We start from the raw sequence: 55,702 nt of genomic DNA on the forward strand, positions 1-55,702 counted from the left end.
GCCATGAACGCTCCGAGAAACCTGTTAAGGGTGCGTCGTCGCACGGGAACGACAGCAAGTCCAGGATGAGGCATCAGTAAACGATCCGACTGGACGACGCATAGAAGGCGACCATCACGCAACGATCTGCAGGTGCTGTCGGTGCTGGAGGACAGTTGACCATGACACTGACAGGCGCGGAGTACGAGTTGGTACTCGCAGAGGTGTGGTCCTCGACAGAAAGTCGCACGGTGCACACATGCAGACCTGGCCACGGAACAGGTCGTTCGCGTACCTTGATCAGCTGGTCGTCACACGTCAATGACTCCGACTTCGCTTCACGGAAGGCGCCCTCGCCCGTCAGAGTCGCAAAGGATCCAGCGTTTACACCCGTAGCCTCGAACTCTTGAACCAGGACAGACCATGGATTGGAACCATCCGGGAGCAGTACCCATAGATCTCGCATCCGGCCGTACACCTCTGAATAGGACGAGGTTCTCGTATCCCAGGTGTAGATAGCCTCGGCAGTGGCCGAAGCAACTGCGCGAAAGTCCGTTGGCCTAGGTGCAGGTGGAGCATCCGACGGCTTCGTCGTTCCCGAGGGGCGAACTGGGGGCCGTGGCGGGGCCGTTGACGCCCTCGGCGCTGGAGCCGAAGCTACGGGAGAATCCGGCGCACTAATTGCCGGCCCTTTGGACGGCAGCGCGATCAGCAGGGCCAATGAGCCGACAACCAGAAGGACCGTCACTCCAGAGACCCAGCGACCCAACCGCGTCCGAATCCCGTTTGCCCTTCGAATGCTCATGGTTCACCACTTCCAGAGGCACTTGTCGTCAACTGCAAGGAAGGGCCGCCGAGAATCAGAACGAGGCCGCCGTGCGCACTACCCGCCAAGCGGTTTGGTAGAGACGCCTTGCAGTGCCAATCTGCACAGCAACATAGCGATCACTGACGCCGAGCTCCCGCGCCAATCGGGCAATCGCAGCTTGCCGTTCCGGGCCGTGAATCTCGGGAAGAACGATCGCCTTGGCGACAGCGCGCAACAGGGCACTTGGCAGGCATTCAACAGCACGCTGACAGAGCTGACCGATGTCGTTGATGCTGCCTGGGGCGACATCGAGTGCCATACTGATAGTCTTCGCGGTCTGTCGCACCGCGGTGACTGCGTTCCAACGACGGCGGTCATGCTGGGTTGGGAGGGCGTACTGCCGGGGTGCGGTGAGGCTCTCAACGGCCATACGCCACGTCGGGGCTGATACGGCCTCGCGAGTCAACTGAAGCACCATGACCGCCCACTCTTGGTCGATAATCTTCTGAGTTTCAGGGTTGTCCTGAGCAATGAGGATTGCTGAGAGCTGTCCCCAGGATCCCGAAACCTCGTCGCCAGTGGGGTCGAGCAATAGAGGCAGGGTCTTGTGGGTGAGCTCGCGGCGAGCATGGGCGGCACAGATATTGGATGTCACGCCCTGCACCCATGCTTCAAACGGAACTCCGGGAAGTTGGCGGTAATGGCCCCGTGCCACTCCATCCCAGACCGCCACACGAATATCCTGCAGAACGTCGTCGACGTCGCATGCACGTCCGATATGGGCAAGGTGGGAGACGACGTATCGCCGCACCCCTTCGACGGCGCTCATCATCTGGTCAACAGATACCGACAGTGTCGGGTCGGGTGGACGCGTTAGGGAGATGTCTACCACCCCGGGCCCTGACTGCAGTTCTTCGGCTTGCTCAACGTTGTCGTTCAGGCTCATCGCCCTCACCGCTTCAAATAGCTGGAGTTCACAGACGTTCGCCGCACTGCAGCGACGTGGTCATGGCCGGCTGAACCGAACCAAGAATCGAAGCATCTAAAAAGTATTGTCGAAGATACTTTAAGTATCGTCAAGAGTGCACTTCTTACTTTTTTCATGTTGTTCGGTAAGAATTGAGCCATGCCACGGATTACGCAGCCTCACGACGACGCTTGGTCGCCCGATGTCGAGGCAGCCGTGGCCACGTTCGGAAACAGGGCCAGAAACGAGATACTGAGGTTCCTCACGACGTTCGGCCCTGCCACGCGCGGCGACATCGTGGATTCCGTGAGCGCCGGAGAGCCCAGTGTCGCCAAGCATCTGGTTGCCTTGGAACAGGTTGGGGCCATCGTCGTCGATGTTCCCGCCGGCCGGCGCCACGGCCGTTCCCCTCGCTACTCAGCCAATCCCACTCGCATCAAGGAGTTGCTGGACGCTCACCTTCGGTATGTCCTGGAGGAGTAGCCGCCGCCCTCTCACCATGCGGGTGGAGATCGATGTCCTTATTCAGATACTCGGAGATAGCACGCAACGTTTCCGGCGAGACATCCCCCAAAGTCCTGACGGCAAAGGTCTTCACCCGGGCCGCTCTCAAAGACTTCACGAACTCCAGCTGCGAGTCGATCCGTTCTGGAATATCCCCCTCGACGCCGTTCAGTAGATAGGAGGGATCGACGTCGAACATCTCGCAAATGGCGGTGAGCAACTGTGGATCGCTCACCAAGCGCCCCGTTCCGTCCTTCATGTAGAACCAGCGGGCCCGCGAAATCTTGACGCCTCGAGCTTGGAGGCCGGCCTCAATTTCCCTAAAGGTGACCGGCGAACCCCTCTCGGCAACAACGACGTCGAGCAAGAGATTCAACCGGCGCGCGAGCGTTGCCTGCGGTAGCTCACCGTTACGGTTTGCGTCTGTCGCTGGCATGCTCCACCTTTCGATCGTCTACCGCCTAGGGATGTAGCTCCTTCGCCATCAGTATTCCGCGAGCGCCATACCGAAACAATCAATTGCAGCTCGAATCTGTTGCGTGGACCACTCGGGGCGTATCCTGATTGCTGTAGACCCGTCTACAGGAATCAATTTCGAACTTTGAGCGTGGTTTGCATGTCGACATCCATCTTGATGAACCGAACACGCACTCAGATTCTTCGCTTCTTGATCAGAAGTGGACCGACCACCCCTACCGTCTTGGCCTCAGAGCTCCGGACATCCACGGCCACAATTCGGCGTCATCTCCTCATACTCGAGTCAGCCGGCCTCGTTCAAGATTTCGACGGCGACCGCTTCTCCGCCCGAGCCTCGCTCGTTGAGAGCCAACTCATCGATCTTGCCGCCCAATACTCACTACAAATGCCTCCTACGACTGCACCGCCGCTTGCGCTGGACTAGGGTCCAGCGAAGCTAGGCCGTGCAGCCAGTCCTCGACCGACTGCTCCCATCGACATGGATCAGCATTCCATTCCAAAGAGTGGCCTACTGATTCAAACTCCACCAAACTGACGAGGTCCGGCCGGAGGGCGGCCGCCTGCTTGGACGCTTCGACTGGCGTGGTGTCGTCCTTCTTTCCATGCAGGACGAGTATCGGTTGCTTCAATTCCGCCGCACGCGCTAGCCAATCCATGGCATCGAGATTGATCGGTTCGGCAAGGCCAGTCACCCACCGAAGGGCCTTGGTTTGTAGGACGGTGAAGCCCAGTCGAACGAGTGGCCGGGGAAACCCTGCCGCCTTCGCATTCGTTCGCAGGGTCGTTCGCCAGTCGAAGACGGGCGCGTCGAGAACCAATCCAGTAATTCGAGAAGCATGCGATGACAAGGCCGCCGTTTGAAGGGCTAAAGCTGCGCCCAATGACCATCCGAAGATCACAATGCGTCCGGCACCTGCGGCGACGGCATAGTTGATAGCTTCCTCGACGTCGCGCCACTCGGATTCGCCGAGCCGGTACCTCCCATCGCACGACGGCGGGCCGTCGCCATCGTTTCGAAACGAGACAACCAGCGACGTCAGTCCCAGACGCCGAGCGACAGGTATGCCACGCAGCGTTCCTGCCCTCCTGCCGCCCATCCCGTGGATGTGGATCGCCCAGGTTCCATGGGCACTGGCAGCCTCCGGCGGGTCGAACCTCCAGGCCGGGGCAATGCCGCCTTCGACTGCAATTGCAACGTCTCGGTAGGGCAGGCCAAGTTGATGCGGCTCTGAGTACACATATCCACTCCAGATACCAGGGGTGGCACGTTCAAGTTGCCCTGAGTCCACACGCTCCACCACGCGCGTGACTGATCCTCTGCCGGGAATGGATTCAACTACTGGCCCCAGGCACGCATGGCCAGTCCCCTGACCAAACCAATAGCTGTACTGCCCTGGAGCCATGGTGCTTGTCGTAGCGGGAAGTTCGATCAAGAGTTGGCCGTCATCACTGGAGTGAACGGATCGAACGCACAGATCCTCTCGCCGGCTGAATCTCGGCACAACAACCTGGCGCGCAAAGTAAGCCGCACCACCGAAGCAGGCAAGCACAGCAAGCGACGCCGTTATCAGTCCTGCACCAACAGCATTTCGTCTAGAGACCAGCAGCACCGTTCATTCCTTTCGGGTTCCACGGTCGTCAATGACCTTGCGGAGCTTCTCCAAAGTTTCCGGAGAGATCCCATGCAATTGCCTGGCGGCGAAGTTTCGCACTCGGGATTCGCGCAGACTCCGGAGTAGCTCCAATTGGGCCTCCACGAGCCTTGGTATTTCGCCCGCATCATCGAGTAGGTAGTCGCGGTCCATGCCGAAGAACTCTGCCAGATTTCGCAGCAACGCGGTATCGGTGGCCATCGAACCATCTCCGCTGCGCATATAGGCCCAACGGGATCGTGATAGTGGGGTCCCTCGCTGACTCATGTGTTTGCTGATCTCTGGGTAGGTCAATGACTCCGCGCCACCCGCCTCATAGAGGTCAAGGAGCAGGTTGAGTTTGCGGGCTAACCTGGCCTGCGGCGTCTCCGAGATGCTAGTCCCTTCGTCATCCGTCATGGCCCTTGCTTCCCCTTAACCCTCCGCACCGAAGTTCGATGCTCAATTGGTCCAGCCAGATAATTCTCAGCAGCACTTAGGACTCTGAGCTCGCGTATGTCCAAGGAAGTGGCCAATCCTGGCTCCACGAGAAGAGCATCCTGCACCTCAACAAGCATCCTATGAAGCCGTCGTGCCTGGTCCTGCTGACTCTGGGATTCGATGCTTAGTTGCAACCGAACGTCTTGCCGCTTGCCGGCGGTCTTGTCCCAGACAACCCGAAGGCCACGAACCAGTTCGTCCTCAGTCACGGACTCCCGATGGCGAAGGACACGGCGAGCTACGGGCGGGATTGCCAAACCCACACAGAGAAAGGCCATGGCTGCAACCACTGAGGCATCGTAGGCGGGCGATATGGCACGCATAGCGTCCAGACGGCCTTGCAGGTGCATTATGTCCATGATCAGTACCAAGGATGCGAGCAGAACTGCTATCGCACAGCCAATTCCGATAAGTGTGAATGCCACGCGGTAGTAAGGCCGAGACATGTCAGAGCGGAACCGGAAACACGTGACACCAGTGACACTGACCACGTAACCGATGTAGACGAACTGAATGGCTGAGTACAGAGCAGCCGGGACCTGCCCGCCGTAATCCAGCATGAAGCTGGTTGAGCTGCTTTGGGTGGCAATGAGGCTGAAAGTGAATGCAAGTCCCACTGTCACGACACCCAGGAGGACAGCACCAAACGTGTCGCGCCTTTCTCCCGCCTCATCTGGGGTTGCCGCTCGAATAATCGCCCTTGAGAGAAAGTAGATGCCGACAACCATCGAGACGTTGGCCAGGAGGTCGACGTAGTTCCGCCCACCGAGCGCTGCGTCAACGCTCGAATAAACCTGATCGATGTTGAGCGTCATAGCTACAGAAATGGTGACGGCGGCAGTCAAGACGCTGTGGTCTCGTCGTCGACGAACTCCGGGCAGCAGGCATAGCACCAGCAACCAGATCAGAACCGCGGCGGTAACCTGGATCATCCAAACACACTCTCGAATGACCTCGGTTCCCTCGCACTGTTCCTTATAGCTGCGGCGAAAAGATCGGCCAGAGATTCAGCAGCAGCCTCCAACTCATCACTGAAGCTACTACGAGCCAGCACGCGCCGGACCAGACCTGCGGGAAGGTTCGGGAACAGAACACCTACATAGTCCAGCGGAACGACGAGTTCGTCGTGTCGCAGGACCATGTGTCCTAGTTCGTGAAGCACGAACTGCTGTCGGTGCAACCCGGACGGGCTGACTGCATGCAGTATCACTTCGACTTCATCCGTAGACAGCCATAGGCCGCACACCGATCCGCCGTTCAGAAACCCTGCGGCTTCGACTTCGATGGAGCGATGTCGGACGCCCTCGACCACCTCGATCAGACGGTCCAAGCTGAGGTGAGTGGGCAGCCGTAAAGATTTGAAGGCATTCGCTGCTCGTTCCGCAGGCGACTGCCCTGAGGGGTGTGGGTTCACTTGCATCGGCAACTCCGGTCGTACTCATTACCGGGTCGCTAGTGGTCGACATCTCGCCGCCGGCTAGCAACGAACTCTCAAATCTATTGAACTCCTGGGCTCTGGACATGTCCAGACCTTCAAAGAATGCGCTAGCCAGGAAATAGTTCCTCGGACATCCGCCGTTCAATACGACCTCAGCTCCTTGCGCCCACTCATAACGACTGATATCCGGCACCGAACTGATCGAGAGCTGCTGTGAAATCGTTCAGGCGACTTTTTGGTGTGGCTATGGCTAGTTGGCCGCCTTCAGATGGTTGTGCCGCGCCACCAGCGCCCTCTATTGGGATCGAACAATGGACCCAGGCCGAAGCCCTGTAGAAGGCGATGGGTAACGCCTCCCGGCGCCTGGAACTGGGCGAACTCCGCCTCAGCGAAGGCTGGAGTTTTGGCTGGCAGAGTTCTGCTGACGGTGCATGGCACATCCACACGGCTGGCAAAAGGAACGCCGTACGGAGGCTTACGAAGGTGCACAAGAGCGCCACTCACGCTGTACGTGATTGCCCTGTCCAAGGCTCGCGGTCGAAGTCCAGTCGGAGCACGTGTAATTCCCGTCAGAACTGATGGTCCAAAGCTCTTAACTCGACTGACCCGGCGCAGGTGCGCTGCCTAAGCCCCCCCGGAAGGGTTGGCTGTCTAGGTTTCCGGCGGACTACCGTGGCGTCCCGGGTGCGTGCTGTTCCGCGGGCGTAGGTGCCAGAAGAGCCGAGGACCAGAGACTCAACATCAGCACAGTCACCGGCCCACGAGGCGCCCCGCTCTGGATGGACGATTACGTATATCGTGTCCATGTGAACGGTGACATGTCAGGACAGTTTTGGGTCGGGGGCGGCCCACGCGTCGCCGGAGTCCTGAAAATAGATGGAAGCACGTACTCCTTAGAGTTGGAAGAGTTTTGTTTTCGGCCCCGTAGCCTCGACATACAGCCGGGTTATTACTCCATTAGTGGGGACCCTGGGGCAATAGCGGAGGACTTCGCGCCGCGCACCGTCATGGGCGAGTTGGACGAGGGCACAAGCGTGACGCTTCTTGGTGCGCAGATGGACACGACCCATCCTCTCTTCGGACCGCTCACGCAACGATTCACCGGCTCCGTCGTTGTGCTCGGCACTCATATTGATGACCAAGAACATGCGATTTCTGGTATCCGATGGACTTGGAGCATGCCCTCCGGCCTGGCCGGATGGCTCGAGGACGGTCCGGTAAACGTCACAGATGGCCCGTTGAGCGGGACACTTCGTGCTTGGGCCTGCGCAGAAATGCCAGGCCTGGAGCTAGAGTTGTCTGATCCCGTCGAACTACGAGTCGCCCGTCATGGGGCCATGGCTGCGGTTACCCAGTTGCTGGTGCTCTGGACAGGATGCGACGTCGACGTGTCCAGAGTAGAGATCCAACTCGAAGGCGGCCTTTGGTATGAATGCTCCGCACCAGAGAACGAAGCGGGTAGGTTCTCCAGGACTAAACTCCTGCCAATGACCGACCTCACCCTCACAGCCCTGGCCAAATGGACGATCTTGGCCTTTACGCTGGACCCCTTGCCCTACATTGCTTCCGCCCCGGCCGGCGTCCTCCAGATCGATGCCCAGGCAGTCGCAAGTGCTCTTGAAGGACTTCACCGGCGGCTTCTCGGGGATAGCCGGCCCTTCGCCCCTATCAGCAAGGGCGCAGTGAAGCGTGCCACGCAGGCGGCGAGGGAAGCCGGTGTTCGTGTTCTGCTCGAGAACGGATTTGTCGACGCTGATCTCGCCGGAAAACTATTCAGTGCAGCCCTGAACCACATTGACCAGCCAAGCTATCAACAACGCCTTACCGAGATAGCAGTTCCAGTCGTCGAGATCGCGCCGGGACTCATCGGCCCGGAGCTAAGCGCATGGGTTAAATCCATGAAGGACATCCGGAATGATCAGAGCCATCAACTGCTCGACCGGTTCTACGAAGAAGAAATAACGCAATACCACATTGCAAGCATCTCTGGGCGCTGGGTCCTCCGACTACGGATACTGACCGAATTCGTCGACCCCAGCCAACTCAGCGCCGCCCTGCGGGAATCGCAGTCCTTTGCCTTCGCATTGGCAAATATGGACGTCGAACATTACTGGGTGGGTTACTCGTGTCTGCAAACCTTCAAGGGCCAGTCCTGACGCCAAGAAGGCGACATTCAACAGTCGAGACGGCAGGTGGCCCCTGCGCCGTCGGTCATATCGGAGTTTGTCTGGAACAGAGGCGACCTCTTCGCTAGCTAGATCTGGCCGACCTCTTTGCCGCCGTCCGCGGCGGCAAGACCAGACCATCGTTGCAACATCAGAGTAGATCTCCGGTGGAGGTCCCTGACCAGTTCCTTCTTCGACAACCCTGCGAGTTTACTTGCGATGTACTTGTCGTAGTCCGATCCCTTCGTGTGGGCGGCCACCCTTGAACGGAGCTCCTGTATTTCTCTAAGCAAGGAAAGGTCCTCGGTAGCTTGTTCGTAGCCGACCTTCTCGAAGAAGCGTTGAAGCTTGCCGAGGCTTCTTTCGTTCTCGGGTCCCTTGCCGACAACTTTGCCGATCCCTTTGTCGTTCAGGAAGTCAACAAGAAGTTTCGCCAGGATCAGCAGCTGGTCTTCGAACTCGGTCTGGGTTTCGTTGAGAGGAACGTGCAACCTATCCAGTATCCCCTTGTCGATCTTGTGAGGTTTCCGATGCAGCTGCCATCCATGGACCTGGAGCCAGCGGGACTGAAGGTCTCTGTAGGCACGCTTTAGTTGATGGTCAGGCTGCTCCGCGGCTGCCCACTGCCCCAAGAATGACCTGCGGACATAGCTGCCGCTCATTTCCCCGGAAGGCGCCACATTGAATGCTCGCCAGTACTGGCGCTCGGATTCCGGAAGGTCTCCGCCCAGATCACCCAGGAAAACGGCCACGTGATCGCCGTGATCGTTGTCCAGCCTTAAGTGCCAGCGGCCTTTACAGGATATGGAACCTTCCGTCACGGCATACAACTCCGGGTTGTTGTAGTACTTCTGCAGAACTTCGCTGCGGAAGAAGACGGGAGTGAGGTAGTTGGGCGCGTCAGGGTTCTTCCCAAAGTAGTCGCCCAGTTTGTCGATCTCACAAGTGAACTTAATGGTACGACCGACTTCGTCTTCCCCTATGACGAACTCCTCGTAGGTCTCGTCCCGGGACTCGTATTGCCACAAGTTGCAGTGTTCAATCGGGGCCGGACTAAGGTACTTTTTGGCCCGGAATACGGCCGCCGGGTAATCGAGGCTGTGGCCTACATGGTTGAGCCCTGCGGAATCGGCATTCTTCCACTTGAAATTGAACTGCTCGAAGTCATGATCAAGGCTTAGGTCGGGGAAATGACTGATCGTTTCGGTGTAGAGCCACAAGTCGAGTTGTTTGAGGGCCCGGAAGCGAGTGAGAAAGGAAGTCCTGATACGAACATGTCGTCCCGACACCTCGACAACAATAGTCTCACTGCCATCCTTTTCAACACTGATGAAGTTTCCTGAAGCCCTGTCTTCGAACAAGTCAAAGACCAGCCGAAACTCCTGGTTCAGGATTACCTCGGCCTCACGGGTGCCTGCTTTGTCAGTGACGATGACCAGGGGTTCCCAGCCGTCGTCGTTGCCGAATCGTACGTATGATGTTTGACGCGTCTCACTGAACGTTGTGATGGTTCCGGGTCGACCCCAGCCAATTAGGACATCCCAGCCCTCTTCGTCCAGGAACTCGGTCCTTAACGCCGGGGGTGCTAGTACAGAGTAGGCGACTATCGAAACGGGCATAGTGCCCATTCCCTCACCGTCGTAGACCACGGTCCATGGTTCCGTACCGACACGCATGAAATCGGCCATCTGAGTATCACCACGCAGTGTCCGCAACTCAGAGTCGCTGAAGACAATCCCCAAGCCCAAACCCCCTTCTCAAACTTTCACTTTGCGCGAATCGGCACCGCTGCCTGGACAGATTTCGCCCGGGCATGACGACTGAATTTCGCAGGACGTTCCGAGAGAAGATACCACCCCGGAGACCCGCCCAATGCGACTCAGATCCCCTAAGGCCGCGTCCGCACCGTGGACTTCATGCCCACCGGTGGTCTCGAGCGCCTCCGCAGCCTCCAGCTCAATGATCAACTGCCAAAGCTCACAATTTAGGTCGGCCAGGAGTTCGGCGCTAGAACTCCATGCTCCGCACATCATAATGCGCTGGAACTGTCGATTGGCATTGTGGGCCTCGGCCGTAAACACAGCCCTCACAACTATCTCGGAACAGGCCATCGATTAGCGTATAGCACTCCGGCAGGAAGGCCTCGAGGGCACTCTTACCCATGTCCTCGCCAGCACGGTCCACGTGTCGCGCCAGGACATCGCCGTGAAATCGATGCTGATCCTCTCCGAAGGCTTCGTGGTGAAAGGCCATGGCTGCATCAATCCGGCTCACTTCAGGATGTGGCAGAACAATTATCATTCCCGGAATTTGCGGGGAACGGACGCCCCTCGTATCAGGGATCTTCGCTGGGCGCCCACGCTGACTTACGGCGGTCTTTGTAAATTCGGCCAGGCTGAACCGATCCCGTCGGGGCACATGTAAATTCCACGAGCAGGGCACGGTGATCGCTTCCGGCTTGCCGCGGCTCTCCCTGGATCATCGGCGATCAGGAGCCGACATCGGCAATCTCAGCAGGTGTCGACCCTAGGAGCGCGAGTCCAGCGGGCTCCAAAATGCCCTCGATCCCCCATGGCTCTGCCACAATTGCGTCGTTCGGCCTCATCCGGGAGGGGCTGAAGATCACAAATGGCTCCCCATTGGCGGGCCGCAAAGTGACCCGCCGGCCAGCCCCTAGTCCATTCTTGACAGCCTGAAGGTGCTGCTGGGCACCATCGGCGATCAGACGTGGATGATATATCCGCATGTCCTCGAGAATGATCTTCTCCCCAAGGAGTGTGACACACCAGTCCGACTCGGTGTAGATCATGTGACTACCACGTTCACTAAGCAGCGCCTTCGTCCCATTGTCCAAGCCGCCATCGAGCGTTACCTCGAGCTTTTTCCTGTTGGGTACGGCGACGCTTCGACCTTCCAGCATCCGACGAACCACACGAATCCAAACCCTCTCATGCCCGCGGGGCAACAATTTCGGAAACTCGAACTCAATGTTCAGTTGGCTCTCCAGGTAAGCGAGGTCATCGATAAGCTCATGCACTCCTGAACTGGGAGCAGAATTTGATGTGAATTCCGGGCAACTCAAGGATCTGGCGTGCCCGTTCACATTCATTTCCACGGTTTCCGCAGAGGCGAGCGAATTCAAGAAGGAGAATGCCCTTTTCACGTCGTGGGCAGAGTAACCCTCAGGTTCACACCGCATAGTTACGAGGGCCGGCTGCATCAGGTCCTCCGGGAAGCGCCAAACTTGGCGGAGCCCACCGGGGAAATGACACTCCAAGGCGGCTCCCGTGGCTCCAGTTACCGAGGTTACAGCCCTCCCCCGTAGTGTAGCCAAGGCCCGTCCAGCCTTATTCTTGCTGACCAATTTGAGATCATCGTCAATCACCGACGACTTTCCGGGACGGATATGGAATTCGCCGGCGCCGTGTTCTTGGGCAAACCACTCGGGGCCCACCATGGAGAAAGCCTCCACCACGGTGCTTGGCAGCGTTAAGGGCTCAATTGGCCCATACGCCAGCGTGTCCTCGTACTTGGCCCGCAACTCGCTGTCGTCCGGACCGAATACCGTGGACAACACTATTGATAGTGGCTCCCGTTCGCAGGCATCCGGTTTTTTTGCATACAGCGTTTCAACGTACACACCCGATTGAAAGGCAACGCCTCGACCCCAGTAGGCACTGGTGCCATCGGCGCGGCTGGCCAGTTTGGAGGTTTCGGCCGCCAAATCCCCCGGCCTCCTCAATGCAGCCGACTCACGCTGAATAAGTGCGAGAGCGCTCATCGCTACATCCCGAGTCGCCCAGTCATGGACTTCCGGATAGTCCGCAAGCAGCAAGTTCAACTCGGTGGCTCCGATGAAACGGACCGATACTGGCCGACCGCGCCGCATTGCAGAAACGAACTGCCTTTCCGGAACCGTGAGGTTGGCTGGCACCACCAAGGTCCACCGGGGAGGGTTCAGCGCCATCGCAGATTCAAAGGAGCGTCGTATCTGATCACGACGTTTCCGGAAATTACTCGAGAAACCCTCACGGAACCACTTCAGCTGAATAATCTCGAGCAGGTCGCCACTTTCGGCTTCACGAACATCGATGTCGATCCCGCCATCGCCACCACGCCCATCAATAGCCTGGCCAACGAACCCCTCCCTGGTCCGATCGCGGACAATCAACGCCTCAGCCAACGAGTTGAAGTCGACCTCCGGGATCGTCCTCCAGTCAATTGACGACTTTGAACTCATGACTACCCCTCTTTCACCTATAACCGAACGTCAGACACCCTGTTCCCGAGGAAGCCAGCATCTATTTAGATCCGGAAAAACCAGGCCAGCGTATGTTCCTTGTTTTCGACTGCGGTAGTTCCTGGATCCATGGAGGGTGCAGTGTCTCGTTTCGGACCAAACCAAAAAGAACGGTGTCCGATCGCTGACGGAACAAGCAAGCGGATCGCGTCAGTAGATTTGCTTTTTCCAGACCCGTTCTCTCCTACTAGAACAGTAACGTGCTCTCTAAAGTCGATTTCCGTGTCAAGGCACGACATAAAGTTGCAGATTCTGAGATCACCCAGCTGCATTACGCTCGCCAATAACTACCGTCCGCAGACTGAAAATTTGAAACCAAGTCGATCAACATTAGCCCGGCCTCTGGTCCAGAACCTCACGACGAGCCGTCCTGATGGGACAGAGAGACTCCATCAGTGCCTAAGCAGCCTCAAATCCCCGGCAGACGCCCACGTTGTCAGTGGAAGATCCTCCACTCCGTCATGTTCTGGTTCCCCTTTTTCACCATGAACACCCGATGAATCGGCCGGGAGTGAGCGATTATGGATATGGAGTTCTTTGAACCAGCTGAGGCAGCAGCCCTAATGCGCTGCAGCGAAGGATGGCTGCGTGACGGTGCAGCTGCCGGACGGTTCCCGCACGCATGCTGGGGCAAGGGCAAGATCGTCTTCACGTCTGAGCACATTGCCGAGATAGCCAGGCTCAGCGAGATCCTGCCAACGTCACACCCGTCTCCGGCGGCGCAGAGCGCCAATCCAACCAGCACCAGGCTCATCGGCACGCGTGCCCGCAATCGACTCGTCTCCTGACGGCCCAGAACCGCTTCAGCGCATAAACGCCGCGACCTGACGCTCGGTCGCATCCGCCCCGACCTGCAGCGCCTCGGGCATGAGGTGACCGTAGACCTGCTCGGTCGTCTTGATGGAGGCATGCCCAAGCCGCCGCGAGATCGTGAAGATCGGCACGCCATCCTGAATCAGCCAGGAGGCATGCGTATGTCGTAGGTCGTGGATACGTGGATCTTTGCGCAGTCCACGGAGCTGAGCAGCCTTCACCGCCGGAACCCAGAAGTGATGCCAATAAAGCTTGTGCACGATCCGCTCCCCCTTGGGCGTTGAGAACAACAAATCGCCGCTCGGACGCCCAGCCACCAAAGGGATCAGGAGCTCGACGAGAGCCGGATTCAGCCCAATTGTCCTCTTCCCTGCACCAGTCTTGGTCGGCCCAATGTAGAACTGATTCTGCCCATCCCGCTTCCATGCCTTGTTGATGCGGGCCGTCGCCGGCTTCCCCAGCAAATCAATATCCGCCACGGTCAAGGCCGTTGCTTCCCCGAAACGCGTACCCGTCATCACCAGGAAGTTAGTGAGGTCCCGGTACCGCTCCCCCATGCCCTCCATGATCAGCCCGAATTCGGCATGCGTAAGGAACATCATCTCGTCCTCCGCTTTCTCGACACTCGGCAGCTGCACCCCACGGCACGGATTACGAGTGATGTAGCCGAGCATCTCTGCCGTGTTCATCGACGCGGAGATGAGGCCATGCACATTCTTGATCGTCTTGGGCGACCGACCCTTGGCCATCATGGACTTCACCCAGTACGCAATCATCCGGTAGTCCAGCTTGTCGACAGCCACGTGACCGATGACCTTCTGCACATGAAGATCGAGCATGGTCTGGTACGTCTTCACGGTGCCGCTGGAGGGCCGCACCAGCATGTCGATGTGTTCCTGGATGACCTCGGCAACGGTCGGTACCCGCTTCGCATTTTCCACAATGGCGTGCTGCGCGATTTCGAAGTTCTGGCCGTTGGCATCCAACAACCGCTTCAGAGTTTCAGCCTCGGCCTGAGTGGCAACAGTGATGCCCTGATGCTTCTGGATTTTGGGGTCTCTCCAGCGCACCGTGAAGGACTGTGAACCGTCCTTCTTTGTGCGTGTCATGATGCTGGCCATGCATAAAACGCTACGCCGCTGTGCACAGATTTAGGGGTTTTGTGCACAGTCAGGGGCTAAAAAGCCCCTGACCTGCGACAACATCGTGCCCGAGGTGGGACTCGAACCCACACACCTTTCGATACCGCATTTTGAGTGCGGCGCGTCTGCCAATTCCGCCACTCGGGCGCGGATTACCGGGACGTTAATTCTCGCTGACTGCTCTCATTTCTGTGAGCAACGCGATCCGTTCCCAGCACGCGAAACTACTCTACATGCAGATAGGCTGATTCAAAGAACCGGACGCGCTGGTGCAACAAAAACATGCTCAACGACCGTCCCCACTAAGATGGACTTGAACCCGCCGAACCTTTCCAAGGAGATCCCGTGACCGAACAGACGGAGTCCGCACCCACAAGCCAGCCGGCCCGACGCGTTGTCGTAGCCGAGGATGAGACCCTCATCCGCTTGGACATTATCGAGATCCTGAAGGGCGAAGGGTACGACGTCGTAGGCGAGGCGGACAACGGCGAAAAGGCCGTGGAGCTGGCCGAAGAACTTAAGCCTGACCTCGTTCTTATGGACGTCAAGATGCCCGTGATGGATGGCATCTCGGCTGCTGAGAAGATCGTCAAGGCCCGTATCGCCCCCGTAGTCCTCCTGACCGCGTTCAGCCAGAAGGAACTCGTGGAGCGGGCACGCGACGCCGGTGCCATGGCGTACGTCGTCAAGCCGTTCACCCCCGCCGACCTCATCCCCGCCATCGAGATTGCCCTCTCCCGCCACGAGGAGATCAAGGCACTCGAGAACGAGGTTTCCGACCTCCAGGAGCAGTTCGCCACGCGCAAGCTTGTAGAGCGCGCCAAGAGCCTCCTGACCACCAAGATGGGCCTCACGGAGCCCGAAGCCTTCCGCTGGATCCAGAAGACCTCCATGGACCGTCGCCTCAGCATGCGTGAGGTTGCCGAGACCATCATCAACCAGGTCAACTAGCATCCCTCGAAAAGAAGGGCGGCTTCCTTGCGAAGCCGCCCTTCTCCCCTTAAGCGAAGCCAGCGCTGGGCATTCAATCCCTACCCACGCCGACAGATAATAAGTATGCTGATCTTATTCGGGAGGGTGAATCCAGAACCAAGGGACTTTGGAATCACGCCTGAGAGGCGGGAGTATGCCAACGACGTCGGTACTTGAAAGAATGAACAAAAGCGCAGGCCAGCTGGGAGCGGGAACTTATGCCTGCGTCCTTGGCGCAGCTACCTTGGCCGCAGCTGGCCTCGTCGGTCTTTTGAGCCACCTGCCTTGGCTGTTTCCCAGCCTGGGGCCGACGGTGATGCTCTTCTTCGAGTCGCCGCAGCAAAAGGCGGCATCGCCCGGAAACACCCTGGCAGGCCATGGGGTGGGACTGCTTGCGGGTGCTGGCTGCCTTTATGCTCTGGGCCTCCAGGACATCCCACCAGCCCCAACCGGTGGACTCACTCCGGGGCACGTAGTAGCCGGCATAGCGTCGGTAGGCCTGACTTCCCTCATCCTGGCGCTGATCAAGAAGCCCCACCCGCCAGCCGGGGCGACAACACTCATTGTCAGCCTCGGCATCCTCAAGACGCCTGCGCAATTGCTCACCATGGCGGGTGCGATTCTCCTGGTTACAGCACTGGGCTGGACCCTGAATCTCATCCTCGGAACCCGGCCTTCGTCTTCCTGATACATCTGCAGTATCTAAACGACAACAGGCCCCGCCAAACGGCGGGGCCTGTTGCGCAAAACCAGGGACTACGCCTTGGTCTTGGACTTCTTTTCGGGCCACGGGCCAACGGGTTCCTTGCGGGAACCGTCATCGACCTTGGAGGTGTCGGCGAGGTCGCCTACCTTGTGAACCTTCAGAGAGTTCGTGGAACCGGCCTGTCCTGGAGGGGAACCGGCGGCGATGACCACGAGGTCACCTTCGTCCACGAGCTTCATGTCGAGCAGGCTGCGGTCCACCTGGGCGGTCATCTCGTCGGTGTGGCCGACCGAGGGCACCAGTACCGGCTGGATGCCCCAGGTGAGGGCCAGCTGGTTCCACACGTGCTCAACCGGCGTGAACGCGAAGACCGGCTTGACCGGGCGCAGACGCGACAGGCGTCGTGCCGAGTCACCGGACTGTGTGAAAGTACAGATGTACTTGGCGTCCAGCTGGTCTGCGATTTCGACGGCGGCACGGGTGATGGCGCCACCACGGGTCTTGGGCTTGGTACCCAGCGGGGGGACGCGCTCAAGTCCGTGGACCTCGGTGGATTCGATGATCCGCGCCATGGTCTTGACGGTTTCGATCGGGTACTGGCCCACGGAGGTCTCACCCGAGAGCATGACTGCATCGGCGCCGTCGAGAACTGCGTTGGCGCAGTCGGAGGCTTCGGCGCGTGTCGGCCGCGGGTTGTCGATCATGGATTCGAGGACCTGGGTTGCCACGATGACCGGCTTGGCCCAGCGGCGGGCCAGCTCGATGGCGCGCTTCTGGACAATCGGCACCTCTTCGAGCGGCAGTTCGACGCCGAGGTCGCCACGGGCAACCATGATGGCGTCGAATGCGTCAATGATTTCGTGGAGCTGGTCCACGGCCTGCGGCTTTTCGATCTTGGCGATCACGGGGACCCGACGGCCTTCTTCGTCCATGATCTCGTGGACACGGGTGATGTCCGCAGCGTCACGAACAAAGGACAAGGCCACGAGGTCGGCGCCACGCTTGAGCGCCCAGCGCAGATCGTCCTCGTCCTTTTCGCTCAACGCCGGGACGTTGACGGCAACGCCGGGCAGGTTGATGCCCTTGTTGTTGGAGACCTTGCCGCCAACCGTCACAGTGGCAACAACCTTGACGTCGTCAACTTCAACGGCGCGCAGCGCCACCTTGCCGTCGTCGATCAGCAGCGCGTCGCCGACGTTGACATCTTCGGTGAGGCTCTTGAGCGTGGTGGAGCAGATGTCCTTGGTGCCCGGGACGTCCTCGGTGGTGATGGTGAAGGTGTCGCCAACGGCCAACTCGTGCGGACCGTCAACAAAGCGGCCAAGGCGGATCTTGGGGCCCTGGAGGTCGGCCATGATGGCCACGGGCTTGCCCAGCTGCGCCGCAGCCTTGCGGACATTCTCGTAGGTGTTGTCGTGCACGGAGTAGTCGCCGTGGCTCATGTTCATGCGAGCAACGTCGACGCCGGCCTCCAGCACCGCGAGGGTGTTGTCGAAGCTGGAGATAGCCGGGCCGAAAGTTGCCACAATTTTCGCGCGTCTCATATACCTACCCTAAGTAGTTCATGCTGATTGAGTAAAAGATCAGTTCCTGCCGGCGCTATAAGACCGCTATCGCCCGGTCGGTGGGGGCGACCGGTGCCGGGAGAATGGTGCTTCCCATCAGGAACTTGTCCACTGCGGCCGCACATGCACGGCCTTCCGCAATGGCCCACACAATCAGAGACTGGCCACGTCCGGCATCGCCGGCGACAAACACTCCCTCAGTGTTTGTCATGTAGTAGCCGTCGCGGGCCACGTTGCCCCGACCGTCGAATTCCGCACTGACCTGTTCCGTGATCCCAGCCGGCTCAGCGCCCGTAAAGCCGAGGCTCAAGAAGACCAGGTCAGCCGGAATAATCCGCTCCGTGCCTGCCTTGGGCAGGCGCTTGCCATCTACGAACTCTGTTTCAGCAACCTTGACGCCCGTCAGCTTGCCGTTCTCCCCCACGAACTCGACAGTGGAGGCAAGGTACGTGCGTTCGCCGCCTTCTTCGTGGGCACTGGCCATCTCGAACAAGGTGGGGAAGGTCGGCCACGGCTGGTGTGCGGCACGTTCCGACGGCGGCTGCTTGCCGATCGCGAGGGTCGTCACCGACGCTGCCTGGTGGCGGTGGGCGGTTCCGATGCAGTCAGCACCGGTATCGCCACCACCGAGGATGACAACGTGCTTGCCGCGGGCATCGATGTGGTTCTCCGGGGTCTCCCCCGCGACTACGCGGTTCGCCGGGACCAGGTAGTCCATGGCGAAGTGAACGCCATCAAGATCGCGGCCAGGGATCGGCAGGTCGCGCGGGACCGTAGCCCCGGTGGCGACAACAACGGCGTCGTAGCGACGGCGAAGCTGCTCCCAGGTGACATCGGTTCCCACAGCGACGCCGGTCCGGAAGCGGGTGCCTTCGGCCTTCATCTGCTCGAGGCGGCGGTCAACCTGTTCCTTCTCCATTTTGAAGTCAGGAATGCCGTACCGGAGCAGGCCGCCGATCTTGTCATCGCGCTCGTACACCGCAACGGTGTGCCCAACGCGGGTCAACTGCTGCGCGACGGCCAAGCCGGCCGGACCGGAGCCAACCACGGCAACCGTCTTGCCCGTAAGGCGCGTCGGCGGAAGCGGGTGGACCCAGTCGTTGTCGAACGCCTGGTCAATGATGGAGACCTCAACCTGCTTGATGGTCACGGCGGGCTGGTTGATGCCCAATACACACGACGCTTCACAAGGGGCCGGGCACAAGCGGCCCGTGAACTCAGGGAAGTTGTTCGTGGCGTGAAGTCGCTCAATGGCTTCTTCACCCTTGTCCCGCCATACGAGGTCATTCCACTCAGGAATGAGGTTGCCCAAAGGACAGCCCTGGTGACAGAACGGAACGCCACAGTCCATGCAGCGGCCGGCCTGGCTCTTCAGGACACCCTTTTCCTGTGCTTCGTAGACCTCTTTCCAGTCCATGATGCGGACGGGAACGGGACGGCGTGGCTGCGTCTCGCGCTGCCGGACTTTCAGAAATCCGCGTGGATCAGCCACCGGTTACCTCCAGGATTCGAGACCATACTTCTTCGCCATCGGGGTCAAGGCCCTCTTCGATGGCGTCGAGACGGGTTTGCAGGACTGCGGCGTAGTCGCGCGGCAGTACCTTGGTGATGCGGGCTGCGGTGTCGTCGAAGTTCTCGAGCAAACGGCCCGCCAGGACGGATTCGGTTTCCTCAACATGCTTGGTGAGGAGGCCGTGGACAATGTCGCGGTCCTCGGCGTCGAGCTCCAGGAGCTGGAGTTCGCCGGAGTCGAGGGCGAGCTTGTTGACGCGCTCAGGCTGCAGGTCCAGAACATAGGCGGTGCCGCCGGACATGCCGGCGCCGAAGTTACGGCCCGTACGGCCGATGATCAGCGTCTGGCCACCGGTCATGTACTCACAACCGTGGTCGCCAATGCCCTCGACGACGGCGGTCGCACCGGAGTTGCGGACCAGGAAGCGTTCGCCAACCTGACCACGCAGGAACATCTCGCCGCTGGTGGCACCGTAACCGATGACGTTGCCGGCAATGACGTTGCGTTCTGCCTGGAACACATTGGTGCGGTCCGGGCGGACGATGATGCGCCCACCGGACAGGCCCTTGCCCACGTAGTCGTTGGAGTCACCGAACATGCGCAGCGTGATGCCTGCAGGCAGGAACGCGCCCAAGGACTGGCCGGCGGTGCCGTTCAGGGTCACATCGATCGTGTCCGTTGCCAGTACGTCAGTGCCGAAGGTCTTGGTCACCACGTGGCCCAGCATCGTGCCCACGGAACGGTCCGTGTTGATGACGTCCAGGGTGATCTTGACGGGCATGCGGTCGCTGAGCGCTTCCTGTGCCATGGTGATCAGCCGCTGGTCGAAGTGCTTGTCCAGCTCGTGGTTCTGGCCGGTCATGTTGCGCAGCGGCACGTCGTCGTCGAATTCCAGCCCGTGCAGGATGGGATCGAGATCCAGGCCTTCGGCCTTCCAGTGGTTGATGGCGTCCCGGGTGTCCAACACCTCGGCGTGGCCGATAGCCTCTTCGATGCTGCGGAATCCAAGCTCTGCGAGGATTTCGCGGACTTCCTCTGCGAGGAACTCGAAGAAGTTGACCACGAATTCGGGCTTGCCGGAGAACCGGGCACGAAGCTCGGGGTTCTGCGTAGCCACACCAACCGGGCAGGTGTCCAGGTGGCAGACGCGCATCATGATGCAGCCTTCGACCACCAGAGGCGCGGTTGCGAAGCCAAACTCTTCGCCACCGAGCAGGGCGGCAATGACCACGTCACGGCCGGTCTTGAGCTGTCCGTCGACCTGGACCACAACGCGGTCGCGCAGGCCGTTGAGCATGAGGGTCTGCTGGGTTTCGGCGAGGCCGAGCTCCCACGGCACACCCGCGTGCTTGAGCGAGTTCAGCGGCGAGGCGCCGGTTCCGCCGTCGTGACCTGACACAAGCACGACGTCGGCCTTCGCCTTCGTCACGCCGGAGGCCACCGTGCCGATCCCGACTTCCGAAACCAGCTTCACGTGCACCCGGGCCGAAGGGTTGGCGCGCTTGGCATCGTAGATGAGCTGCGCGAGGTCTTCGATCGAGTAGATGTCGTGGTGCGGAGGCGGGGAAATCAGACCGACGCCGGGGGTCGAGTGACGGGTCCGGGCCACCCAAGGGTAGACCTTCTGCGCCATCAACTGGCCACCTTCACCGGGCTTGGCGCCCTGTGCCATCTTGATCTGGATGTCGTCGGCATTGGTGAGGTAGAGGCTCGTGACACCAAAACGGCCGGAAGCGATCTGCTTGATGGCAGAGCGGCGCTCGGGATCCAGGAGGCGGTCGACGTCCTCGCCGCCTTCGCCGGTGTTGGACTTGGCGCCCAAACGGTTCATGGCGATGGCGAGGGTTTCGTGCGCTTCCTTGGAGATGGAGCCGTAGCTCATGGCTCCGGTGGAGAAACGCTTCACGATGCTGGATACGGGTTCGACCTCTTCCAGCGGAACAGCCGGGCGGACGCCGTCCTTGAACTTGAGGAGCCCACGCAGGGTCATCAGGTTCTCGGACTGGTCATCAACGCCCTTGGTGTAGGCCTTGAAGATGTCGTAACGGCGTTCGCGGGTCGCGTGCTGCAAACGGAACACCGTCTCCGGGTTGAAGAGGTGTGGTTCGCCGTCGCGGCGCCACTGGTACTCACCGCCGCCGAGCAGCGGCTGGTGCGGGTGCTCGATGCCACCCTCGGGGTACGCCATCTGGTGACGGGCAGAGACTTCCGCGGCGATGACGTCGAGGCCGACGCCACCAAGCTGGGAGTGCGTGCCGGAGAAGAATTCATCCACGAGTTCCTGGGACAGGCCCAGAGCCTCGAATGTCTGGGCACCCGTGTAGGAAGCCACCGTGGAGATGCCCATCTTGGACATGATCTTCAGGACACCCTTGCCCAGGCCCTTGATGAGGTTGTAGACGCCGTCTTCAGCAGTCACTCCCGTGACATCGCCGTTGGAGATCAGCTGTTCCACCGATTCCATGGCCAGGTACGGGTTGACCGCCGAAGCGCCGTAGCCGATGAGCACGGCAACATGGTGCGTCTCACGGACGTCGCCGGCTTCGACCACCAACGCAGTCTTGGTGCGGTTGGCACTGCGAAGAAGGTGGTGGTGAACAGCGCTGACCAGCAGGAGCGAAGGAATCGGTGCCCACTGGGCATTGGAGTCACGGTCCGACAGCACGACGTACTGCACGCCACGGTTGATCGCACCGGAAACCTGCTCGCAGATCTCCGTCAAGCGGGCGCGCAGCGCCGCTTCTCCGCCCTCGGGGCGGTAAAGGCCGCGGACCTTCATGGCGATGCGGTCGCCGTCGGGGCTTTCAATGTTCGCGATCTTGGCGAGCTGGTCGTTGTTGATCACAGGGAACGGCAACGAGATCTGCGGCTGGCGGACCTGCTTGCCATCCAACAGGTTGCCGTTGGGGCCAATGGCGCACTTCAGGGAGGTGACCAGCTCTTCACGGATGGCATCCAGCGGCGGGTTGGTGACCTGGGCGAAAGATTGCACAAAGTAGTCGAACAGCAACCGCGGGCGCTTGGAGAGCACGGCGACCGGAGTGTCCGAACCCATGGCACCCAGCGGCTCGGCACCGGTACGGGCCATCGGTCCAAGCAGGATCTTCAACTCTTCAGTGGTGTAGCCGAAGGTCCGCTGGCGGATGTTCACCGAAGCTGCCGTGTGGAGCACGTGCTCACGCTCGGGAAGCTCGTTGATGTCGATCAGGTTGTCCTTGAGCCACTCGGCCCACGGGTTGGCTGCCGCGACCTCGGCCTTGACCTCGGCGTCGTCAATGATGCGTCCGGCTTCGGTGTCCACCAGGAACATCTTGCCCGGGGCAACGCGGCCCTTCTTGACCACGTTGGAGGGCTCAACCTCGATCACGCCTACCTCGGAGGCAAAGATGATCAGGCCGTCTTCAGTGATCCAGTAGCGTCCGGGGCGCAGGCCGTTGCGGTCCAACGTGGCGCCGACAAGGCTGCCGTCGGTGAAGGACACAGCTGCGGGACCGTCCCAGGGCTCCATGAGGAGGGAGTGGTACTCGTAGAAGGCACGGCGGGCCGGATCCATGGTGGCGTGGTTCTCCCATGCCTCCGGGATCATCATCATGATGGAGTGCGTGATGGGGCGTCCAGAGAGCCACAGGAGCTCGGCAACCTCGTCGAAGGAAGCCGAGTCAGAGGCACCCGGGGTGCAGATGGGGTACAGCTCTTCCGGAGTGTCACCCAGAAGGGGGCTTGCCAGCTGCGACTGGCGTGCACGCATCCAGTTGCGGTTGCCCTTGACCGTGTTGATTTCGCCGTTGTGCGCGATGGTGCGGAACGGCTGGGCCAGCGGCCAGGAAGGGAACGTGTTGGTGGAGAAGCGCGAGTGGACAATGGCGAGCTTGGTCTTGAAGCGCTTGTCCGAAAGGTCCGGGTAGAACGGCTCCAGCTGGGCCGTGGTCAGCATGCCCTTGTACACGATGGTGCGGGAGGACAGCGACGGGAAGTAGACGCCGAACTTGTTCTGCGCGCGCTTGCGGATCCGCCAGGCACGGGAGTCAAGTTCATTGTGCTCAAGCTGCTCGCCGTTGGCAGCAGCGAAGAACGGCTGCGAGAAGTAGGGCATACACGCACGCGCCATGGCACCTACGAGGTCCGCTACGACGGGAACCTCGCGCCAGCCAAGGACCGTAAGCCCCTCATCAGCAGCCAGTGCCTCGATGCCGGCCTTGGCCGTGGCAGCTTCCCGGGCTTCAGCCGGCAGGAATGCGGTACCCACAACGTACTGGCCGGGTGCGGGCAGTTCGAATTCGGTGACGGCCCGGAAAAACTCGTCGGGGACCTGCATGAGCAGACCCGCGCCGTCGCCGGTTCCTTCGTCGGCGCCTACGGCGCCGCGGTGTTCGAGATTGCGGAGGGCGGTCAGTGCCGCCTCCACGATGTCGTATCCCGGTTCCCCGCGGAGCGTGGCAATAATGGCCAGGCCGCAGGCGTCCTTCTCCTTATCAGGGTTGTAAAGACCCTGGGCCTCCGGGAGCGCGGCGAAGCGCTTGAACGGAGACATGGCACCCTGCGGCTCGATATTTTCGGACCAACCGGGGTTATGAAGATGGGTCATGGGAGACGTCCTTCCTCGAGATCGTGCGTATGGAAGGGACAACGTTGGCCCCACCTTGCCTGCCCTGTGACGGGCACAACAAAGCGCTAGTTATTGGAATTGTAGGCCAGTCGATCCAGCGCAACTAACAGTTACGCAGACCTCTGGCCCCGGCTTGACCAGTGAACATCGGTATGCTGCGATCCGGTTTCCGGGGTGCCACGACGCTGTGGACTGGGCCCTACGAGCGGTGACTCTGTTGCCCCTTTACCTACGGCGACTACTTGGTGTCGTCTGCCCTAGGCGAGGATCCGGGTGCTTTCCGTGCGGCGGTGGCATCAGCTGAGGCGTCCGTGGCAGACGTGGTGTCTTGAACGGTCTTCTCTGATGCGTCCCGCGGCCCGTCAACGTTGTCCGGATCACTGTGGTTATCAGGGAGATTATCACGTGAACCACTATCTGAGACAGATGCGTCCACATCATGACTGGTGACGCTCGTCACCGCTGCGGGCTCTCCGGAAGGGTCCTTTTCCGGCTCCCGCCCCGCCAAATAAGGGGTATCCGGCACCGGCCGAGCACGTCGGCCCAGTACCAGGAAGATGACCAGAGCCGCTACGAAGACGAAGATGCTGGTCCACACGTTGAGACGGGTGGTGATTCCAAAGAGGGTGATCTGCTCGGCGTCGTCAATACGCAATGCCTCGATCCAGACACGGCCCAGCGTGTAGTACATGGCGTACAGCCAGAACAGCCGGCCCCGACGGAACCTGAACTTCTTGTCCAGCAGCAACAGGATGGCTACGCCTGCAAGGTTCCACAGCATTTCGTAGAGGAACGTCGGGTGGAACAGGGTGTCCGCCGCCATGCCCGGTGGAAAGTTTGCGTTGGACGGGTCGATCTCGAGGCCCCACGGCAAGGTTGTGGGTGCGCCGAAGAGTTCCTGGTTGAACCAGTTCCCCAGCCGTCCGATGGCCTGGGCCAGGAGCAGGCCGGGAGCGGCCGCGTCCAGGAAGGCGGTCAACTTAACACCGGCCCGGCGGCAGCCGATCCAGGCGCCCACTACGCCAAGGACCACGGCGCCCCAGATGCCCAGTCCACCGCGCTGGATCTGGGGGATCAACGAGAGGTCGCCCGTGCCATCAAAGCCGGGCCCAAAGTACGCATCGGGCGAAGAAAAGACGTGGTACAGGCGGCCGCCAATGATGCCGAACGGGATGGCCCAGATGGCGATATCCCACAGGCTGCCCTCAGGCGCTCCGCGCTGCTTCCACCGCGCCGAGGTCAGCCACAAGCCGACGATGATTCCCGCCAGGATGCAGAGGGCGTAGGCGTGGATGCGCAAAGTCCCCCACGGCAACGGAATGTCGAATCCGGACCAGGAAGGGCTCGGAATACTCAGGGGGACCATTGCCGCTGCGTGGAGGACGGTCTGCATGCGCTTCGCTGTTTCCTTTTCCTAGGCTTCTGCAGCGGCGCGGCCCAGGCCGGCGCTGAGGTTCTTGGTGAGTTGCCCGACGGCGTCCACGCCGCCGTCGCGGAGGGCCGCCACCAGGGCGGTGCCCACGATGACTCCATCGGCGTAGGCAGCGATCTCACGGACGTGGTCCGGGTTGGAGACACCCAAGCCCACACATACCCGATCAGCCCCGGCCGCGTGGGCGCGTGCCACCACTTCCTCGGCGGCGCTGCTGACCGAAGTCCGAGTGCCGGTAACACCCATGATGGACACGGCATAGACGAACCCGCGGCTTGCCTTCACGGTCATATCGAGCCGCTCGGGGGTGGACGAGGGAGCCACGAGGAACACGCGGTCCAGTCCGTACTTGTCGGAAGCTTCGAACCATTCAGCGGCTTCGTCAGGAACGAGGTCAGGGGTGATGAGTCCCGCTCCCCCGGCTTCTGCCAGACGACGGGAGAACTCGTCCACGCCCATACGCATGACGGGGTTCCAGTACGTCATCACCAGCACGGCAGCATCCGTAGCTGCCGTGATGCCCGCTACCACGTCAAAGACATCTGCAACGCGGAACCCGTTGGAAATGGCTTCAGTTGTGGCTGCCTGGATGACCGGACCGTCCATGACGGGGTCGGAGTACGGGATGCCGATTTCAATGAGGTCGGCACCGTTGCGGGCCAAGGCGATGCCTGCTTCGATGCTTTCCTTGACCGTCGGGTACCCGGCAGGCAGGTAGCCCACCAGGGCGGCGCGGCCTTCGGCCCGGGCCTTGTCGATGGCGGCAGCGGACTTGCTGGCGGTTTGGGCGTTCATCAGTTCTGGTCCTCGTTTTCATCCGCAGCAGTCCCGGACACGCCGTCGGACGGCCCCTTGGGCTTACGGGTGGACAGGGTGGTGCCCTTGACGTGTCCCTCTTCGTCCAACATGTTGAACCAAGCCGCAGCGGTTTCCACGTCCTTGTCGCCACGACCGGACAGATTCACGATCACCGTGACGTCGGAAGGGTTTTCCTTGCCAACAGTAAGGCGGTGGCCAATCTTGATGGCCCCGGCCAGGGCGTGCGAGGACTCGATGGCGGGGATGATGCCTTCCGTCCGGCACAGGAGGCTGAACGCATCCATGGCTTCGGTGTCGGTGACGGCCTCGTAGCTCACGCGTCCTATGTCCGCGAGGTAGGAGTGTTCAGGACCCACGCTGGGGTAGTCCAGGCCTGCGGAAATCGAGTGGGACTCAATGGTCTGTCCGTCTTCGTCCTGCATGAGGTACGAACGCGCGCCATGGAGCACGCCGGGGCGGCCCAGGGAGATGGCTGCTGCGTGCCGGCCGGTTTCCACGCCTTCACCGCCGGCTTCAAAACCGTAGATCTTCACCGATGCGTCGTCCAGGAACGCGTGGAACAGGCCGATCGCGTTGGATCCGCCGCCGATGCAGGCGCAAATGGCATCCGGAAGCTTTCCGGTCTGCTCGAGGATCTGGCTCCGGGCTTCTTCGCCAATGACTTCGTGGAAGTAGCGGACCATGGCCGGGAACGGGTGGGCTCCGGCAGCAGTGCCCAGAAGGTAGTGGGTGTTCTCCACGTTCGAGACCCAGTCGCGGAGGGCGTCGTTGATGGCGTCCTTAAGTGTCTGGGAGCCGTTGGTGACCGGTACAACAGTGGCACCCAGCAACTGCATGCGGGCTACGTTCAAAGCCTGACGGCGACAATCCTCGGCTCCCATGTACACCACGCACTCGAGGCCCAGCAGGGCCGCTGCGGTGGCGCTGGCAACACCGTGCTGCCCGGCACCGGTTTCGGCGATGACGCGGGTCTTGCCCATCCGCTTGGCCAGCAGCGCTTGGCCGAGGACGTTGTTGATCTTGTGCGAGCCGGTGTGGTTGAGGTCTTCGCGCTTGAGGAAGATGCGCGCTCCCCCGGCGTGCGCGGAGAAGCGCTTGGCCTCCGTCAGCAATGACGGCCTGCCGGAGTAGTTCTTGTTGAGGTCCTTCAACTCTGCGATGAAATCAGGATCAGCCTTGGCTTTTTCGAAGGTGTCCCGCACTTCGTCCAACGCGGCGATGAGAGACTCGGGCATCCAGCGTCCGCCGTAGCTTCCGAAGTAGGGCCCCGATGCGTTGCGCAGCGAAGGGCCACCTTGCAGGAATGCGTCTGCGGCATTCTCTTCTGAGCCGGCTGTTGGCGCGTCGACCATCAGTCTCACCGTCCTGTTCCACTTAGTTCTTTGGGTAGTTCCACGTGCCACAAGGCAGCCACGGGCTTGAGCCCGGGCTGCCTTATGACTTCTCGCCGTGATTCAGTAACTGCCTCAGTTCCTGACGGCGATGGCGGCAGCTCCAGCTGCCTTGAATTCGGTAATCCGCTCGCGCGGGGTGGAATCGCTGACCAGCGCTTCGCCGACAAGAATGGCGTTGGCGCCACCTGCGGCGTAGTGCGCGACGTCATCGGCACCCCTGACCCCGGATTCGGCGACCACGACTGCACCAGCGGGAATCAAACCGGCCAGCGAACCGAAAACCGAGCGGTCGACGTCGAGCGTCTTCAGGTTCCGCACGTTGATGCCGATAATCCTGGCCTTCGCAGCGACAGCCCGTTCAATCTCTTCCTCGGTGTGCGTTTCCACCAGGACATTCATGCCGAGCTCGTGGCTCAAGGTGCTGAACCGAACAAGCTCTTCATCGGTCAAAGCGGCGACAATGAGCAGGATGAGGTCCGCGCCATGTGCACGGGCTTCCCAGATCTGGTACTCATCAACCGTGAAATCCTTGCGGAGCAACGGCGTTTCGACGGCGGCACGTACGGCATCAAGGTCCGCCAGCGAGCCGCCGAAACGGCGCTGTTCGGTGAGCACGCTGATGACAGAAGCTCCGCCGTCCGCGTACTGCACTGCCAGCGATGCGGGATCGGCGATGGAAGCGAGGTCACCCTTGGAAGGGCTCCGGCGCTTGATCTCGGCGATAACCTTGAGCTCGCTGCGGTCGGAAGAAGCTCCCCCCAAGGCTGCCCAGGCATCACGTGCAGGCGCAGCAGCGGCGGCGCGCTCCTTCAGCTCCTCGAGGGACACAAGGGCGCGGCGTGCCTCGAGGTCTTCCTTGACGCCAACGATGATGTCATCAAGAACGGTCACGATTAGTGGCCGTTGTTCTGCAGCTTGCTGCCGCCCACTCCGTAGCCCGCCTTGCGCATTACCAGGCCAACGATGAGGCCGATAACCATGACAACCAGGCCGCCAACGAAAATGGGGGTGCTGGCGATGACGAAAGCAATGGAAGAGATCAAGGCGCCAACCAGCATGACAATCACGCAGGTCCAGGCAGCCGGGCTGTTTCCGTGACCGATGGCGTCAGCGTGGCTGGCCATGGTGGATTCAGCTTGGTTTGCGGACACTGTGGTTTTGCTCATGTGAAATCTCCTCAGGATGAATACTGCTTACATTCTGCCATTTATTGACGGCGGCCGGGGACATCGACCGACGCGCGGGGCAACGCTGGCGCAACGCCGCACCGAAACTTTGCACTTGTGCCTCTAGGTAGGGTCCTCGCCCCGTGACAAGCTGTCCCAACTGTCGATCTCGTCCACTGGCTCGCCGTCCTGCCTGCCCCTCGAACCCGCGTCGTATTTGGTCCGGGTTTTCCAGTGACGCCCGGCCAGCGGCAGCACCGCTGCGCACACGGCCAGCAGAGCGCCTGCGACGATGGCCACCACTGGGAAGGCCGTGGCAACCACACCCGCCTGCCCACCAGCAACACCGGTGGCCGCAGCGATGGATCCTTGGGCGGCTCCGAGTGGATCGGCCAGTACCGTGGAGGCGGCAAGGACGATTCCGGCGGCCGAGAAGGCAATGATGACGGCGATGATCCACCGCGCCACCCGGCCCGCGATGGACGCGGCCAGGCCACCGGCCAACGCCACGAGAGCAAGTGCGGTGACGGCGGTTGCAGCCTTGTTGCCGGGCACGTGGAGGTTGCTGTTGGACACCCCAGCGGGATCCAGCTGCACCTCGATCCAGGTCTGCGTGGTGGTTCCGAAAACAGCCAAGGCAAGCACGACGGCCGCGAGGACCACAGTCGACTTGCGGGCCCAGCGGGGCGGGGCCTGTGCGGGAAGCGCGGAGGCGGCGGTGCTCACGGGGCGGACGTCCCGCCGTCGGGCAGTTCATCCCGACCGGCATCTACCGCAATGTTCTGCAGCGAGCCCGCGGTGTGCACAGCGCGCAGCGGCGCAGCGGCCTTGTTCACCGTCTCCAAGGCCTCTGAGGGCTTGTGCGAATCCGCCACAATTCCGCCACCGGCCTGAACGTAGGCACGGCCTTCGCGGAGCAGGGCTGAACGGATGGCAATGGCCATGTCCATGTCGCCGGCGAAGTCCAGGTAGCCCACCACGCCGCCATAGATGCCGCGGCGGTGCGGCTCCAACTCGTCCAGGAGCCGGAGGGCGCGGGGCTTGGGGGCACCGGACAACGTGCCTGCGGGGAAGGTAGCCTTCAGGACGTCGTAAGCCTTGGCGTGGGGAGCGAGCTCGCCCACCACCGTGGAGACCAGGTGCATGATGTGGCTGAAGCGTTCCACTTCCATGAACTGCGTGACATCGACGGTACCGGCGACGCACACCTTGGAGAGGTCGTTGCGCGAGAGGTCCACCAGCATCAGGTGTTCGGCGCGTTCCTTCTGGTCCGCCAGCAGCTCCGTCGCCAGGGCCTTGTCCGCCTCGACTGTCTTGCCGCGAGGACGCGAGCCGGCGATCGGGTGGGTGATGACTTCATCACCGGTCACCGTCACCAGAGCTTCGGGCGAAGACCCCACGATCGAGTACTCGCGGCCGTCGGCATCCTCCAAGCTGAAGAGATACATATACGGGCTGGGGTTGGTGTTGCGCAGCACGCGGTAAACGTCCAAGGGGTCGGCGGCGCATTCCATCTCGAAGCGTCGCGAGATCACCACCTGGAAAACCTCGCCGTCCACGATCGCTTCCTTGCCGCGGTCGATGGCTTCCAAGTACTTGGCTTCGTCCCAGCGTTCCTGCACGCTGGAGGCGAAGTCCAACGCAGCCGTATCCAGCACGGAAACAGGCTGGGGCACGGGCGTGCTGATCTGCTCCAGGAGCCCGTTCACGCGGGCCACGGCATCGTGCCAGGCTTCGTCAACGCGTTCGGTGCTGTCGTCAAAGTTGATGGCGTTGGCAATCAACAGGACAGTACCGTCGACGTTGTCGTGGACGGCCATGTCAGTAACCAGGTTCAGCGCCATTTCCGGCAACTGCAGGTCATCCTCGGGCGGGGAGGTCAAACGCTCCCAGTGGCGCACGGATTCCCAGCCAAGGAAGCCCACCAGGCCGGAAGTGAAGGGAGGCAGGCCCTCGAAGCGGTCGGTCTGCAACGCGGAAATCGTGTCGCGGACGGCTTCGACCGGGTTGCCGGAAACGGGCACTCCTACCGGCGGTTCGCCGATCCAGTGCGCCTGACCGTCCTTGGTGGTCAGCGTGGCGCGCGACTTTGAACCGATGAAGGAGTAGCGCGACCAGGCGCCGCCGACGGCCGCTGATTCCAACAGGAAGGTCCCAGGCTGCCCCTTGGCCAGTTTCCGATAGAGCCCGATGGGGGTTTCGGCGTCGGCAAGGACTTTCAGCCGGACAGGGATGACACGGCTGTGGACGGCGAGTTCCCGGAACTCTTCCAGGCCCGGGCTGATGATTCCAAGGTCCTGCATGGCTATTGTTCTCCGCCTTTTGGTCTGAGGTGGTGCGTCAGTGGAAAGTGCTGGGGTGCCTTATTCGCGGTGGCCCGTAACGACCGTCAGGTCGCGACCGTCAAAACAGGTCCGGGTTCCGGTGTGGCAGGCAGCGCCGATCTGGTCAACACGGATCAGGAGGGCGTCGCCGTCGCAGTCCAGGGCGACTGACTTCACGAACTGTACGTGTCCGGAAGTGTCGCCCTTACGCCAGTACTCCTGGCGGGAACGCGAGTAGAACGTGACGCGTCCAGTGGTCATCGTGCGGTGCAGGGCCTCGTCATCCATCCACCCGAGCATCAGGACCTCGTTGGTGTCATGCTGTTGCACGATGGCGGCAACCAGGCCTGCGGAATCGCGCTTGAGTGCATCTGCGATCTCCTGCGGCAACGGACCCGCGGGGTCGCTGGAAAGCTCCACGGCGGGAGAGGGGCTGGGGGCGGACTGCTCTGACATCAGATCAAGTCTAGTGCCTTTGGCGGTACTGGCGATTCTGCGGCGGTTCCAGTGCGCAAGTGCGCGCCGATCGTGCTAGTTTCACAAGTGATGCATTTCGTCGATCCCTCCCGAGAAGTACTGGCCGAAACCCTGCTGGCGGCCGGACCTGACTCCCCCACGCTCTGCGAAGGGTGGCGGACACGGGACCTTGCCGCGCACTTGTATCTGCGGGAGCGGAAGTTCGCTGTCGGCGTCGGACTGCTGATCCCCCGCCTTGGTAAAGCGTCAGAGAAAGCCACCTCCAAACTGGCCTCCCAACTGAAGACCACGGACGACTACGCAGACCTCGTCAAGACCTTCCGCTCGGGCCCGCCGGCGTTCTCTCCTTTGAAGATCAAGGCCCTGGACGAAACCTCGAACCTCATCGAATTCTTCGTGCACACCGAAGACATCCGCCGCGCCGGGGACCGCTGGGCGCCCCGGGCACTGGACGAGGCCTATTCGGACGCTCTCTGGAACGACCTCATCAAGCGCGCAGCGTTCCTGTACCGTGGCGTGGACCTTGGCATCGTTTTGGTCAGGCCCACCGGCCCGCGGCACGTTGCCAAGCGCGCACCCGTTTCCGTGGCCATCGTTGGCGAGCCGGGCGAATTGCTGATGCACGCCCACGGCCGCACCAACCAGGCCTTGGTCACCTTCGAGGGCCAGCCGGACGCCGTCGCGCTTTTGCAGTCAGCAGACATCGGACTTTAACCACCAACGCGGGGTCACTTATGGCCCATCCCGGAGGGGATGATGGGCCATAAGTGACCCCGCGTTGTATGTTTGCGGCGGGAAATCAGCGGACTTCGAAGCCGGCCTCGCGGATCGCGGTCTTGACCTGGGAGATCATGTCGTCCGGACCAAAGTGGAACACCGAGGCTGCAAGCACGGCGTCGGCGCCTGCCTGGACGGCCGGCGGAAAATGCTCTGGAGCCCCCGCGCCGCCCGAGGCGATGATCGGGATATTGACCGCTGCACGGACCATGCGGATAAGTTCAAGGTCGAAGCCATCCTTGGTGCCGTCGGCGTCAATGGAGTTCAGCAGGATCTCCCCGACTCCCCTGTCAGCAGCTTCCTTGGCCCAGGCAATGGCGTCGATTCCGGTACCGGTCCGGCCGCCGTGCGTGGTGACTTCAAAACCGGACGACGTCGGAACGTCACCTTCCCGGGTACGGCGCGCATCGACGGAGAGCACCAGTACCTGGGATCCGAAGTGCCTGGTGATCTCATCGATCACCTCGGGCCGGGCAACTGCGGCCGTGTTGATGGAAGCTTTATCCGCACCAAAGCGCAGGAGCTTGTCGACCTCGGCCACGCCACGGACCCCACCACCCACGGTGAGGGGAATGAACACTTCTTCCGCGGTGCGGCGGACGACGTCGAACGTGGTTTCACGGTTTCCCGATGAGGCAGTTACGTCCAGGAACGTCAGTTCGTCTGCCCCGCCATTGTCATAGCGGTGGGCAAGTTCCACCGGGTCCCCGGCGTCCCGAAGGCCTTCGAAGTTGACCCCCTTGACGACGCGACCGGCGTCCACATCCAAGCATGGGATGACGCGTACGGCTACAGCCATGTGCTGCTCCTCAGTTCTGCTGGCTCCAGTTGATCAGTGCGTGGGTCAGATCCGGCAGGCGTGGATGCTGCTGACCAGGATGGCGCGGGCGCCGAGGTCGTACAGTTCGTCCATGATGCGGTTGGTTTCCTTCTTGGGAACCATGGAACGCACGGCCACCCATTCGGAATCACGCAGCGGAGAAACCGTGGGCGACTCGAGGCCGGGGGTCAGCGCCGCGGCGTCTTCCACCAGGTCCTTGCGGATGTCGTAGTCCATCAACACGTACTGTCGCGCGACCAGAACGCCCTGGAGGCGGCGGATGAGGATGTCGATTTCCTTGGCCGTCCCATTGGCGGCACCACCGGAACCCGAACGGCGGATCAACACGGCCTCGGACTTCAGGATGGGGTCACCGAAGATTTCCATGCCGGCGGCCTTGAGGGTATTGCCGGTTTCCACCACGTCAGCAATGGCATCCGCAACGCCGAGGCGGACGGAGGACTCCACGGCGCCGTCCAGACGGACCACCTTGGCGTTGACGCCACGCTCGGCCAGGTAGTCGCGCAGGAGGCCGTCGTAGCTGGTGGCCAGGCGCTTGCCTTCAAGCTGCTCGACGCCGGCGAAGTCACCGACAGGGCCGGCGAAGCGGAAGGTCGAAGGCGCAAAACCCAGGGGAAGCAGTTCTTCGGCTTCGACTTTTGCGTCAAGAAGCAGGTCCCTGCCGGTGATGCCAACGTCCAGGGTTCCCTGTCCCACATACACGGCAATATCCCGGGGGCGAAGGAAAAAGAATTCAATGTCGTTGTCGGGATCGACCATCACCAGCTCGCGGGAATCGCGACGTTGGCGGTATCCGGCCTCGGACAGCATTGCGGAGGCGGCTTCGGACAGGGATCCCTTGTTGGGGACTGCTACACGGAGCATTTCGGGAGACTTTCTGTTTGGAATGGAGGTTTCAGGCACATCGGCCACGCGGCTTGCTCCGCCTGCGGGCAGGCGGAGTGGCGTGGCTAGAGATGCTTGTAAACGTCTTCCAGGCTGAGGCCCTTGGCAAGCATGAGGACCTGCAGGTGGTACAGGAGCTGGGAGATTTCCTCAGCAGCAGCCTCGTCCGATTCATACTCCGCGGCCATCCAGACTTCAGCGGCCTCTTCGACCACCTTTTTGCCAATGCCGTGGATTCCGGAGTCCAGCTCGGCTACCGTACGCGAGCCTGCCGGGCGGGTCGCTGCTTTCTCACTCAGTTCTGCGAACAGCGTCTCGAAATTCTTCACGCCCTCCAGACTACTTGCTCCTGGGCCGACGCCGCTCGTTGGGGCGCTGCATGACGAAGGGGATGTGAGTGAAGACACACCCACATCCCCTTCTCGCGCACGCTTAGCCGAGGCAGTACCCGCTCAGCTGAAGTGCTTCAGCGTCACCGCGGTAGCCAGAGCAGCTGTGACGGCCTCGTGGCCCTTGTCTTCCTGGGAGCCGGGAAGGCCGGCCCGGTCGAGGCCCTGCTGTTCGGTGTCGCAGGTGAGTACGCCAAAGCCCACCGGCACTCCGGTGCGCACGCTGACATCGGTAAGTCCCGACGTCGCGGCCTGGCAGACGTAGTCGAAGTGCGGGGTTCCGCCGCGGATAACTACGCCCAGGGCCACGACGGCGTCAAAGTGCGGTGCCAGCCTGGCAGCGGCGACCGGAAGTTCGAAGCTGCCCGGAACCCGCAACAGCGTGGGTTCCGCAATGCCCGCTTCCTTGGCTGCACGCAGGGCACCGTCTACCAGGCCGTCCATGATCTGGGTGTGCCAGCTTGCCGCCACGATGGCGAGCTTGAGCTGCGAGGTCTCCTCGGGGTTGAGGGTAGTGAGGTCGATAGTGGGCGCGCCGTGTCCGCTCATGGTGTGCTGTGGATCCGTTCAGTCTTGGTTGCTGTTGAAAATCTTGGGTGAAGCTGGATTCTTGCCATTGCTGACCGGCTCGACTTCGAGCCTGAGCAGGTGGTCCATCCGGTCCTTCTTGGTCTGCAGGTACCGGAGGTTCTGCTCCCGGGACGGCACCTCTGTGGGCACCATCTCAACGACAGTCACCCCTGCCTTGTCAAGGCGGTGCTGCTTATCGGGGTTGTTGCTCAGCAAACGGACTTCGTGAAGTCCCATCTCCGCAAGGATCTGCCCAGCCGCGTCATAGGAGCGTGCATCCACGGGCAGGCCAAGTTGCTCATTGGCTTCGACGGTGTCGAACCCGGCCTCCTGTAAGGCGTAGGCCTTGATCTTGTTGGCCAGGCCGATCCCACGGCCTTCCTGTCCACGCAGGTAAAGCAGCGTACCGCCTTCCTTGTGAATCAGTTCCAGCGCGAAAGCCAGCTGCTCACCGCAATCGCAGCGGTAGGAACCGAAGACATCGCCCGTGAGGCATTCCGAGTGCAGGCGGACCAGAGGAGCCTGGCCACCCTTTGGCGCGTTGGGCGAGCTGACAGCGAGATGTTCAACTCCCGTGACATGGTCAGTCCATGCCTGCGCCACGAAATCGCCGTAGGCGGTGGGCAGCTGCACGATGGGTCCACCGCTCACCGGGTGCGGCCCGGAGTCCGTGTGCTCACTGCTGTGTGCTGTCGATGCGGTCATCGCTTCTCCTCGTCTACCCGATGCGCCGCCCGGGAATCCACCGCTTCAACATACGACACCAGGTCCTCAATGGAGATGAGGGGGCATCCATGTTCAGCGGCAAATCCGCGCAGGCTGTCCAGGCGCATCATTTCACCGTCGTCATGTACCAACTCTGCGATAACACCCACCGGGGCGAGCCCGGCCAGGCGACACAAGTCCACGGCAGCTTCCGTGTGTCCCGGACGTTCTCGCACTCCCCCCTTAACGGCCCGCAGCGGAAAAATATGCCCAGGACGGGTGAGTGACGCCGGAGTACTGGCGGGATCTGCCAGGATTCGAGCCGTCAAGGCCCTGTCCGTGGCAGAAATTCCCGTGCTGACTCCTATCGCAGCGTCACAGGAAACAGTATAGGCAGTACCCTTAGCATCTTGGTTTATTTCCACCATGGGAGGCAGGATCAGGGCATCGGCCCGCTCACCTTCCAGCGGAACGCAGATAACCCCGGAGGAATACCGGATGGTCCATCCCATCAGGGCGGGAGTGGCGTGTTCAGCGGCAAAGATGATGTCGCCTTCGTTTTCCCGGTCCTCGTTGTCCACGACAATGACGGCTTTGCCGGCCGCCATTGCGGCGATCGCCGACTCCACCGGGTCCAGACCGGGACGCGGCGCCGCTGTTTGCTCGGGCTTGGTGGTGGCGCTCATCGGGTGCCTCCCTGCGGGGCGAACGACAAAAGGCGCTCGGTGTATTTCGCCAGGACATCCACTTCCAAGTTGACGCGGCCGCCTACGGCCTTTGCCCCCAGTCCGGTCTCCTCCAGCGTGGTGGGAATAAGGCCGACTTCGAACCACGGCTCCGCTTCGGACGCGGCACTGACAGCGGTTACGGTCAGCGAAACACCGTCGACGGCGATCGAACCCTTCTCGGCGATGTAGCGTGCCAGCGGGGCCGGGACGCCGAACCGCAGGCGGTCCCAGTTCCCCAGCGCCTCGCGTTCAAGCAGCTCACCAACGCCATCCACGTGTCCCTGGACGACATGACCGTCCAGCCGACCGCCGGCAGGAACACAGCGCTCGAGGTTTACGGTGTCCCCCGCCGCCAGCTCCCCGATCGTGGTGCGGACCAAGGTTTCGCCCATGACGTCCACGCTGAAATCCTGGCCGTCGATGCTGGTCGCAGTCAGGCACACGCCATTGACGGCGATGGAGCCGCCCAAGGGCAGGTCGCCGGCGGTTGTGGGAGCCTTCAAGCGCAGTGTCGCGCTGGCATCGCCGTCGTGTTCAATCCCAAGGACGGTGCCCTGCTCTGCGACGATTCCGGTAAACATCAGTGTCCTCCTGTGACATATTCCGCAGCTTCACCGTGTGAGGCCACACGAATCTGCGGAATCGAATTCTTTGTGGTGTTGGCAGTGCGGCCGGCGGGTCGAAGATGCAGCCGGAGGTCATTGCCCAGAGTGCGGACAGAGCCCCCGCTGGCCTCGTCCCACGTCCAGTGCTGGGCGTCGGCCAGTGTGCCTATGCCCAGGTCGTTCAGGGCCGGAGTCCCCGATCCCAGCAAGGTCGGGGCGAGGTAGACGATCAACTCGTCCACCAAGCCGGCAGCAAGGAAGGTGCTCAGAATGCTCGAGCCCCCTTCGACCATCACGTGACGGACGCCCTCGTCGAACAGCATGCCCAGCGCCTCGGCAGGATCCCTTGTGGGCAGATGGCGGAAGCGGCCGTCGTTTCCCCGCACGGCAGCTTCCTCCGGGACATCCCTGAGGCCCATGACTGCCCTGATGGGTTGGCGTTGGGAAAGTTCACCGGCCGGGGTCCGGGCCGTCAACCGCGGGTTGTCAATAAGCACTGTTCCCGTCCCCACCAGGATCGCGTCGATCAGGCGACGCAACCCGTGGTTGTCTTCCAGCGACTCGGCGCTGGAGATCCACTGGCTGGTGCCGTCGACGGCCGCGATGCGGCTGTCCAGGGTCTGGGCTATGTGCAAGGTGACGAAGGGGCGCTTGGCGGCAACGGCGTCGAACCATTCCCGGTTCAGGTCAAGTGATTCTTCACGGCCGAGTCCTGACGTAACCTCAATGCCCGCTGCGCGCAGGGTCCTGGCGCCGCCGGCGGCCGGGTCATGGGGATCGTCGACGGCGTAAATCACCTTCGCGATACCGGCCGCGATGATTGCCTGGGCACATGGGCCCGTACGGCCTACGTGGTTGCAAGGCTCAAGGGTTACCACCATCGTGGTGCCTTGAATATCGATGCCTTGGCGCCGGGCCTCTGAAATCGCGTCGGCCTCGGCATGGGCAGTTCCAGCTCCGCGATGGTATCCCGTGGCCAGCTGTTCGCCGTCCGGGCCGAGAATGACAGCGCCGACCAAGGGATTCGCCCCACGGGGGCCAGCCAGCGCGGCCGCCAGGGCCGCATCCATCGCCGACGTCTCAGCCGGCGCAAATGCACCGTGCGCGGTCATCGAACAGCCCCCGCGGCAACTGCAACGGCCTGAACTGCGCCGCGCTCACGCTTTTCCGCCCGCCACCAAACGAAGAAGCCGGTCAGCGTGAAGAATCCGTAGAAGAGGTACATGACAGCACTGGCGTAGTAACCGGCGCTGAACAACAAAGGCACTCCGACGATATCCACGGCGACCCAGATAAGCCAGAATTCGGTCCAACCGCGTGCCATTCCGTAGGTGGCCAGGAGCGAGCCCATGAAGGTCCAGGCGTCGGCCCACACCGGCGGATAAGAGCCCAGCGAGTCAAACAAGGGTGTGAGGGCGGCGGTTCCGGCGAACATTGCGCCGATCAACGCCAGGCGGACCTTGTTGGAGGCCCAGCCTGGTATCACCGCACGGCCCTGGGTACTCGTTTGACGGCCTTGCTGCCAGCGGTACCAGCCATAGGCGGCCACCGCGATGAACATTACCTGCCGTCCGGCCTGTCCCCAGAGAGTGGCGGGCGCAGCGGCACCAAACACGTTGCCGAGGAACACGGTGAGCAAAAGAATGTTGCCGACGATGCCGACCGGCCAGGCCCAGACTTTCCGGCGCATTCCGCCGAGGGCGCTGAGCAACCCAAAGATGTTTCCAAGCACTTCGCGTAAGACAAGGGCAGATCCACCAACGGGGATCTGTGCTTCGAAGAGCCATCGCAGAAAGTCCATGCCGTTCCTTCCCAGTAAGCCGCGATGACTCCGGGGGTGTACGACAGCGCAATACCGGGCGTCGCTGAAGGAACGCCCACGGCATGACTGTACGTGCTTCTCCCATCCAGACTTTAACTGTCGGTACCGGAATTCCACCGGTTCAACCGTCTGCCACCGAAAGTCCTGATCGCTCAGGACATCAGTGGCTCGCGGGTCGCGGACTATGACCGCCGGTTCGGACTTACACCGACCCCGGAGCACGTATGTGTGTTGTTATTGTGCCACAACTACGACGACGGCCAGGCTATTCCCGGCCATCTTCGTAACATCCCATAACAACCATCAGGCTTTTGCCGCCGCCGCGGCTTGTCCTGCGGTGCGCAGCCGATCGATGGCTGCTGCCGGGTCCTCATGGCCGTAGACCGCTGAGCCGGCCACGAAGACGTTGGCGCCCGCCTCAGCAGCCCTGACGATGGTTTCCTCCGTGATCCCGCCATCGACCTGGATCGCCACGGCAACGCCCGAACCCTCGATTGCCGCGCGGGCCCGCCTGATCTTGGGCAGCGTGATGTCAAGGAAGGATTGCCCGCCAAAGCCAGGTTCAACGGTCATGATCAACAGCATGTCCAGTTCGCTGAGCATGTCCAGGTACGGCTCCACCGGGGTGGCCGGACGCAACGCCATTCCAGCCTTGGAACCCCGCGCGCGCAATTCACGGGCCAGCTTGACCGGAGCGACGGCCGCTTCGGCATGGAACGTCACGGACGCGACGCCGGCGTCTGCGTAGGCAGGCGCCCAGCGGTCGGCGTCGGAAATCATCAGATGCGCGTCCAGCGGAACCGGGCTGACCGCCTGGATCCTCTGCACCACCGGCAATCCGAGCGTCAGGTTGGGCACGAAGTGGTTGTCCATGACATCGACGTGCACGGCGTCGGCGTTGCTGATGCGCTGCAACTCTGCCTCAAGATTGACGAAGTCCGCAGACAGGATGCTCGGGTTGATACAGCACTGAGACAAGGCAGCCCCTTCGGGTCGGTGTGGGTCATGGTGCGGCCGTGGCGGGGGTTCCGATGCGGCCAGGAACGTGCAGCTACGGCTTCTTGCGGATGATGGCCATGAACATGGCATCTGTTTGGTGGATGTGCGGCCACAGCTGGGCAGTGTGTTCATGTCCTGCCCCAAGGTTGCCCGTAAGGCTGACGTGGTCCAGTGCCTGCCCGGAGTCGAGCAGTTCGAGGTCCGCCCGCTTGCCCAGGACATCGCTGACCACGGCCGTGGTCTCCGCCGGATGGGGCGAACACGTCACGTAGGCCACCACACCGCCGGGCTTGACCGCGTCAATGGCGGAATTCAGGAGTTCGCGCTGGAGCGGGCCGAGGTCTCCAATGTCCTTGGGTGAACGCCGCCAGCGCGACTCCGGCCTCCTGCGCAGCGCGCCCAGGCCACTGCAAGGTACATCTACCAGGACACGGTCGAACGATTCGCGGTGCTCGTTGCCCACTTCGCGTCCATCACCTGTCCGCACGGTCCAAGCTTCTTCCGGGACAGCGGAGAGCGCCTGTTGAACAAGCTTGGCACGGTGTGGTGCAGGCTCGTTCGCCAGGAGGGTTGCGCCATCGCGATGAGCCATGGCCGCCAGGAGCGCCGCCTTGCCGCCAGGACCGGCACAAAGGTCCAGCCACTTCTCACCCCGTGCGGGACGCTCTCCCAGGTCAACACCGGCCAACGCACGTGCCACAAGCTGGGAGCCGACATCCTGGACACGGGTTGTGCCGCGCCGGACCGATTCGAAGCGACCAAGGTCGCCGCCGGCGGAAAGGGCCGATCCTTCCACCAGCTCACCGGGTGTCGCACCGTTGTCGAACGCCTCGTCGAGGTCGCCCAGTCCAGGCAAAGCCACAAGGTTCACCACCGGTGCGGCATTGTCCGCTTCCAGCAGGGCATCGATCTCGCTCTTGGGACGCCCATGGTTCACCAGTGATTGACGGAGTGCGCGGACGATCCATTCCGGGTGGGCATGGCGCAGGGCGGCGATTTTGGTCTCGTCCGTTTCGTGGTCCAGCAGGATGTTCAGCCACTGGTCCATGGTGTGGGCGGTGACCTTGCGGAGTACAGCGTTGATGAGGGCTGACGGGCCGGCTCCGATGACTGCCCTTGCCAGACCAACAGTCTGGTCCAAGGCAGCATGCGCAGGAACACGCATCGACAAAAGCTGGTGTGCGCCGATCCGGAGCGCATCTAGAATCGCCGGATCCAGCTGATTCAGGGGCCGGTCCACGCAGCGGGCCAGAATGGCGTCATAGGTGCCTTGGCCACGGAGGGCGCCGTAGCTCAATTCCGTGGCGAACCCGGCATCGCGCCGGTCCAAGCGGTGCTCCCGGATCCTGGCAGGGAGGACGAGGTTGGCATAGGCGTCCTCGGAAGCGACAGCGCGGAGTACCTCAAAGGCGACCAATCGCGCGGGGTCCGCCCGGCGTGTCCTCTGCGAGGGGGCATTGTTGGTAAAGCCCCGCTGGGGTCCCCGGTTCCGCTCCCTGCCCTGGGCGTTGCGGCGGCTTCCGCCCCCGGCCCCACGGTGACCCTGCCCACGGTTGCCTTCCCCTCGGTTACCGTTCCCGCCGCCGTCCCGGCTGCCGCTGTTGTTCGGGCCTCGGCGGCCGGACTCGCTCATTCGAATACCACTCTCTCGGGTGCTGCCAGGCCGCGGGCCCAATCAGCCGACGACATCATCTTCTTGCCGGCCGGCTGGATCCGGCCCAGTTCAATTGCATGGGAGCCGGTTCCCACCAGGACAACTTTGCCATCCATGCGGATTGCGCCCGGTGCCAGGTCATTGACTTCCGGCCTCAGCCCTACGGATTCCAACTTGACCCGCTGCCCATCCAAAGTCGTCCACGCACCCGGCTCGGGGGTGACGCCGCGGGCCTGGCGAGTCAAGGCCAACGCGGGCTTTTGCCAGTCCAGGCGTCCGTCATCGAGGCTGAGTTTCGGCGCGAGCGAGACTTCCCCGGTTTGGGGCTGCGGCGATGCTTGCCCCGCATCGATGGCGGAGAGTGTCTGGCTCAGAAGGACTGCCCCGCTGAAAGAGAGCCGCTCCAGCAGATCGCCGGCCGTGTCTTCCGGACTGACGGCCTCAGTCAGGGTTCCGAAAACCGGCCCTGTGTCCAGGCCTTCCTCCAGTTGGAACGTCACGGCTCCGGTGATGTCATCACCTGCCATCAGCGAGCGTTGGACGGGAGCAGCCCCGCGCCAGGCTGGAAGCAGGGAAAAGTGGAGATTGACCCAACCGTGCTTGGGAACATCCAAAGCCGGCCGGGGCACTATTCCTCCGTACGCCACGATGGCGGCCACATCAGGTGCGTAGTCCGCAATGCGTGCTGTGGTGTCGGCGTCGACCTTGGCTGCCCGGATGATGTCGATGCCCAACTCTTCTGCCCTCGCCGCCACCGGGGATGGCGTCATGACGCGCTTGCGTCCCAAGGGAGCGTCCGGACGGGTCAGGACAGCGACGACGTCGAAACCGGCCTTAACCAAGGCGTCCAACGACGGGACCGCAACGGCGGGGGTGCCTGCAAAGAGCACCCTCACTCGGGAACTCCAAAACTGCCGCCGCCGAAGCTGGACCCTACCGTGTTGGCGCGCTTGGAGGTGGTTTGTTCCGTGATGGCGTGGTAGTTGGCGTTGCGGATGGCACGCAAGGCGGCCTTGCGGTCCTCGCCTTCGAGCCTATCGGTGTACAGCACTCCGTCAAGGTGATCTGTTTCATGCTGGAAGCAACGGGCCAACATGCCTTCGGCTTCGACGGAGACGGGGTTCCCGTTCAAGTCCACGCCTGTTGCCCGGGTGGTGCGGTAGCGGCGCACGGGGAAGCCCAGGCCGGGGATGGAGAGGCAGCCCTCTACTTCGTCGGGTTGGAAATCCTCGCTGTTTTCCAGAACGGGATTGATGATGTGGCCTTCCACTCCCCCGATGCGGTAGGTAAAGACCCGCAGGCTGACCCCTACCTGGGGAGCTGCGAGGCCAGCGCCTTCGACATCCTCCATGGTTTCTGTCATGTCGGCGACCAGCTTGGCGAGCTCCGGACCGAAGTCGGTGACAGGGTCAGCCACGGTGCGCAGCACCGGATCCCCGATGATTCGGATACTCATAATTGCCATGCGTTGCCTGTCCTCACGATCGTCAAACCTAGGCCCGTGTGTTGCGGGGCCTAAGCCAGTTTAGTTGAGGCCATGGCGTTCGTTGAGGCCACGGCGCCCACGCTGTTCACTTGCGCAGGACCGGCTGCAGCGAACACCGGCGGGGCCACGGGAAGCAGCGCTTGTCCGGCAGCAGTGACATCCGCCGACATCTCCCACACCCGTCGAAGAGCGCAGAACTTCCACCAGTGGTGCTTGAGGATCTCGGGATTGGCGCGCATGGGCCTAACCTCCGTTTCTCCAATCGCAACGGCCAGGAGCATGGGGTTGTCTCCGTACCTCCACGGCTCCCATTCACCTGAGACGGGATCCACCAGGCTTTCCTCGGCCTTCATCCCGGCCGTGAGTTGCATGACCACTTTGTCATCAAGGGCTTTCACGGTTCCATCACGCGTGGTGCCTTTGGTCTTGTAGTCGATAAGGCAAATTCGCCCGTTGATCTTCGCCACCAGATCCAAGGTTCCCGCGTATCCCACCGTGTTGTTCCACACAGTGATTTCAGGTGCCAAGGGCTCGACCCGGTACAGCTCCCACCACTCATCAAACCGGGCAGCGAAGGCCTGCTCGCCGTTGGCTGCCAATTCTTCCCTGCATTCCTGCATCCGGTGCGGGCGCCCCAGGGCCCGCAAGGCAACCTGCTCGCAATAAGTGTGCACACGATCGCCGCGGGCAGCGGCTGTGTCCCGGTATAGCTCAGCTGCCTTGGAAGCCTTGTTGACGGCTTGCCGTACCCGTGCGGGACTTCCAAGAATCGCAGGAAGCTCCGGATCCGAGGCCAGACTGCTGGCGCCCATGTAGCTGAACCAACCGTCCAGGGCGTGGGCCTGTTGCCCGATCACTGTGGTGATGGATGGCACGGAGAATTGCTCTGTGGTGGACCGGGCATACATTCGGCCGTAGTCAGTAGCGTGGGCAAGCAGTGGAGCAGTCATATAAAGACTGTGTCATAGAGGGCCGACAGAATTCTCCAAGGCGAAGATCATTGCGAGCTGTTCCGGCGCCAGGCGGGCCAACTTTCCAGCAAGGATGGGGGCCGTCTGTGCCAGTTCGCCCAACGGCAACGACGATTCCGGCAAGGTACCGGGCCGCTCTTCTTCTTCTCCACGCACGTAGGAAGTGTGTGTCCCGGCCGGGATTCGTGACGGAGAAAGCATCTCCAGTCCTTGGGACGAGCACAAACTGCATGAAAAAACCCCGCCTGGACTGTCGCAAACAGTCCAAACGGGGTTCCCGGTGGTGGGCGATACTGGGTTCGAACCAGTGACCTCTTCGGTGTGAACGAAGCGCGCTACCACTGCGCCAATCGCCCGGGTGCATAGAAAACACTAACGGACCCCGGCCGGATTGCAAAACGGGACGCCACGTTCCGGAAAGCTGCGAACTACATCAATGGAATTACAGCCGTGAAACTCCCCCAATTCCGCGTCAACTCAAGGATCCAAGCGGTTCCGCAACCACCTGCGGGGAACCGATTTGGAGAATGCAGGAACCTCCTATAGAGTTTTTACTCGTCGGAAAGCGACGGAATGCCTGCAGGGCAGCCCGTTGGAACCGCACTGCGGACGTAGCTCAGCTGGTAGAGCACCACCTTGCCAAGGTGGATGTCGCGAGTTCGAATCTCGTCGTCCGCTCGCAAGGCACTGTCAAGGCAAGAATTCCCCGGAATCCTGCTTACACGGTGGGTTGGCCGAGAGGCGAGGCAGCGGCCTGCAAAGCCGTATACACGGGTTCGAATCCCGTACCCACCTCGGTGAAAACCATGTCTTCCAGCTTTGGCTGGATGCATGGGCGATTGGCGCAGCGGTAGCGCGCTTCCCTGACACGGAAGAGGTCACTGGTTCGATCCCAGTATCGCCCACCAGAACAAGGCAACTTGTTTGTTGTTGAACGTCGGAATCATTTCGATGGGCAGCATGTGCGGACGTAGCTCAGCTGGTAGAGCACCACCTTGCCAAGGTGGATGTCGCGAGTTCGAATCTCGTCGTCCGCTCTCCTCATTGAAGGACCCGGTAACGGGCGATTGGCGCAGCGGTAGCGCGCTTCCCTGACACGGAAGAGGTCACTGGTTCGATCCCAGTATCGCCCACCAGAACAAGGCAACTTGTTTGTTGTTGAACGTCGGAACCACTCCGGCAGGCAGCATGTGCGAACGTAGCTCAGCTGGTAGAGCACCACCTTGCCAAGGTGGATGTCGCGAGTTCGAATCTCGTCGTCCGCTCCAAAAAGAAAGCAGCTCCCAGGAGCTGCTTTTTTTGTGCCCTTTTTCTACTGTTCCCCAATTCATCAGGAGAAGTAACTGATACCCCTCAGAAGAAGTCGCTTTATCTAATGTGATTCCCCTCGCATAATGTACTGCGAGCTCATCACCGTTCCACGCCCACCGGCAGGAGTACCCCCATGAATGTACAGACGGCTTCAAAGTCCGTCCTGAGGCGCAAGCCCATTGACGATATCGAAGAAGAAAGCAAACACAGCGGACTTTTCAAGAGTCTCGGCCTTTGGCAGCTGACGGCCATTGGCGTCGGTGGAATCATCGGCGTCGGCATCTTTTCCCTGGCCGGCTTGGTGGCCCACGGCAGCGAAGGCAACCCGGGTGTTGGCCCGGCAGTCCTCATTTCCTTCCTGATCGCCGGCTTGGCCTCCGGAGCGGCGGCATTGTCGTACGCAGAATTCGCCGGAATGATTCCCCGGGCCGGATCGGCATACACCTATGGCTACGTCGCCCTTGGTGAAATCATCGGCTGGTTCATCGGCTGGGACCTGCTGCTCGAATACATCGCCATCGTCGCCGTCGTCGCAATCGGCATCTCCGGCTACTTCGACGCCTTCCTTTCGGGCATCGGCATCCATATGCCCACCTGGATGACGTCCACGGTCGATGAGGGCAAAGGCGGCATCATCAACCTCCCCGCAATCCTCGTGTGCCTCCTGGTCACATGGATTCTGAGCCGTGGAACAAAGGCGTTCGGCCGGTTCGAACTGGTGGCCGTCGCCATCAAGGTCATCCTGATCCTGTTCATCATCGGGCTTGGCATCTTCTACGTGAACACCGAGAACTACAACCCGTTCATGCCCAGCGGTTTCGGTCCCGTGGTCGCTGGTGCCGCGACGGTCTTCTTCGCCGTCTTTGGCTATGACGCCATGAGCACCGCAGCGGAAGAGGCCAAGGAGGGCAAGAAGCACATGCCCAAGGCCATCATCTTGTCGCTGATCATCGCCATGCTGCTCTACGTTGCCGCCACGCTCGTGTTGACCGGCATGCAGAACTACAAGGACATCAACCCGACTGCCGGTTTTGCCTCCGCGTTCACTGGTGTCGGACTGCCCGTCATTGCCACCATCATCTCGGTGTTCGCCGTGCTGTCCATCCTGACCGTCATGCTGACGTTCCTCCTGGGTGTTACCCGGGTATGGTTCTCCATGAGCCGCGACGGGCTGCTCCCTGGCTGGTTCGCCAAGACCGACCGCCACGGCACGCCCCAACGCGTCACCTGGATCGCCGGCATCGCCTCAGCCTTCCTTGCCGGCGTCTTCCCCATCAAGGAGGTCGCCGACCTGACCAACATCGGCATCCTGGCAGCCTTCGTCGTGGTTTGTGTGTCCGTGATTGTGTTCCGATACACCAAACCCAATGCGCCCCGGACCTTCCGCCTCCCGCTGATGCCTCTGGTTCCCGCCTTCGGCGTACTGGCATCGGCTTTCCTGATGTTCCAGCTGCACTGGGAAACCTGGCTGCGGTTCGGAGTTTGGCTTGTCATTGGCCTGGTGATCTATTTCGCCTACGGCCGCAGGCACTCCCTGATGAACCCTGACAGCCCGCGGCACAAGCTGGCCAGTAAGCCATTGGCGTAGTTATTCACAGGTAGCGTCTGCAACCTTGGCACCTCAGGAAACTGGTGTTAGGGTCGGACGCGGAGGAGCGAACTGGCTCCGCGATGGAAGGGAGGTGCCCGTGGGTTTAATTGACGACCTGAAGGGCAAGGCTCAGGGTCTCATTCAAGGCAACGAAGAAGCCATCAAGAATGGCATCGAAAAGGCCGGAGACTTCGTTGACCAAAAGACGGGCGGCAAGTTCGCAAGTCAGGTCGACGCAGTGCAGAACGCCGCTTCCGACTTCGTGGCCAAGAACGATGGCGAGCCTGGTCAGGCTCCCGTCGCGGGTGAGCCTAAGCAGCCGTAGCTGCCTGAGCCGCCGTACCAGATACGTCAAGGGGGCACCGGTCCCGCCGAGAGGCGCCACCGGTGCCCTTGGCGTTTAACCAAAAATTGGCATGGCTTGCAGGTCAGGTACTTTGGACACTATGCCTTCCGCCACTTCCACGACCACCCGCAGCAAAACCACGAAAGAGACGCTGGGCCCCCAAATCAGTGCCGGGGTTGTCACTGCACTGGTGGGATTCACGTCGTCATTCGCTGTCGTATTGGCCGGGCTGCAGGCCGTAGGTGCCAATCAGGCCCAGGCGTCCAGCGGCTTGCTGGCGCTGACCCTCACTTTCGGCCTTGGCATCCTGTGGCTGTCCTGGCGCAGCAAAATGCCCGTGACGCTCGCGTGGTCCACCCCCGGCGCCGCGCTGCTCGCCACTGCGGGAACAGTCGACGGCGGATGGCCGGCCGCCGTGGGAGCCTTCCTGATCGTGGGGGTGCTCATTGTCCTCACGGGGTTGCTGCCAGTGCTGGGAAGGTTGATGGCAAAGATCCCAACCGCCTTGGCGCAGGCCATGCTTGCCGGTGTCCTGCTCCCCTTGTGCCTGGCACCCTTCAAGTCACTGGGCTCGTCACCTCTGTTGGTTGCCCCCGTGATCCTGTGCTGGATCGTCCTGATGAAATTTGCCCCGCGCTGGTCCGTTCCGGCCTCGCTGCTGGTGGCGCTTGCCGTCATTGGCGTCCATATTGCCTCCTCCGGTGTCCAGATCCCCGCAGAGAGCCTGGTGCCCCGCCTGGAGTGGACCACGCCCGCCTTCTCGGTGGAAGCCGGCATCGGCTTGGCACTGCCTTTGTTCATCGTCACCATGGCGTCGCAAAACATCCCTGGCGTCGCTGTCCTGAAGTCCTTTGGCTACACAACCCCATGGCGGCCATCAATGCTCGTCACCGGGGCTGGGACCATTGTCGGAGCGCCCTTTGGCGGGCACGCCATCAACCTGGCCGCATTGAGCGCCGCCCTTGCCGCGGGAGAGGAAGCAGGCAAGGACCAGAAGCGGCGTTGGATCGCCGCTTTCGTATCCGGCGTGGCCTATCTGCTGCTGGCAGCAGTTTCAGCAGCCCTCGTGACCGTGGTCGCGGCAGCGCCCGCGGGACTTCTGGAAGCAGTCGCCGGCCTCGCCCTGCTTGGAACCCTGGCGTCCTCGGTCTCCTCCGCACTTGCCGTCGCCGAAGAGCGGATTCCGGCCTGCGTCACGTTCCTGCTGGCCGCCTCCGGGATCGCATTCGCCGGTATCGGGGCGGCGTTCTGGGCGCTGGCGGGCGGGATTGCCATCCGCTGGGTGTTGAAGAGCCGCGAGCCCTTGACCAGGGCCTGACTCAGGCAGGCTCGTGGTTCTGGGCCTCTCGGGCCAGTGCCGTCAAGCGCGAAACGGCACGGAAGTACTTCTTCATGTAGCCGCCCGTCATCATCTCTTCGGTGAACAGCTTGTCGAAGGGAACACCACTGGCCAAGATGGGCACGTCTTTGTCATACAGCCGGTCGGCCAGCACAACGAACCGCAGCGCAACAGCCTGTTCCGTAATGGTTTCGACGTCGCTCCACACCACTGCTTCGATGCCGGAGATGAGCTGGCGGTACCGGCTGGGGTGCACCGCTGCGAGGTGGTTGACCAAGGTCCGGAAATCATCCACGGCGACGGTCTTTCCGTCGAACTCGGCCCGCATCCGATGCTTCAGCTCTTCGGTCTTGAGGGGTGCGGGCGCCGCAGGCAGGCCACGGTGGCGGAAGTCCTCGCCGTCGATCCTGACAACATCGAACTGGTCAGCCAGGACCTGGATTTCCCGCTGGAAGTCGACTGCGGCGAAGCGGCCTTCGCCCAATGAACCGGGCAAGGTGTTGGACGTGGCAGCAAGCTTCACGCCGGCGTCGGCGAGTTCGCGCATAAGGCGGGACATCAGCACGGTGTCGCCTGGATCATCCAATTCGAACTCGTCGATGCACACCAGTTTGTAGCTGCTGAGCGCTTCAACCGTTTTGCGGAACGACAAAGCGCCCACCAGGTTGGTGTACTCCACGAAGGTTCCGAAGGCCTTGGGGCCCGGGGACCTGTGCCACAGGGATGCCAGAAGGTGGGTTTTGCCCACGCCGAAGCCGCCATCGAGGTAGATTCCGGCCCTCGTTGCCGGCGCTTTCTTGGCAAACAGCTTCTTGAACAGACCCGCGTTGTCGCCATTGCCCACGCCATCGGCGAATGCTGAGAGCAGTTTCACGGCATTGGCCTGGCTCGGCTGCGAGGGATCCGGCCGGTAGCTGTCGAACGACACCTCTCCGAAGCGGGGAGACGGGTAGAACCCCTTGAGGAGTTCCTCCACTGAGACTGCCGGCGTGCGGGCAGCCAGTTGTTCGATCTTTACCACGGTGGTCCGTTCCTTCGGCATTGGGTCCCCAGCAAGAATACCGGCAACGGAGGCTGTGGTAACGGACACGTGACCAAGCCCATGTTTCACCGTATGACCACGCCGGAAGCAATCCGCGCGGCCCGTGGTTAGTGTTGAGGCAAGCCGGGCCCGCACGTGCACTACCTTCAACGGCCTGGCTCCGTCCGTTGTCAGTGAAAGGCCATCATGTCCTACCCCGTTGAACAAAACGAAAAGTTCGCTTCCTACGCGAACCCTGATCGACTCGTCTCCACCGAGTGGCTCGCGGCAGCCCTTGCTGACGGCGCTGTAGCCGACGGCAACTTGGTGCTGGTCGAGTCCGACGAAGACGTCCTTCTGTACGAGACCGGGCACATCCCGGGAGCCGTCAAGATCGACTGGCACACCGACCTGAACGATGAAGTCACCCGCGACTATGTCGATGGCGCGGCATTCGCTGCCCTCGCCGCTTCCAAGGGCATCTCTCGCGACAGCACCGTGGTGATCTACGGCGACAAGTCCAACTGGTGGGCCGCCTATGCACTGTGGGTCTTCACGTTGTTCGGCCACGAGGACGTCCGTCTCCTCGACGGCGGCCGGGACAAGTGGATCGCGGAGGGCCGCGAGCTGACCACCGAGGTCTCCCAGCCCGCTGCCGGCGATTACCCGGAGGTCGAGCGCAACGACGCCCCCATCCGCGCCTTCAAGGAGGACGTCCTGGCGCACCTGGGCAACCCCCTGATCGATGTCCGCTCCCCCGAGGAATACACGGGCCAGCGCACCCACATGCCTGCCTACCCCGAAGAAGGCGCCCTCCGCGGCGGCCACATTCCGACAGCCGCCTCCGTTCCGTGGGCACGCGCTGCCGCGGAAGACGGAACGTACCGCAGCCGCGAAGAGCTCGAAGCCCTCTACCTGGGTGAAGCAGGCCTGGCCCCGGGCGACGACGTCGTGGCGTACTGCCGCATCGGCGAGCGTTCCAGCCACACCTGGTTCGCGCTGAAGTACCTGCTGGGCTTTGACACCGTACGCAACTACGACGGCTCCTGGACCGAGTGGGGCAACGCCGTCCGCGTTCCCATCGTCAAGGGTGCCGAGCGGGGTTCCGTGCCTTCGTCACTGGTCCGCAACTAATAGCACTGCAACCAACGCCTTGCGTAAGCTGGAAGTAATGAGTACGAACACTTTGCCTACCGCCTTGGCGGAAATCGTTGACGACTTCCAGGCGTTGACCGAACCTGAGCGCCTTCAGCTCCTTTTGGAGTTCTCCAGGGGCCTTCCGGACCTTCCGGAGCGTTTGACCGACCACCCGGAACTGCTGGAGCAGGTTGTCGAGTGCCAGTCACCGCTTTTCCTGACCATCGAGTCCGAAAAGAACGGCGACGGCGACCGCGCCTACCGGCTGTTCTTCAAAGCGCCTCCGGAAGCCCCCACTACGCGGGGGTTCGCAGGGGTTCTCCATGAAGGGCTGGACGGATTGACCGCGAGCGAAATTCTTGCGGTACCGGACGACATGCCCGAACTCCTGGGGTTGACCAGGGCCATCACTCCCCTGCGGATGCGGGGAATGACGGCCATGCTTGGCCGGATCAAGCGGAAGGTTGCGGCTGCGAGCCGTTTGGAACGCTGAAAGGTACTGCCACACGGTATGGCAAGGAAAATGGCTTCACAGGGAACGCCGGCTACAGCAGCACTTGCTGCGGCCGGCGTTCCCTTCACCCTGCACCCGTATGCCCACGATCCCGCTGCGGCCAGCTACGGCATGGAAGCGGCGGAGGTGCTGGGCATCGAACCAGCACGCGTCTTTAAGACGCTGATGGTGGAGGTGGAAGGAAAATTAGCCGTAGCCATCGTTCCGGTGTCCGGCAACCTCGATTTGAAGGCCACGGCTGCCGCCCTGGGCTCCAAGAAAGCCGCCATGGCAAATCCCCAAGTCGCTGAACGCCGTACAGGCTACGTGCTGGGCGGCATATCACCTTTGGGGCAACGCCAGCCCTCCCCCACGGTCCTGGACGAGTCGGCGCTTGGCTTCGAGACCATCCTCGTATCGGGGGGCCGTCGGGGCTTGGACATCGAGCTTGCCCCGGCAGACCTGCTCCGGCTTACCAAGGGGACAACCGGCCCGATCGGCACAGGAAGCGGCTGACCTCAGCCCGTCGGCATCCCCGCAACGGCGTCGCCGGATTGTCCTGGATTCTTCCGTGGCGCGAGTTGACCTTGGAGCCACGAACGCACCAGTCGCTCCCAGCGCTCCGGATCAACGTTCCATTCCTTGGTATGGCGTGCACCGTGGAACGGCTCGAACGTCACCATCTCAGGGTTTTTCTCCGCGAGGCTGGCCGAGGGGCCGAAGGGGACGTAGTCGTCGTCCACGCTATGGATCAGCAGAGTAGGCGTGCGCAATTCAACTGCGCGGCTCTCCCAATCCATGGCCTTGAAGTCCACGGGCGCCGCGAGCCCGGTCAGCCTGCGCCCCAAGGGATGGCCCAGCATCAGCTGTCCGTAGCGGCCTACGTTGTAGGGGATCCTGTTCATTTCCGCGTGGTGTGCCATGACATTGACCCAATTGATCACCGGCGCGTCCAGGACGAGGGCACGGATGACATGCCGGTATTTGGACAGGTCCGCCGCCTGGAGGCTGATGGCGCCGCCCATGGACCAACCAAAGAGCACTACCTCACGCGCTCCCTGGTCCAGCGCGTAACCGATCGCGGCCTCCACGTCCCGCCATTCCGTCGATCCCAGACCATAACGGCCATCCAGGGCAGAGGGCGCCAGACCATCGTTCCGGTAGGAGATCAGCAAGCTGTCCAGCCCCAGGTCGCGTGCGGTGCGGACGGCCCTGAGTCCCTCAAGCCGCGTGGCTCCCCTTCCGTGCACCATGATCGCCCAGGTCGGTGCCGGAGTGGATGCCTTGGCGCGGATCAACCAGGCAGGTGCCTTCCCGCCGTCGACATCTATGTCAACGTCCTCGGCCGCAAGGCCGAGCGCGGAAGGATCCGGATAAACCGCGCCACTCCACCAAGCCCGCCGGGCTTCGGTCAGGTCGCCGCTGTAGACCTCCTCCACTTCCCGGAGGACGGTTTGTTCCGCGGGCGAGTAGGACACGATCCGCCCTATCCGGGCGTGTCCCTTGCCGCCGGAGAAGAAGAGGCTGAAGACGCCGTCGATGGTCGAGTCGGGGGTGGCGGCAAGGATGACCTGCAGGCCCGTGTCTCCTGTGATGACGGCAAGGACTTCCTGGTCCTCATGGCGCGCTGCCGGCGTGATGACCCGACGGGCGAAGTAAACCGCCAGTGCCGAGGAGCCGGCACCGACGAGGCCTGCAATCGTGCTGCCGGCGAGGAAGCCTGCGATGGCCCATTTGGTGCGGGGGGTCAGCGTTTTCCCGGAAGCGTCGGCCGCCGGCCTTGTCATCGATGCCATGTTTCCATTCTGCCGTTAGCCGGCGGGACCCGGCGCAGGCGGTGCCGCGTGCCGCATCGCAGGGCCGAATCGTGCCGGGAAACCCTGCGGACGGCGGTTCCCCGGGGCTACGCTGTAGCCATGAGTGATCCCATAGTCATCCTGACTGAAGAGCCCCTTGGCCCCGACGACCGCGTGAACATCGCCAAATTGATCGACGGCGGAGACGCACCGTTGTATCTGCTGGTCCCCTCCAATACTGAGCGCCACCTGTTGGTGGACTTTTTGGAGAACTTGTCGCTGCTAGATGTGGCCAAGGCGTTCAGGGAACTGACCGCGCAATCCCCGGATCCGGCCGTGGAGCGGGCGGAAGCCGCCGAGGCGTTGGCAACCTCACTGGCGGCCTTGGATGGCTTGGGTGCCGGCGTCACGGGGGAAATCGTCGACGGCGGCGCCGTGGCAGGCCTGGTGGCGAAGGTTCGGGAAGTGGATGCGGCACAGGCCGTGGTCATCACCCGCCCACATGCAATAGCCGACACGTTTCATACGGACTGGGCCAACAAGGCCCAGGACCAGTTGGGGCTCCCGGTGCTGCACCTGTACGCCGGTTCGGGATTTATCGGCGACTCGTGAGCGTTGCATAAGACATGAACACTCCTGAGAACATCAGCAAGACATCTTCTGTGCCCGTGGAGAAGAGCGACGCTCAATGGCGCGAGGAGCTGACCCCCGACGAATACCGCGTGCTGCGCCAGGCCGGCACTGAACGCCCTTACACGGGCGAGTACTGGGACACCCACACTGAAGGCGTGTACCAGTGCCGGGCCTGTGGCAGCCAGTTGTTCACCAGCAAGGAAAAGTTTGATTCCCATTGCGGGTGGCCCTCCTTCTGGGCACCGTTGGCCGAGGGTACTGTCAGGTACCTCCACGACCGCACCATGGGCATGGACCGGATTGAGGTTCGGTGCGCCAACTGCGACTCCCACTTGGGGCACGTCTTTGAAGGCGAAGGCTATGACACGCCCACTGATCAGCGCTTCTGCATCAACTCGATCTCGCTTCGGCTGGTGACCCCCGACGAGGGTTAGGGCGCCTGTGTGCCCCGAACTGGATCTCAAGGTCCAAGTTCGGGGCCCATGAGCAAGAGTTTCTTATGCTCACTATGATTTTGAATTAGCGATGCTTTTCGCTTGCTACGCTCGGCCCAGAAGCAAGAACAACTTCGGAAAGGGCCGAGCACCATGACCACCATCGCCACCGCCACCCTGCCGCGTGTCACCGCCGACAACGCCGAGTGGGTAGCCCTCAAGGCCGCAGCCACCTCGCTCCAGGGTTACCAGGAGCAGGACGGATCCATCGCCGATCCCGCTGCCCACGCAGACGCGGCATCCCTCGTAGCCACCATCACCAACGCCATCACGGCCCTGGCGCCCGCTTTCGAGCACGATGCCCAGTACCTCTCGCTCCTGGTGGACGATTTCAAGCGTTGGGTGGAGGGTGGCTTCGGCGTACCGGACTTCCTCGACTCCCTTCAGGCATTCCAGCCGCAGAAGCAGCGCATTGACGGCCTCCAGCACCTGGTCGTCTTCCCCATGTACACCCAGAACGGCAGCACCAACCGACTGGTCGAAGCCGTGCTGATCGAGGTCATTTGGCCCGAATTCATCGACGGACTCGAAGCCGGCGACTACTCGAACAAACTCTTCGTGCCCATCCGGTTCATCGATTTCACCCCCGGCTATGACACCAACTCCGCCGTGCTCTTCCCGGAGACCGTCGCCGTTCGGGAGACTCCAACGTTTACGTGGGGTGCCATCTTTGCCGATCGTGAGGCTGCCCGCTTCCGTCGCGTCCTGAAAGCCGCGGCCGAAACCACCTCCCTGGAGTTGCCCGAGGATGCCGCGCAGCTGATCGACGACCAGGAGCTCACGCAGCGTACGTTCGTCATGTGGGACCTGATCCACGACCGCACCCACATGCGCGGAGACCTTCCCTTCGACCCGTTCATGATCAAGCAGCGGATGCCGTTCTTCCTCTACTCCCTGGAGGAACTGCGCTGCGATCTGACCGCCTTCCGCGAATCCGTACTCATCGAGAAGGACGAGAACGCCGACCCCGATGCCCGCAAGCACGCAAAGCTTGTCCAGTACGCGGTGATCTTCGATCGCATCTTCCGCTTCGCCATCACGGGCAACCGGGTCCGCAACTACGACGGCCTGGGCGGCCAGCTGCTGTTCGCCTGGATGCACCAGCACCACGTACTCCACTGGACCGACAGCAAACTCTCGATCGACTGGGACGAGGCCGCCGCCGTCGTGGTTGAGCTCGGTGCCAAAATCGAAGAACTATACTGGCGTTCCATTGATCGTCCCAAGGCTGCGCACTGGCTGGCCGCCTACGAGCTGATCTCGAGCACCGTGACTCCGCACCCGGCTTCGGTCTGGGCCAAGGGTCCGGACGCGCTGCCCCTGGACGGGGCTCCCCGCGGGCTCACCGACCAGGTCCTGGACGACGAGTTCCCCCTGTCCATGTTCTACGAAGCCCTGGAGAAGAAGATG

Annotated in this window: 56 protein-coding genes, 8 tRNA genes and 1 riboswitch (2 of these 65 running past the window's edge); of the genes, 23 read left to right on the plus strand and 41 right to left on the minus strand. The window is 61.9% G+C overall.

What is annotated here, in order from left to right:
- Both PQ627_RS02310 and PQ627_RS02315 read right to left on the minus strand, forming a co-directional pair.
- Positions 1-5, minus strand: partial view of a C40 family peptidase gene (locus PQ627_RS02310; protein WP_274258197.1) — the beginning only. It extends 1,018 nt beyond the left edge of the window; the window shows 5 of its 1,023 coding nt (coding positions 1-5); it begins with the start codon at positions 3-5; its stop codon lies off the left edge, out of view.
- A gap of 834 nt (positions 6-839) precedes the next feature.
- Positions 840-1,733 carry a sigma factor gene (locus tag PQ627_RS02315; RefSeq protein WP_274258198.1) on the minus strand — a complete coding sequence of 298 codons (894 nt, stop codon included), beginning with the start codon at positions 1,731-1,733 and terminating at the stop codon, positions 840-842.
- A 180-nt stretch (positions 1,734-1,913) separates the two neighbouring features.
- On the opposite strand from PQ627_RS02315, the gene PQ627_RS02320 reads away from it, so the two are divergent.
- Complete coding sequence (locus PQ627_RS02320) at positions 1,914-2,237, plus strand: ArsR/SmtB family transcription factor (RefSeq protein WP_274258199.1); 324 nt, start codon at positions 1,914-1,916, stop codon at positions 2,235-2,237.
- On the opposite strand, the gene PQ627_RS02325 is transcribed toward PQ627_RS02320, so the two are convergent.
- Positions 2,191-2,694: a hypothetical protein gene (locus PQ627_RS02325; protein ID WP_274258200.1), complete on the minus strand. Its 504-nt coding sequence runs from the start codon at positions 2,692-2,694 to the stop codon at positions 2,191-2,193. The two genes, PQ627_RS02320 and PQ627_RS02325, sit on opposite strands and share 47 nt — an antisense overlap.
- Before the next feature lie 198 nt (positions 2,695-2,892).
- Between PQ627_RS02325 and PQ627_RS19995 the strand changes: the two genes are divergently transcribed.
- Positions 2,893-3,159: a helix-turn-helix domain-containing protein gene (locus tag PQ627_RS19995; protein ID WP_443192738.1), complete on the plus strand. Its 267-nt coding sequence runs from the start codon at positions 2,893-2,895 to the stop codon at positions 3,157-3,159.
- Here the strand turns inward: PQ627_RS19995 and PQ627_RS02330 are convergent.
- From PQ627_RS02330 to PQ627_RS02345, 4 genes are read right to left on the minus strand one after another with little or no spacing between them, the layout of a single operon-like run.
- Positions 3,128-4,345, minus strand: coding sequence for an alpha/beta hydrolase family protein (locus tag PQ627_RS02330; protein ID WP_274258201.1), 1,218 nt, complete (start codon positions 4,343-4,345; stop codon positions 3,128-3,130). The genes PQ627_RS19995 and PQ627_RS02330 overlap by 32 nt on opposite strands.
- A 3-nt stretch (positions 4,346-4,348) precedes the next feature.
- Complete coding sequence (locus tag PQ627_RS02335; RefSeq protein ID WP_274258202.1) at positions 4,349-4,786, minus strand: hypothetical protein; 438 nt, start codon at positions 4,784-4,786, stop codon at positions 4,349-4,351.
- The gene (locus PQ627_RS02340) at positions 4,783-5,799 is read right to left on the minus strand and encodes an MAB_1171c family putative transporter (RefSeq protein WP_274258203.1); all 1,017 of its coding nucleotides are present in this window, start codon (positions 5,797-5,799) and stop codon (positions 4,783-4,785) included. Before PQ627_RS02340 ends, PQ627_RS02335 begins: the two co-directional genes overlap by 4 nt.
- The gene (locus PQ627_RS02345; RefSeq protein WP_274258204.1) at positions 5,796-6,008 is read right to left on the minus strand and encodes a hypothetical protein; all 213 of its coding nucleotides are present in this window, start codon (positions 6,006-6,008) and stop codon (positions 5,796-5,798) included. Before PQ627_RS02345 ends, PQ627_RS02340 begins: the two co-directional genes overlap by 4 nt.
- 1,076 nt (positions 6,009-7,084) lie before the next feature.
- On the opposite strand from PQ627_RS02345, the gene PQ627_RS02350 reads away from it, so the two are divergent.
- Complete coding sequence (locus PQ627_RS02350; protein WP_274258205.1) at positions 7,085-8,461, plus strand: HEPN domain-containing protein; 1,377 nt, start codon at positions 7,085-7,087, stop codon at positions 8,459-8,461.
- 98 nt (positions 8,462-8,559) lie between these two features.
- Here the strand turns inward: PQ627_RS02350 and PQ627_RS02355 are convergent, their stop codons facing one another.
- Positions 8,560-10,212 carry a hypothetical protein gene (locus PQ627_RS02355; protein WP_274258206.1) on the minus strand — a complete coding sequence of 551 codons (1,653 nt, stop codon included), beginning with the start codon at positions 10,210-10,212 and terminating at the stop codon, positions 8,560-8,562.
- Positions 10,213-10,654: 442 nt separating this feature from the next.
- Between PQ627_RS02355 and PQ627_RS02360 the strand changes: the two genes are divergently transcribed.
- Positions 10,655-10,894, plus strand: coding sequence for a hypothetical protein (locus tag PQ627_RS02360; protein WP_274258207.1), 240 nt, complete (start codon positions 10,655-10,657; stop codon positions 10,892-10,894).
- Positions 10,895-10,958: 64 nt separating this feature from the next.
- On the opposite strand, the gene PQ627_RS02365 is transcribed toward PQ627_RS02360, so the two are convergent.
- Positions 10,959-12,710: a hypothetical protein gene (locus PQ627_RS02365; protein ID WP_274258208.1), complete on the minus strand. Its 1,752-nt coding sequence runs from the start codon at positions 12,708-12,710 to the stop codon at positions 10,959-10,961.
- Positions 12,711-12,775: 65 nt separating this feature from the next.
- Positions 12,776-13,042 carry an AAA family ATPase gene (locus tag PQ627_RS20000; protein WP_443192736.1) on the minus strand — a complete coding sequence of 89 codons (267 nt, stop codon included), beginning with the start codon at positions 13,040-13,042 and terminating at the stop codon, positions 12,776-12,778.
- 249 nt (positions 13,043-13,291) lie between these two features.
- Here PQ627_RS20000 and PQ627_RS02370 point away from each other — a divergent pair, with 249 nt between their 5' ends.
- Positions 13,292-13,558, plus strand: a complete 267-nt coding sequence (locus PQ627_RS02370; RefSeq protein ID WP_274258209.1) for a hypothetical protein — start codon at positions 13,292-13,294, stop codon at positions 13,556-13,558.
- 15 nt (positions 13,559-13,573) lie between these two features.
- On the opposite strand, the gene PQ627_RS02375 is transcribed toward PQ627_RS02370, so the two are convergent.
- A complete protein-coding gene (locus tag PQ627_RS02375; protein ID WP_274258210.1) occupies positions 13,574-14,704 on the minus strand; it encodes a tyrosine-type recombinase/integrase in 1,131 nt (376 codons plus the stop codon).
- 86 nt (positions 14,705-14,790) lie between these two features.
- Positions 14,791-14,872: transfer RNA gene (locus PQ627_RS02380), tRNA-Leu, on the minus strand.
- A 198-nt stretch (positions 14,873-15,070) separates the two neighbouring features.
- Here PQ627_RS02380 and PQ627_RS02385 point away from each other — a divergent pair.
- Both PQ627_RS02385 and PQ627_RS02390 read left to right on the plus strand, forming a co-directional pair.
- A complete protein-coding gene (locus tag PQ627_RS02385; RefSeq protein WP_144658605.1) occupies positions 15,071-15,676 on the plus strand; it encodes an ANTAR domain-containing response regulator in 606 nt (201 codons plus the stop codon).
- A 202-nt stretch (positions 15,677-15,878) separates the two neighbouring features.
- Positions 15,879-16,385: an HPP family protein gene (locus PQ627_RS02390; RefSeq protein ID WP_260842261.1), complete on the plus strand. Its 507-nt coding sequence runs from the start codon at positions 15,879-15,881 to the stop codon at positions 16,383-16,385.
- 68 nt (positions 16,386-16,453) lie between these two features.
- Here PQ627_RS02390 and pyk read toward each other — a convergent pair whose 3' ends face one another.
- The 11 genes from pyk to hisI all read right to left on the minus strand — a co-directional run bounded on the left by pyk (position 16,454) and on the right by hisI (position 31,678).
- Positions 16,454-17,947, minus strand: coding sequence for a pyruvate kinase (pyk, locus tag PQ627_RS02395; RefSeq protein ID WP_144658603.1), 1,494 nt, complete (start codon positions 17,945-17,947; stop codon positions 16,454-16,456).
- A gap of 55 nt (positions 17,948-18,002) precedes the next feature.
- The gene (locus PQ627_RS02400) at positions 18,003-19,460 is read right to left on the minus strand and encodes a glutamate synthase subunit beta (protein WP_144658602.1); all 1,458 of its coding nucleotides are present in this window, start codon (positions 19,458-19,460) and stop codon (positions 18,003-18,005) included.
- Complete coding sequence (gltB, locus tag PQ627_RS02405; protein ID WP_274258211.1) at positions 19,453-24,066, minus strand: glutamate synthase large subunit; 4,614 nt, start codon at positions 24,064-24,066, stop codon at positions 19,453-19,455. Before gltB ends, PQ627_RS02400 begins: the two co-directional genes overlap by 8 nt.
- A 259-nt stretch (positions 24,067-24,325) precedes the next feature.
- Positions 24,326-25,480 carry a prolipoprotein diacylglyceryl transferase gene (lgt, locus tag PQ627_RS02410; protein ID WP_144658600.1) on the minus strand — a complete coding sequence of 385 codons (1,155 nt, stop codon included), beginning with the start codon at positions 25,478-25,480 and terminating at the stop codon, positions 24,326-24,328.
- A 21-nt stretch (positions 25,481-25,501) separates the two neighbouring features.
- The gene (trpA, locus tag PQ627_RS02415) at positions 25,502-26,314 is read right to left on the minus strand and encodes a tryptophan synthase subunit alpha (protein WP_274258212.1); all 813 of its coding nucleotides are present in this window, start codon (positions 26,312-26,314) and stop codon (positions 25,502-25,504) included.
- Entirely contained in the window at positions 26,314-27,690 is a 1,377-nt protein-coding gene (gene trpB / locus PQ627_RS02420; protein ID WP_274258213.1) for a tryptophan synthase subunit beta, read from the minus strand. The genes trpA and trpB overlap by 1 nt, the downstream gene beginning before the upstream one ends.
- Positions 27,691-27,804: 114 nt before the next feature.
- Positions 27,805-28,623 carry an indole-3-glycerol phosphate synthase TrpC gene (gene trpC / locus PQ627_RS02425; RefSeq protein ID WP_186313456.1) on the minus strand — a complete coding sequence of 273 codons (819 nt, stop codon included), beginning with the start codon at positions 28,621-28,623 and terminating at the stop codon, positions 27,805-27,807.
- A gap of 2 nt (positions 28,624-28,625) precedes the next feature.
- The gene (locus PQ627_RS02430; protein WP_090825336.1) at positions 28,626-28,898 is read right to left on the minus strand and encodes an HGxxPAAW family protein; all 273 of its coding nucleotides are present in this window, start codon (positions 28,896-28,898) and stop codon (positions 28,626-28,628) included.
- A gap of 123 nt (positions 28,899-29,021) precedes the next feature.
- Positions 29,022-29,624, minus strand: a complete 603-nt coding sequence (locus tag PQ627_RS02435; protein WP_144658595.1) for a Trp biosynthesis-associated membrane protein — start codon at positions 29,622-29,624, stop codon at positions 29,022-29,024.
- On the minus strand, positions 29,621-31,201 hold the full coding sequence (locus PQ627_RS02440; RefSeq protein WP_274258214.1) for an anthranilate synthase component I: 1,581 nt from the start codon (positions 31,199-31,201) through the stop codon (positions 29,621-29,623). Before PQ627_RS02440 ends, PQ627_RS02435 begins: the two co-directional genes overlap by 4 nt.
- A 60-nt stretch (positions 31,202-31,261) precedes the next feature.
- Positions 31,262-31,678 carry a phosphoribosyl-AMP cyclohydrolase gene (gene hisI / locus PQ627_RS02445; protein ID WP_144658593.1) on the minus strand — a complete coding sequence of 139 codons (417 nt, stop codon included), beginning with the start codon at positions 31,676-31,678 and terminating at the stop codon, positions 31,262-31,264.
- A gap of 90 nt (positions 31,679-31,768) precedes the next feature.
- Here hisI and PQ627_RS02450 point away from each other — a divergent pair, with 90 nt between their 5' ends.
- Positions 31,769-32,413, plus strand: a complete 645-nt coding sequence (locus PQ627_RS02450; protein WP_144658592.1) for a TIGR03085 family metal-binding protein — start codon at positions 31,769-31,771, stop codon at positions 32,411-32,413.
- Positions 32,414-32,498: 85 nt separating this feature from the next.
- Here the strand turns inward: PQ627_RS02450 and hisF are convergent, their stop codons facing one another.
- The 16 genes from hisF to PQ627_RS02530 all read right to left on the minus strand — a co-directional run bounded on the left by hisF (position 32,499) and on the right by PQ627_RS02530 (position 44,487).
- A complete protein-coding gene (hisF, locus tag PQ627_RS02455) occupies positions 32,499-33,275 on the minus strand; it encodes an imidazole glycerol phosphate synthase subunit HisF (protein ID WP_274258215.1) in 777 nt (258 codons plus the stop codon).
- 45 nt (positions 33,276-33,320) lie between these two features.
- Positions 33,321-34,181, minus strand: coding sequence for an ATP phosphoribosyltransferase (gene hisG, locus PQ627_RS02460; RefSeq protein WP_274258216.1), 861 nt, complete (start codon positions 34,179-34,181; stop codon positions 33,321-33,323).
- 86 nt (positions 34,182-34,267) lie between these two features.
- Positions 34,268-34,531 carry a phosphoribosyl-ATP diphosphatase gene (locus PQ627_RS02465; protein ID WP_018778638.1) on the minus strand — a complete coding sequence of 88 codons (264 nt, stop codon included), beginning with the start codon at positions 34,529-34,531 and terminating at the stop codon, positions 34,268-34,270.
- Positions 34,532-34,654: 123 nt separating this feature from the next.
- Positions 34,655-35,140 carry a 6,7-dimethyl-8-ribityllumazine synthase gene (gene ribH / locus PQ627_RS02470; RefSeq protein ID WP_144658589.1) on the minus strand — a complete coding sequence of 162 codons (486 nt, stop codon included), beginning with the start codon at positions 35,138-35,140 and terminating at the stop codon, positions 34,655-34,657.
- Between the two features lie 18 nt (positions 35,141-35,158).
- Entirely contained in the window at positions 35,159-35,866 is a 708-nt protein-coding gene (gene ribA, locus PQ627_RS02475; protein WP_144658588.1) for a GTP cyclohydrolase II, read from the minus strand.
- Complete coding sequence (ribB, locus tag PQ627_RS02480) at positions 35,863-36,552, minus strand: 3,4-dihydroxy-2-butanone-4-phosphate synthase (RefSeq protein ID WP_274258217.1); 690 nt, start codon at positions 36,550-36,552, stop codon at positions 35,863-35,865. Before ribB ends, ribA begins: the two co-directional genes overlap by 4 nt.
- Positions 36,549-37,175, minus strand: coding sequence for a riboflavin synthase (locus PQ627_RS02485; RefSeq protein ID WP_144658586.1), 627 nt, complete (start codon positions 37,173-37,175; stop codon positions 36,549-36,551). The genes ribB and PQ627_RS02485 overlap by 4 nt, the downstream gene beginning before the upstream one ends.
- The gene (ribD, locus tag PQ627_RS02490; protein WP_274258218.1) at positions 37,175-38,311 is read right to left on the minus strand and encodes a bifunctional diaminohydroxyphosphoribosylaminopyrimidine deaminase/5-amino-6-(5-phosphoribosylamino)uracil reductase RibD; all 1,137 of its coding nucleotides are present in this window, start codon (positions 38,309-38,311) and stop codon (positions 37,175-37,177) included. The genes PQ627_RS02485 and ribD overlap by 1 nt, the downstream gene beginning before the upstream one ends.
- Positions 38,308-39,000: a nicotinamide riboside transporter PnuC gene (gene pnuC / locus PQ627_RS02495; RefSeq protein WP_144658584.1), complete on the minus strand. Its 693-nt coding sequence runs from the start codon at positions 38,998-39,000 to the stop codon at positions 38,308-38,310. Before pnuC ends, ribD begins: the two co-directional genes overlap by 4 nt.
- 89 nt (positions 39,001-39,089) lie before the next feature.
- Positions 39,090-39,247, minus strand: a riboswitch (FMN riboswitch).
- Positions 39,248-39,324: 77 nt separating this feature from the next.
- Complete coding sequence (gene rpe, locus PQ627_RS02500) at positions 39,325-39,999, minus strand: ribulose-phosphate 3-epimerase (RefSeq protein ID WP_144658583.1); 675 nt, start codon at positions 39,997-39,999, stop codon at positions 39,325-39,327.
- Between the two features lie 73 nt (positions 40,000-40,072).
- A complete protein-coding gene (locus PQ627_RS02505; RefSeq protein WP_274258219.1) occupies positions 40,073-41,653 on the minus strand; it encodes an RsmB/NOP family class I SAM-dependent RNA methyltransferase in 1,581 nt (526 codons plus the stop codon).
- The gene (gene fmt, locus PQ627_RS02510; RefSeq protein WP_274258220.1) at positions 41,650-42,570 is read right to left on the minus strand and encodes a methionyl-tRNA formyltransferase; all 921 of its coding nucleotides are present in this window, start codon (positions 42,568-42,570) and stop codon (positions 41,650-41,652) included. Before fmt ends, PQ627_RS02505 begins: the two co-directional genes overlap by 4 nt.
- Positions 42,567-43,139 (minus strand): peptide deformylase, encoded by a 573-nt coding sequence (gene def / locus PQ627_RS02515; protein ID WP_274258221.1) that lies wholly within the window; start codon positions 43,137-43,139, stop codon positions 42,567-42,569. Before def ends, fmt begins: the two co-directional genes overlap by 4 nt.
- A gap of 50 nt (positions 43,140-43,189) precedes the next feature.
- Positions 43,190-44,110 carry a cytochrome gene (locus PQ627_RS02520; protein ID WP_274258222.1) on the minus strand — a complete coding sequence of 307 codons (921 nt, stop codon included), beginning with the start codon at positions 44,108-44,110 and terminating at the stop codon, positions 43,190-43,192.
- A gap of 12 nt (positions 44,111-44,122) precedes the next feature.
- Positions 44,123-44,287, minus strand: coding sequence for a hypothetical protein (locus tag PQ627_RS02525; protein WP_186313455.1), 165 nt, complete (start codon positions 44,285-44,287; stop codon positions 44,123-44,125).
- A 125-nt stretch (positions 44,288-44,412) separates the two neighbouring features.
- Positions 44,413-44,487, minus strand: a tRNA-Val gene (locus PQ627_RS02530).
- A gap of 249 nt (positions 44,488-44,736) precedes the next feature.
- Here PQ627_RS02530 and PQ627_RS02535 point away from each other — a divergent pair.
- From PQ627_RS02535 to PQ627_RS02575, 9 genes are all read left to right on the plus strand, one after another.
- Positions 44,737-44,809: transfer RNA gene (locus PQ627_RS02535), tRNA-Gly, on the plus strand.
- A 46-nt stretch (positions 44,810-44,855) separates the two neighbouring features.
- Positions 44,856-44,926: transfer RNA gene (locus tag PQ627_RS02540), tRNA-Cys, on the plus strand.
- A gap of 38 nt (positions 44,927-44,964) precedes the next feature.
- Positions 44,965-45,039, plus strand: a tRNA-Val gene (locus tag PQ627_RS02545).
- A gap of 56 nt (positions 45,040-45,095) precedes the next feature.
- Positions 45,096-45,168: transfer RNA gene (locus tag PQ627_RS02550), tRNA-Gly, on the plus strand.
- A 24-nt stretch (positions 45,169-45,192) separates the two neighbouring features.
- Positions 45,193-45,267, plus strand: a tRNA-Val gene (locus PQ627_RS02555).
- A gap of 56 nt (positions 45,268-45,323) precedes the next feature.
- A tRNA-Gly gene (locus tag PQ627_RS02560) sits at positions 45,324-45,399 on the plus strand.
- 176 nt (positions 45,400-45,575) lie between these two features.
- The gene (locus PQ627_RS02565) at positions 45,576-47,030 is read left to right on the plus strand and encodes an amino acid permease (protein ID WP_274258223.1); all 1,455 of its coding nucleotides are present in this window, start codon (positions 45,576-45,578) and stop codon (positions 47,028-47,030) included.
- A 94-nt stretch (positions 47,031-47,124) separates the two neighbouring features.
- A complete protein-coding gene (locus tag PQ627_RS02570; RefSeq protein ID WP_144662495.1) occupies positions 47,125-47,358 on the plus strand; it encodes an antitoxin in 234 nt (77 codons plus the stop codon).
- 121 nt (positions 47,359-47,479) lie between these two features.
- Positions 47,480-48,697 carry a benzoate/H(+) symporter BenE family transporter gene (locus PQ627_RS02575; RefSeq protein ID WP_274258224.1) on the plus strand — a complete coding sequence of 406 codons (1,218 nt, stop codon included), beginning with the start codon at positions 47,480-47,482 and terminating at the stop codon, positions 48,695-48,697.
- A gap of 1 nt (position 48,698) precedes the next feature.
- Here PQ627_RS02575 and zapE read toward each other — a convergent pair whose 3' ends face one another.
- Positions 48,699-49,739 carry a cell division protein ZapE gene (gene zapE / locus PQ627_RS02580; protein ID WP_274258333.1) on the minus strand — a complete coding sequence of 347 codons (1,041 nt, stop codon included), beginning with the start codon at positions 49,737-49,739 and terminating at the stop codon, positions 48,699-48,701.
- Between the two features lie 207 nt (positions 49,740-49,946).
- On the opposite strand from zapE, the gene PQ627_RS02585 reads away from it, so the two are divergent.
- The 3 genes from PQ627_RS02585 to ybaK are packed head-to-tail and all read left to right on the plus strand — an operon-like array spanning position 49,947 to position 51,885.
- Positions 49,947-50,873: a sulfurtransferase gene (locus PQ627_RS02585; protein WP_274258225.1), complete on the plus strand. Its 927-nt coding sequence runs from the start codon at positions 49,947-49,949 to the stop codon at positions 50,871-50,873.
- Between the two features lie 37 nt (positions 50,874-50,910).
- Entirely contained in the window at positions 50,911-51,369 is a 459-nt protein-coding gene (locus tag PQ627_RS02590; RefSeq protein ID WP_274258226.1) for a SufE family protein, read from the plus strand.
- An 18-nt stretch (positions 51,370-51,387) separates the two neighbouring features.
- A complete protein-coding gene (gene ybaK, locus PQ627_RS02595; protein WP_274258227.1) occupies positions 51,388-51,885 on the plus strand; it encodes a Cys-tRNA(Pro) deacylase in 498 nt (165 codons plus the stop codon).
- A 2-nt stretch (positions 51,886-51,887) separates the two neighbouring features.
- Here ybaK and PQ627_RS02600 read toward each other — a convergent pair whose 3' ends face one another.
- On the minus strand, positions 51,888-53,165 hold the full coding sequence (locus tag PQ627_RS02600) for an alpha/beta hydrolase family protein (RefSeq protein WP_274258228.1): 1,278 nt from the start codon (positions 53,163-53,165) through the stop codon (positions 51,888-51,890).
- A gap of 120 nt (positions 53,166-53,285) precedes the next feature.
- Here PQ627_RS02600 and PQ627_RS02605 point away from each other — a divergent pair, with 120 nt between their 5' ends.
- The 3 genes from PQ627_RS02605 to PQ627_RS02615 all read left to right on the plus strand — a co-directional run.
- Entirely contained in the window at positions 53,286-53,777 is a 492-nt protein-coding gene (locus PQ627_RS02605) for a hypothetical protein (RefSeq protein WP_144662501.1), read from the plus strand.
- A gap of 14 nt (positions 53,778-53,791) precedes the next feature.
- Complete coding sequence (gene msrB / locus PQ627_RS02610) at positions 53,792-54,232, plus strand: peptide-methionine (R)-S-oxide reductase MsrB (protein WP_144662502.1); 441 nt, start codon at positions 53,792-53,794, stop codon at positions 54,230-54,232.
- A 153-nt stretch (positions 54,233-54,385) separates the two neighbouring features.
- Positions 54,386-55,702 carry the 5' portion of a DUF6421 family protein gene (locus PQ627_RS02615; RefSeq protein ID WP_274258229.1) on the plus strand. Its footprint extends 51 nt past the window's final position, so 1,317 of the gene's 1,368 nt are visible here — the first part of the coding sequence; the start codon lies at positions 54,386-54,388; the stop codon falls past the right edge of the window.

It is taken from the genome of Paenarthrobacter sp. AB444 (genome assembly GCF_028736865.1).
GTDB lineage: Bacteria > Actinomycetota > Actinomycetes > Actinomycetales > Micrococcaceae > Arthrobacter > Arthrobacter nicotinovorans_B.

Excerpts from the sequence above, each read along its gene's own strand:
- PQ627_RS02315 (WP_274258198.1), bottom strand. The coding sequence starts at position 1,733 with ATGAGCCTGAACGACAACGTTGAGCAAGCCGAAGAACTGCAGTCAGGG.
- PQ627_RS02320 (WP_274258199.1), top strand. The coding sequence starts at position 1,914 with ATGCCACGGATTACGCAGCCTCACGACGACGCTTGGTCGCCCGATGTC.
- PQ627_RS02325 (WP_274258200.1), bottom strand. The coding sequence starts at position 2,694 with ATGCCAGCGACAGACGCAAACCGTAACGGTGAGCTACCGCAGGCAACG.
- PQ627_RS19995 (WP_443192738.1), top strand. The coding sequence starts at position 2,893 with ATGAACCGAACACGCACTCAGATTCTTCGCTTCTTGATCAGAAGTGGA.
- PQ627_RS02335 (WP_274258202.1), bottom strand. The coding sequence starts at position 4,786 with ATGACGGATGACGAAGGGACTAGCATCTCGGAGACGCCGCAGGCCAGG.
- PQ627_RS02340 (WP_274258203.1), bottom strand. The coding sequence starts at position 5,799 with ATGATCCAGGTTACCGCCGCGGTTCTGATCTGGTTGCTGGTGCTATGC.
- PQ627_RS02345 (WP_274258204.1), bottom strand. The coding sequence starts at position 6,008 with ATGGTCCTGCGACACGACGAACTCGTCGTTCCGCTGGACTATGTAGGT.
- PQ627_RS02350 (WP_274258205.1), top strand. The coding sequence starts at position 7,085 with ATGGACGATTACGTATATCGTGTCCATGTGAACGGTGACATGTCAGGA.
- PQ627_RS02365 (WP_274258208.1), bottom strand. The coding sequence starts at position 12,710 with ATGAGTTCAAAGTCGTCAATTGACTGGAGGACGATCCCGGAGGTCGAC.
- PQ627_RS20000 (WP_443192736.1), bottom strand. The coding sequence starts at position 13,042 with ATGCAGCTGGGTGATCTCAGAATCTGCAACTTTATGTCGTGCCTTGAC.
- PQ627_RS02370 (WP_274258209.1), top strand. The coding sequence starts at position 13,292 with ATGGATATGGAGTTCTTTGAACCAGCTGAGGCAGCAGCCCTAATGCGC.
- PQ627_RS02375 (WP_274258210.1), bottom strand. The coding sequence starts at position 14,704 with ATGGCCAGCATCATGACACGCACAAAGAAGGACGGTTCACAGTCCTTC.
- PQ627_RS02390 (WP_260842261.1), top strand. The coding sequence starts at position 15,879 with ATGAACAAAAGCGCAGGCCAGCTGGGAGCGGGAACTTATGCCTGCGTC.
- pyk (WP_144658603.1), bottom strand. The coding sequence starts at position 17,947 with ATGAGACGCGCGAAAATTGTGGCAACTTTCGGCCCGGCTATCTCCAGC.
- gltB (WP_274258211.1), bottom strand. The coding sequence starts at position 24,066 with ATGACCCATCTTCATAACCCCGGTTGGTCCGAAAATATCGAGCCGCAG.
- lgt (WP_144658600.1), bottom strand. The coding sequence starts at position 25,480 with ATGCAGACCGTCCTCCACGCAGCGGCAATGGTCCCCCTGAGTATTCCG.
- trpA (WP_274258212.1), bottom strand. The coding sequence starts at position 26,314 with ATGAACGCCCAAACCGCCAGCAAGTCCGCTGCCGCCATCGACAAGGCC.
- trpB (WP_274258213.1), bottom strand. The coding sequence starts at position 27,690 with ATGGTCGACGCGCCAACAGCCGGCTCAGAAGAGAATGCCGCAGACGCA.
- PQ627_RS02430 (WP_090825336.1), bottom strand. The coding sequence starts at position 28,898 with ATGAGCAAAACCACAGTGTCCGCAAACCAAGCTGAATCCACCATGGCC.
- PQ627_RS02440 (WP_274258214.1), bottom strand. The coding sequence starts at position 31,201 with ATGCAGGACCTTGGAATCATCAGCCCGGGCCTGGAAGAGTTCCGGGAA.
- hisI (WP_144658593.1), bottom strand. The coding sequence starts at position 31,678 with ATGTCAGAGCAGTCCGCCCCCAGCCCCTCTCCCGCCGTGGAGCTTTCC.
- PQ627_RS02450 (WP_144658592.1), top strand. The coding sequence starts at position 31,769 with ATGCATTTCGTCGATCCCTCCCGAGAAGTACTGGCCGAAACCCTGCTG.
- hisF (WP_274258215.1), bottom strand. The coding sequence starts at position 33,275 with ATGGCTGTAGCCGTACGCGTCATCCCATGCTTGGATGTGGACGCCGGT.
- hisG (WP_274258216.1), bottom strand. The coding sequence starts at position 34,181 with ATGCTCCGTGTAGCAGTCCCCAACAAGGGATCCCTGTCCGAAGCCGCC.
- ribH (WP_144658589.1), bottom strand. The coding sequence starts at position 35,140 with ATGAGCGGACACGGCGCGCCCACTATCGACCTCACTACCCTCAACCCC.
- ribA (WP_144658588.1), bottom strand. The coding sequence starts at position 35,866 with ATGACCGCATCGACAGCACACAGCAGTGAGCACACGGACTCCGGGCCG.
- ribB (WP_274258217.1), bottom strand. The coding sequence starts at position 36,552 with ATGAGCGCCACCACCAAGCCCGAGCAAACAGCGGCGCCGCGTCCCGGT.
- PQ627_RS02485 (WP_144658586.1), bottom strand. The coding sequence starts at position 37,175 with ATGTTTACCGGAATCGTCGCAGAGCAGGGCACCGTCCTTGGGATTGAA.
- ribD (WP_274258218.1), bottom strand. The coding sequence starts at position 38,311 with ATGACCGCGCACGGTGCATTTGCGCCGGCTGAGACGTCGGCGATGGAT.
- pnuC (WP_144658584.1), bottom strand. The coding sequence starts at position 39,000 with ATGGACTTTCTGCGATGGCTCTTCGAAGCACAGATCCCCGTTGGTGGA.
- PQ627_RS02505 (WP_274258219.1), bottom strand. The coding sequence starts at position 41,653 with ATGAGCGAGTCCGGCCGCCGAGGCCCGAACAACAGCGGCAGCCGGGAC.
- def (WP_274258221.1), bottom strand. The coding sequence starts at position 43,139 with ATGGCAATTATGAGTATCCGAATCATCGGGGATCCGGTGCTGCGCACC.
- PQ627_RS02520 (WP_274258222.1), bottom strand. The coding sequence starts at position 44,110 with ATGACTGCTCCACTGCTTGCCCACGCTACTGACTACGGCCGAATGTAT.
- PQ627_RS02565 (WP_274258223.1), top strand. The coding sequence starts at position 45,576 with ATGAATGTACAGACGGCTTCAAAGTCCGTCCTGAGGCGCAAGCCCATT.
- PQ627_RS02575 (WP_274258224.1), top strand. The coding sequence starts at position 47,480 with ATGCCTTCCGCCACTTCCACGACCACCCGCAGCAAAACCACGAAAGAG.
- PQ627_RS02585 (WP_274258225.1), top strand. The coding sequence starts at position 49,947 with ATGTCCTACCCCGTTGAACAAAACGAAAAGTTCGCTTCCTACGCGAAC.
- PQ627_RS02590 (WP_274258226.1), top strand. The coding sequence starts at position 50,911 with ATGAGTACGAACACTTTGCCTACCGCCTTGGCGGAAATCGTTGACGAC.
- ybaK (WP_274258227.1), top strand. The coding sequence starts at position 51,388 with ATGGCAAGGAAAATGGCTTCACAGGGAACGCCGGCTACAGCAGCACTT.
- PQ627_RS02600 (WP_274258228.1), bottom strand. The coding sequence starts at position 53,165 with ATGGCATCGATGACAAGGCCGGCGGCCGACGCTTCCGGGAAAACGCTG.
- PQ627_RS02605 (WP_144662501.1), top strand. The coding sequence starts at position 53,286 with ATGAGTGATCCCATAGTCATCCTGACTGAAGAGCCCCTTGGCCCCGAC.
- msrB (WP_144662502.1), top strand. The coding sequence starts at position 53,792 with ATGAACACTCCTGAGAACATCAGCAAGACATCTTCTGTGCCCGTGGAG.